Source organism: Micromonospora sp. NPDC023888 (assembly GCF_040639415.1).
GTDB lineage: Bacteria > Actinomycetota > Actinomycetes > Mycobacteriales > Micromonosporaceae > Micromonospora.
The window spans coordinates 114,995-158,193 of the sequence record NZ_JBEZZW010000016.1 but is presented as its reverse complement, the minus strand read 5'-3'; the positions used below and the strand labels follow the sequence as shown (position 1 = coordinate 158,193).

Annotated in this window: 42 protein-coding genes and 1 pseudogene (1 of these 43 cut by a window edge); 37 read left to right on the top strand and 6 right to left on the bottom strand. The window is 72.8% G+C overall.

From position 1 onward, the window contains the following. Positions 1 to 56 precede the first annotated feature (56 nt). From AB0F61_RS17190 to AB0F61_RS17085, 22 genes and pseudogenes are all read left to right on the top strand, one after another. On the top strand, positions 57 to 2,255 hold the full coding sequence (locus AB0F61_RS17190; RefSeq protein WP_357810229.1) for a penicillin-binding protein 2: 2,199 nt from the start codon (positions 57 to 59) through the stop codon (positions 2,253 to 2,255). A 91-nt stretch (positions 2,256 to 2,346) separates the two neighbouring features. Beyond that, positions 2,347 to 3,870, top strand: a complete 1,524-nt coding sequence (locus tag AB0F61_RS17185; RefSeq protein ID WP_357810212.1) for a UDP-N-acetylmuramoyl-L-alanyl-D-glutamate--2,6-diaminopimelate ligase — start codon at positions 2,347 to 2,349, stop codon at positions 3,868 to 3,870. Further along, positions 3,867 to 5,264, top strand: coding sequence for a UDP-N-acetylmuramoyl-tripeptide--D-alanyl-D-alanine ligase (gene murF, locus AB0F61_RS17180; protein WP_357810210.1), 1,398 nt, complete (start codon positions 3,867 to 3,869; stop codon positions 5,262 to 5,264). Before AB0F61_RS17185 ends, murF begins: the two co-directional genes overlap by 4 nt. Then, positions 5,261 to 6,385 (top strand): phospho-N-acetylmuramoyl-pentapeptide-transferase, encoded by a 1,125-nt coding sequence (gene mraY / locus AB0F61_RS17175; protein ID WP_357810208.1) that lies wholly within the window; start codon positions 5,261 to 5,263, stop codon positions 6,383 to 6,385. Before murF ends, mraY begins: the two co-directional genes overlap by 4 nt. Before the next feature lie 433 nt (positions 6,386 to 6,818). Then, positions 6,819 to 8,228 carry a putative peptidoglycan glycosyltransferase FtsW gene (locus AB0F61_RS17170; protein ID WP_357810226.1) on the top strand — a complete coding sequence of 470 codons (1,410 nt, stop codon included), beginning with the start codon at positions 6,819 to 6,821 and terminating at the stop codon, positions 8,226 to 8,228. Further along, positions 8,228 to 9,334 carry an undecaprenyldiphospho-muramoylpentapeptide beta-N-acetylglucosaminyltransferase gene (gene murG / locus AB0F61_RS17165; RefSeq protein WP_357810205.1) on the top strand — a complete coding sequence of 369 codons (1,107 nt, stop codon included), beginning with the start codon at positions 8,228 to 8,230 and terminating at the stop codon, positions 9,332 to 9,334. The genes AB0F61_RS17170 and murG overlap by 1 nt, the downstream gene beginning before the upstream one ends. After that, a pseudogene (gene murC / locus AB0F61_RS17160) lies at positions 9,331 to 10,749 on the top strand (UDP-N-acetylmuramate--L-alanine ligase); the annotation flags it as partial. The gene murG and the pseudogene murC, both read left to right, overlap by 4 nt. A gap of 143 nt (positions 10,750 to 10,892) precedes the next feature. After that, on the top strand, positions 10,893 to 11,711 hold the full coding sequence (locus AB0F61_RS17155; protein WP_357810203.1) for an FtsQ-type POTRA domain-containing protein: 819 nt from the start codon (positions 10,893 to 10,895) through the stop codon (positions 11,709 to 11,711). A gap of 245 nt (positions 11,712 to 11,956) precedes the next feature. Further along, complete coding sequence (ftsZ, locus tag AB0F61_RS17150) at positions 11,957 to 13,072, top strand: cell division protein FtsZ (RefSeq protein WP_357069549.1); 1,116 nt, start codon at positions 11,957 to 11,959, stop codon at positions 13,070 to 13,072. Positions 13,073 to 13,081: 9 nt separating this feature from the next. Then, on the top strand, positions 13,082 to 13,825 hold the full coding sequence (locus AB0F61_RS17145) for a YggS family pyridoxal phosphate-dependent enzyme (protein WP_357810201.1): 744 nt from the start codon (positions 13,082 to 13,084) through the stop codon (positions 13,823 to 13,825). 189 nt (positions 13,826 to 14,014) lie between these two features. Continuing rightward, positions 14,015 to 14,707 carry a cell division protein SepF gene (sepF, locus tag AB0F61_RS17140; RefSeq protein WP_357810199.1) on the top strand — a complete coding sequence of 231 codons (693 nt, stop codon included), beginning with the start codon at positions 14,015 to 14,017 and terminating at the stop codon, positions 14,705 to 14,707. Positions 14,708 to 14,737: 30 nt separating this feature from the next. Next, complete coding sequence (locus AB0F61_RS17135) at positions 14,738 to 15,043, top strand: YggT family protein (protein ID WP_030334503.1); 306 nt, start codon at positions 14,738 to 14,740, stop codon at positions 15,041 to 15,043. 44 nt (positions 15,044 to 15,087) lie between these two features. Then, entirely contained in the window at positions 15,088 to 15,894 is an 807-nt protein-coding gene (locus AB0F61_RS17130) for a DivIVA domain-containing protein (protein WP_357251070.1), read from the top strand. Between the two features lie 80 nt (positions 15,895 to 15,974). Continuing rightward, positions 15,975 to 16,760 (top strand): hypothetical protein, encoded by a 786-nt coding sequence (locus AB0F61_RS17125; RefSeq protein ID WP_357810195.1) that lies wholly within the window; start codon positions 15,975 to 15,977, stop codon positions 16,758 to 16,760. A gap of 8 nt (positions 16,761 to 16,768) precedes the next feature. Further along, positions 16,769 to 17,074: a DUF167 domain-containing protein gene (locus tag AB0F61_RS17120; protein ID WP_357810192.1), complete on the top strand. Its 306-nt coding sequence runs from the start codon at positions 16,769 to 16,771 to the stop codon at positions 17,072 to 17,074. 22 nt (positions 17,075 to 17,096) lie between these two features. Next, positions 17,097 to 18,596: a potassium/proton antiporter gene (locus AB0F61_RS17115; RefSeq protein ID WP_357810189.1), complete on the top strand. Its 1,500-nt coding sequence runs from the start codon at positions 17,097 to 17,099 to the stop codon at positions 18,594 to 18,596. Positions 18,597 to 18,823: 227 nt separating this feature from the next. Then, a complete protein-coding gene (locus AB0F61_RS17110) occupies positions 18,824 to 19,243 on the top strand; it encodes a TraR/DksA C4-type zinc finger protein (protein WP_124770807.1) in 420 nt (139 codons plus the stop codon). A 64-nt stretch (positions 19,244 to 19,307) separates the two neighbouring features. Continuing rightward, positions 19,308 to 19,922, top strand: coding sequence for a signal peptidase II (gene lspA / locus AB0F61_RS17105; protein WP_357810186.1), 615 nt, complete (start codon positions 19,308 to 19,310; stop codon positions 19,920 to 19,922). Continuing rightward, positions 19,919 to 20,863 carry an RluA family pseudouridine synthase gene (locus AB0F61_RS17100; RefSeq protein ID WP_357810184.1) on the top strand — a complete coding sequence of 315 codons (945 nt, stop codon included), beginning with the start codon at positions 19,919 to 19,921 and terminating at the stop codon, positions 20,861 to 20,863. Before lspA ends, AB0F61_RS17100 begins: the two co-directional genes overlap by 4 nt. Before the next feature lie 42 nt (positions 20,864 to 20,905). Next, entirely contained in the window at positions 20,906 to 21,937 is a 1,032-nt protein-coding gene (locus tag AB0F61_RS17095; RefSeq protein WP_357810181.1) for a hypothetical protein, read from the top strand. 95 nt (positions 21,938 to 22,032) lie between these two features. After that, positions 22,033 to 23,829 carry an ATPase gene (locus AB0F61_RS17090; RefSeq protein ID WP_357810178.1) on the top strand — a complete coding sequence of 599 codons (1,797 nt, stop codon included), beginning with the start codon at positions 22,033 to 22,035 and terminating at the stop codon, positions 23,827 to 23,829. Between the two features lie 227 nt (positions 23,830 to 24,056). Next, on the top strand, positions 24,057 to 24,776 hold the full coding sequence (locus tag AB0F61_RS17085; RefSeq protein WP_357810224.1) for a DUF2567 domain-containing protein: 720 nt from the start codon (positions 24,057 to 24,059) through the stop codon (positions 24,774 to 24,776). Here AB0F61_RS17085 and AB0F61_RS17080 read toward each other — a convergent pair. Continuing rightward, positions 24,691 to 25,395: an LON peptidase substrate-binding domain-containing protein gene (locus tag AB0F61_RS17080; protein WP_357810175.1), complete on the bottom strand. Its 705-nt coding sequence runs from the start codon at positions 25,393 to 25,395 to the stop codon at positions 24,691 to 24,693. The genes AB0F61_RS17085 and AB0F61_RS17080 overlap by 86 nt on opposite strands. A 106-nt stretch (positions 25,396 to 25,501) precedes the next feature. On the opposite strand from AB0F61_RS17080, the gene hisD reads away from it, so the two are divergent. The 12 genes from hisD to hisF all read left to right on the top strand — a co-directional run bounded on the left by hisD (position 25,502) and on the right by hisF (position 33,787). After that, positions 25,502 to 26,824 (top strand): histidinol dehydrogenase, encoded by a 1,323-nt coding sequence (hisD, locus tag AB0F61_RS17075; protein ID WP_357810172.1) that lies wholly within the window; start codon positions 25,502 to 25,504, stop codon positions 26,822 to 26,824. Between the two features lie 76 nt (positions 26,825 to 26,900). Continuing rightward, on the top strand, positions 26,901 to 27,974 hold the full coding sequence (locus AB0F61_RS17070; RefSeq protein ID WP_357810169.1) for a histidinol-phosphate transaminase: 1,074 nt from the start codon (positions 26,901 to 26,903) through the stop codon (positions 27,972 to 27,974). After that, the gene (gene hisB / locus AB0F61_RS17065) at positions 27,971 to 28,582 is read left to right on the top strand and encodes an imidazoleglycerol-phosphate dehydratase HisB (protein WP_357810166.1); all 612 of its coding nucleotides are present in this window, start codon (positions 27,971 to 27,973) and stop codon (positions 28,580 to 28,582) included. The genes AB0F61_RS17070 and hisB overlap by 4 nt, the downstream gene beginning before the upstream one ends. A 58-nt stretch (positions 28,583 to 28,640) precedes the next feature. Continuing rightward, a complete protein-coding gene (locus AB0F61_RS17060; protein WP_357810163.1) occupies positions 28,641 to 28,814 on the top strand; it encodes a hypothetical protein in 174 nt (57 codons plus the stop codon). Continuing rightward, positions 28,811 to 29,443: an imidazole glycerol phosphate synthase subunit HisH gene (gene hisH, locus AB0F61_RS17055; protein WP_357810160.1), complete on the top strand. Its 633-nt coding sequence runs from the start codon at positions 28,811 to 28,813 to the stop codon at positions 29,441 to 29,443. The genes AB0F61_RS17060 and hisH overlap by 4 nt, the downstream gene beginning before the upstream one ends. A gap of 36 nt (positions 29,444 to 29,479) precedes the next feature. Then, positions 29,480 to 29,803, top strand: a complete 324-nt coding sequence (locus AB0F61_RS17050; RefSeq protein ID WP_357810221.1) for a hypothetical protein — start codon at positions 29,480 to 29,482, stop codon at positions 29,801 to 29,803. Between the two features lie 14 nt (positions 29,804 to 29,817). Beyond that, positions 29,818 to 30,543 carry a bifunctional 1-(5-phosphoribosyl)-5-((5-phosphoribosylamino)methylideneamino)imidazole-4-carboxamide isomerase/phosphoribosylanthranilate isomerase PriA gene (gene priA / locus AB0F61_RS17045; protein WP_357810157.1) on the top strand — a complete coding sequence of 242 codons (726 nt, stop codon included), beginning with the start codon at positions 29,818 to 29,820 and terminating at the stop codon, positions 30,541 to 30,543. After that, positions 30,540 to 30,929: a RidA family protein gene (locus tag AB0F61_RS17040; protein WP_357810154.1), complete on the top strand. Its 390-nt coding sequence runs from the start codon at positions 30,540 to 30,542 to the stop codon at positions 30,927 to 30,929. Before priA ends, AB0F61_RS17040 begins: the two co-directional genes overlap by 4 nt. Positions 30,930 to 31,013: 84 nt before the next feature. Further along, positions 31,014 to 31,460 carry a MarR family transcriptional regulator gene (locus AB0F61_RS17035; RefSeq protein WP_357810151.1) on the top strand — a complete coding sequence of 149 codons (447 nt, stop codon included), beginning with the start codon at positions 31,014 to 31,016 and terminating at the stop codon, positions 31,458 to 31,460. 5 nt (positions 31,461 to 31,465) lie between these two features. Beyond that, positions 31,466 to 31,897: an organic hydroperoxide resistance protein gene (locus AB0F61_RS17030; RefSeq protein WP_357810148.1), complete on the top strand. Its 432-nt coding sequence runs from the start codon at positions 31,466 to 31,468 to the stop codon at positions 31,895 to 31,897. Positions 31,898 to 31,943: 46 nt separating this feature from the next. Then, the gene (locus AB0F61_RS17025) at positions 31,944 to 32,942 is read left to right on the top strand and encodes an NADP-dependent oxidoreductase (RefSeq protein WP_357810145.1); all 999 of its coding nucleotides are present in this window, start codon (positions 31,944 to 31,946) and stop codon (positions 32,940 to 32,942) included. A 77-nt stretch (positions 32,943 to 33,019) separates the two neighbouring features. Further along, positions 33,020 to 33,787 (top strand): imidazole glycerol phosphate synthase subunit HisF, encoded by a 768-nt coding sequence (hisF, locus tag AB0F61_RS17020; protein WP_357810143.1) that lies wholly within the window; start codon positions 33,020 to 33,022, stop codon positions 33,785 to 33,787. A gap of 5 nt (positions 33,788 to 33,792) precedes the next feature. Here the strand turns inward: hisF and AB0F61_RS17015 are convergent, their stop codons facing one another. Both AB0F61_RS17015 and AB0F61_RS17010 read right to left on the bottom strand, forming a co-directional pair. After that, complete coding sequence (locus AB0F61_RS17015) at positions 33,793 to 34,254, bottom strand: hypothetical protein (protein ID WP_357810140.1); 462 nt, start codon at positions 34,252 to 34,254, stop codon at positions 33,793 to 33,795. A 101-nt stretch (positions 34,255 to 34,355) separates the two neighbouring features. Further along, positions 34,356 to 35,027, bottom strand: coding sequence for a hypothetical protein (locus AB0F61_RS17010; protein WP_357810138.1), 672 nt, complete (start codon positions 35,025 to 35,027; stop codon positions 34,356 to 34,358). 60 nt (positions 35,028 to 35,087) lie between these two features. On the opposite strand from AB0F61_RS17010, the gene AB0F61_RS17005 reads away from it, so the two are divergent. Continuing rightward, positions 35,088 to 36,545, top strand: coding sequence for a PLP-dependent aminotransferase family protein (locus AB0F61_RS17005; RefSeq protein WP_357810135.1), 1,458 nt, complete (start codon positions 35,088 to 35,090; stop codon positions 36,543 to 36,545). Positions 36,546 to 36,608: 63 nt separating this feature from the next. Here AB0F61_RS17005 and AB0F61_RS17000 read toward each other — a convergent pair whose 3' ends face one another. From AB0F61_RS17000 to AB0F61_RS16990, 3 genes are all read right to left on the bottom strand, one after another. After that, positions 36,609 to 38,435, bottom strand: coding sequence for a long-chain fatty acid--CoA ligase (locus tag AB0F61_RS17000; protein ID WP_357810132.1), 1,827 nt, complete (start codon positions 38,433 to 38,435; stop codon positions 36,609 to 36,611). Between the two features lie 138 nt (positions 38,436 to 38,573). After that, a complete protein-coding gene (locus tag AB0F61_RS16995) occupies positions 38,574 to 39,449 on the bottom strand; it encodes a terpene synthase (RefSeq protein ID WP_357810129.1) in 876 nt (291 codons plus the stop codon). Between the two features lie 199 nt (positions 39,450 to 39,648). Next, positions 39,649 to 40,278 carry a TIGR03085 family metal-binding protein gene (locus tag AB0F61_RS16990; RefSeq protein ID WP_357810126.1) on the bottom strand — a complete coding sequence of 210 codons (630 nt, stop codon included), beginning with the start codon at positions 40,276 to 40,278 and terminating at the stop codon, positions 39,649 to 39,651. A 173-nt stretch (positions 40,279 to 40,451) separates the two neighbouring features. On the opposite strand from AB0F61_RS16990, the gene AB0F61_RS16985 reads away from it, so the two are divergent. Both AB0F61_RS16985 and AB0F61_RS16980 read left to right on the top strand, forming a co-directional pair. Further along, complete coding sequence (locus tag AB0F61_RS16985) at positions 40,452 to 42,335, top strand: ABC transporter ATP-binding protein (protein ID WP_357810123.1); 1,884 nt, start codon at positions 40,452 to 40,454, stop codon at positions 42,333 to 42,335. 233 nt (positions 42,336 to 42,568) lie between these two features. Further along, positions 42,569 to 43,199, top strand: partial view of an ABC transporter ATP-binding protein gene (locus tag AB0F61_RS16980; RefSeq protein WP_357810120.1) — the 5' end (the start) only. Its footprint extends 1,148 nt past the window's final position; only the first 631 of its 1,779 coding nucleotides appear in the window; the start codon lies at positions 42,569 to 42,571; its stop codon lies off the right edge, out of view.

Sequence of the window (43,199 nt, the reverse complement as noted above, 5' to 3'; positions counted from 1 at the left end):
CCGAGGTACGCCGTTCCAGGACGGTGTCGGGCGCGGCATTCTGGTCCGCCTCCCGGATGTCCGATTCGGCGAGGATGGCCTCGGCCAGGTCCCGGCGCGGTTCTTCGCGTGATGGCAGGCCCACCGACTCCGAGCCGCGCACCGCCGAGCCCGGCATCGGGGGCATCTCCGGTGCCCGCGCGTACACCCCACGGGGCCGGACCGTCCGCGACGAGCGCGGCACGCCGCCGCGGGGGGTGGGCGGCGAGCAACGGCGTACCCCGCGCAGCACCCGCTCCGGCGACCCGTTCCGGCCGGCGTTGCAGGTGCTCGACGGTGGTCGGGCCGCGGCCCGGGCCGGTCGACGCGACGCCCCGGCCGCCGGACGGGGAGGCGTGGTGCGCACCGTCGCTCCGCGTACCCCCCGTGGGCCGGGCGTCGACGAGCCGCCGCCGCGCCGACGGACCACACCGCGCGCGCCACGCCGCGCCGACCGCCCGGCGGCCCGGCGGCCGTCCCGCAAGCCACGGCGCCCGCCGAAGCTTGCCGACTCGCGGCTGCGGCTGCGGCTGGGCACCGCCCTCGCCCTGACCTTGTTCGTGACGATCGGGATCCGGCTGATCTTCCTCCAGGCGATCGACGCCCCGGCGTACGCCGGCGGCGGCGTCGCCGACCGCACCCGCACCGTCGAACTGCCGGCGCCGCGGGGCGCGATCTACGACCGCACCGGCGCCCCGCTGGCACGCAGCGTCGAGGCACGGTACGTGTTCGCCGATCCCACCGAGGTCGAGGACCAGGCCGGCACCGCCAAGGCGCTCTCACCGCTGCTCGCCATCCCGGCGTCGAAGCTCGCCGAGCTGCTCAAGCCCCGCAAGCTGGAGAACGGCCACCTGTCCCGATTCACCTACCTGGCCCGGGGGGTGGAGATCTCCACCGCCAAGCGGGTGCAGGCGCTGGAACTGCCCGGCATCGGGGTGCACCGCGACGAGCGCCGCGAGGTGCCCGGGGGTGACCTGGCGGCCAACCTGATCGGCTTCACCAGCCAGGACATGGTCGGGCTGGAAGGGCTGGAGGCCCGCTACGACGACGTGCTCGCCGGGCAGGACGGCCAGCGGCGGTACGAGGCCGGCCTCGGTGACCTCGCCGCGGCGATCCCGGGCGGCTACAGCCAGACCACGCCCGCCAAGCCGGGCAGCTCGCTGGGCCTCACCATCGATCGCGATCTTCAGTACCGGACGCAGCAGATTCTCAGCGAGGGCATGGCCCAGCTGCGGGGCGGCACCGGCGCGGCCGTGATCATGGAGATTCCCTCGGGTGCGGTGCTGGCCCAGGCCAGCAACCCCACCTACAGCGCGGCGAAGCCGGCCGACAGCGACCCGGTCGAGCGGGAGGACGCGGCGACAAGCATGATCGTCGACCCCGGTTCGGTGCACAAGGCGATCACCTACGGCGCGGCCCTGCAGGAGGGAGTGATCACCCCGGACACCACGCTGCCCATCGCCAACAGCATCAAGATGGGCGACACCTGGTTCTCCGACACGCATCCGGCCGGCGGCAAGCGGATGAGCATCCCCGGGATGCTCGCCTACTCGTCGAACGTCGGCACCATCACGATCGGCGAGAAGCTCGGCCCGGACCGGTTGATCGACTACCAGAAGCGGTTCGGGCTGGGCAAGCCGACCGGCGAGGGGATGCCGGGGGAGGCCAGCGGGCGACTGCTGCCGGCCGACGAGTGGAGCGAATCGTCGCACGGGTCGGTGCCGATCGGGCACAGCGTCGACGCCACCCCGCTGCAGATGGCCGCCGCGTACGCCGCCATCGCCAACAACGGCACGTACGTGCAGCCGCACCTCATCAAGGAGGTGATCGGCCCGGACGGCAAGCGCACCCCCGCGCCGGCCCCGGTCACCCGGTCGGTGCTCAGTCCGCAGAACGCGGCGGCCCTGCGCACCATGCTCGAGGCGGTCACCACTGTCGACCACGCCACCGGGCTCACCGCCGCGGTCCCCGGCTACCGGGTCGCCGGCAAGACCGGCACCGGCTCGCGGGTGGTCAACGGCAAGATCGAAACCGATAAGGTGTCCTCCTTCATCGGCATGGCCCCCGCCGAGAACCCCCGCTACGTGATCGCGGTCTTCGTGTACGCGCCCGGCGGTGGGGGCGCGGCGATCGCCAATCCGGCGTTCCGCGACATGATGCAGTTCACGCTGCGTCACTATCGCGTGCCGCCGTCCACCGGCGGTTCGGCACCCAAGTTCGTGGTCTATCCGCACTGAGCAGCGATGGCGGGACATCATCGGTGAGTGCCGACGAACCACCGGGGCGGCTGTACGGCCGGAACCGGGCGACCGGGTAGGGTCTGACGCCGTGCCCGGCAATCCACGTCCACGTACCGTGACCGGAGTCCGGCTCGGTGATCTCGCCGTCCGGCTCGCCGTCGACCTCCCGGCCGACGCCGCCACGGTGACCGTCACCGGGGCCACCCACGCCAGCCAGGAGGTTCGCCCCGGCGACCTGTACGCGGCGTTGCCCGGCGCCCGTCGGCACGGCGCGGAGTTCGCCTCCGCCGCCGCCGAGGCCGGCGCGGTGGCCCTGTTGACCGACCCGGCCGGCGTCGAGTTGGCGGCGGCGAGCGGTCTGCCCGCCCTCGTGGTGCCCGACCCCCGCGCGGTCCTCGGCGAGCTGGCCTCGGCGGTCTACGGCGACCCGACCGCCGCGCTCACCGTGATCGGCGTCACCGGCACCGCCGGCAAGACCTCCACCGCGTACCTGGTCGAGTCGGGGTTGCGGGCCGCCGGGCACACCACCGGGTTGATCGGCACCGTGGAGACCCGGCTCGGTGATCTGGTGATCGACAGCGTGCGCACCACCCCCGAGGCGACCGACCTGCACGCCATGCTTGCCACCGCGCGCGAGCGTGGGGTCACCGCCGTGGTCATGGAGGTCTCCAGCCACGCGCTCGCCATGGGCCGGGTGGGCGGTGTCCGGTTCGCCGTCGGGGGATACACCAACTTCGGCTCCGACCACCTGGACTTCCACGCCGACAGCGACGACTACTTCGCCGCGAAGGCGCAGCTCTTCGACGGGCGCTGTGCGGTCGAGGTGCTCAACCACGACGACCCGGCGTTGCAGCCGCTGCACAAGCCGGCGACCGTCACCTACTCGGCGGCCGGTGACCAGGGTGCGACCTGGTGGGCCGACGGCGTGGACGGCGAGGGGTACGCCCAGCGGTTCACCGCGCACGGCCCGAACGGGGTGGTCCTGTCCGCCGGGGTGGCGCTGCCCGGCCGGCACAACGTGGCGAACGCGCTGCTGGCCATCGCCGCGCTCGTGGGCGCCGGGGTGGACCCGGCGACCGCGGCGTCCGGCGTGGCCGCCTGCGGTGGGGTGCCCGGCCGGTTGGAGCTGGTCGACAGCGTCGGCCCGGTGCGCGGGGTGGTCGACTACGCGCACAAGTCGGACGCGATAGTGGCCGCGCTGGCCGCGCTGCGCGAGCTGAGCGTCGGCCGACTGATCTGTGTGATCGGCGCCGGCGGAGATCGGGACCGGGGCAAGCGGCCGGTGATGGGCGCGGCCGCCGCCGAGGGAGCGGACGTGGTGCTGGTGACCGACGACAACCCGCGTACCGAGGACCCGGCGGAGATCCGCGCCGAGGTGCTCGCCGGGGCGTACCGGGCCGGCACCGCCGCCCGGATCATCGAGGTGTCCGGTCGGCGTGCCGCGATCGACGAGGCGGTTCGGCTGGCCGAGCCGGGCGACGTGATCGCGCTGCTCGGCAAGGGGCACGAGCGGGGCCAGGAGGTGGCGGGCGAGGTGTTTCCGTTCGACGACAGCGTCGAGCTGGCCGACGCGCTGCGGGCCCGCTTCGGGGACCTGGCGGGTCGGCGATGATCGCGCTCAGCCTGGCCGAGGTGGCCGCGGCGGTCGACGGGCGGCTGGTGGGCGCCGACCCGGCCGCCACCGTCACCGGTTCGGTGGAGTTCGACTCGCGCAAGGTGGGGCCCGGTTCGCTCTTCGTGGCCTTCCCGGGGGAGAAGGTCGACGGGCACGACTACGCGGCCACGGCGGTCCAGGCCGGGGCGGTGGCGGTGCTCGGCAGCCGTGCGGTGCCCGGGGTGCCGATGGTGCTCGTTGACGACGCCCTGGCCGCGATGGGCCGGTTGGCCCGCGCCGCGGTGGACCGGCTGCCCGAGTTGACGGTGGTCGGCGTGACCGGCTCCTCCGGCAAGACCACCACGAAGGACCTGATCGGTCAGCTCACCGCCCGGCTCGGGGCCACGGTGGCGCCGCCCGGGTCGTTCAACAACGAGCTGGGGCACCCGTACACCGCGCTGCGGGCCGGGCCGGACACCCGCTACCTGGTGATGGAGAAGGGCGCGCGCGGCATCGGGCACGTCCGTTACCTGTGTGAGCTGGTGCCGCCCCGGATCTCCGTGGTGCTCAACGTCGGCACGTCGCACATCGGCGAGTTCGGCTCGCAGGAGGCCATCGCGCAGGCCAAGGGTGAGCTGGTCGAGGCCCTGCCGCCGGACGGGCTGGCCGTGCTGAACGCCGACGACCCGCGGGTGGACGCCATGGCGAGCCGGACCCGGGCCCGGGTGGTCCGCTACGGCGAGGCGTCGGACGCGGACGTGCGCGCCGAGGACGTCACGCTCGACGAGCGGGGGCACCCGTCGTACACCCTGGTCACCCCGGAGGGGCGCGTGCCGGTGCGGCTCGGGCTGACCGGGCGGCACCAGGTCGGCAACACTCTCGCCGCGGCGGCGGTGGCCCGGGAGCTGGGCATGCCGCTGGCGGAGCTGGCGACGGCCCTCGGCGAGTTGGGGCTGGTGTCGACCCGCCGGATGGACGTCTTCGACCGCCCCGACGGGGTGACTGTCATCGACGACTCGTACAACGCCAACCCGGCCTCGATGACGGTGGCGGTGCGGGCGCTCGCCAGCATCGGCCAGGGTCGGCGTACCGTCGCGGTGCTTGGTTACATGGCCGAGCTGGGTCCGTTCGAGTACGACGGCCACGCCGAGGTCGGCCGACTCGCGGCCGAGCTGGGTGTCGACCGGCTGCTCGTGGTGGGCGAGCCGGCCGCGCCGATCCACGAAGGCGCGACAGCGGTAGCGAACTGGGGAGGAGAGTCGGTGCTGCTCACCGATCAGGCGGCGGCCGTCGAGGTGCTGCGGAGCGAGCTACGACCGGGCGATGTCGTCCTGGTCAAGGGCTCCCGGTACCGGACCTGGGAGGTGGCCGACGCCCTGCGCGCCGACGCCGGTGAGGAGTCGACCCGATGAGGGCGGTCATCGTCGCCATCGGGGTGGCGTTCATCGTGTCGCTGTTCTGCACCCCCATCGCGATCAAGGTGTTCACCCGGCTCAAGGCCGGTCAGCCGATCCGGACCGACGGCCCGGCCATGCACCAGGGCAAGAAGGGCACGCCCACCATGGGTGGCGTGGTCTTCATCCTGGCCACGGTGATCGCGTACGTGGCCGGGCACCTGGCCCTGACCACCCTGCCGGACCAGCAGATCGCCCAGGTGGAGCCGACCATCACCGCGCTGGTGCTGCTGGGGCTGATGGTCTTCTCCGGCGCTGTGGGTTTCCTCGACGACTTCCTCAAGGTGCGCAAGCGCAACAGCGCCGGTCTGAACAAGCGCGGCAAGTTGCTCGGGCAGATCCTGGTCGGTGCGGTCTTCGGGGTGATCGCGCTGTGGTTCCCGAGCACCATGACGAACGGTTCGGGCCTGGCGACGAACACCGAGACGGTGGGTAGCACCACGCTGAGCTTCATCCGGGACATCGACGCCCTGGAGGTCAGCAAGGTCGGCGCGGTGATCATCTTCATCTTCGTGGTGATGGCCGCGACGAACGGCGTGAACCTCACCGACGGCCTGGACGGTCTCGCCACCGGCGCGTCGGTGATGGTGCTGGCCTCGTACGCGCTCATCGCGTTCTGGCAGTACCGCCACTGGTGCGCCGACCCGAACTACACCCAGCCGTACTGCTACGAGGTCCGCGACCCGTTGGAGATCGCGCTCATCGCCGGGGCGGCGGCCGGGGCCTGTGTGGGCTTCCTCTGGTGGAACACGTCCCCGGCGCGGATCTTCATGGGCGACACCGGGGCGTTGGGGCTTGGCGGTCTGATCGCCGGCATGGCGATGTCGACCCGCACCATCCTGCTGCTGCCGATCATCGGTGGGCTCTTCGTGATCATCACGATGTCCGTGGTGATCCAGATCATCTCCTTCAAGACCACCGGTAAACGGGTGTTCCGGATGTCACCGCTACAGCACCACTTCGAGTTGGCCGGCTGGAGTGAGGTCAACATCGTGGTGCGCTTCTGGATCATCGCCGGCATCGGGGTGGCCATCGCCCTGGGCCTGTTCTACAGCGAGTTCCTCGCCAACATGACCTGATCGTCACCCCGTTCCGGCAGGTCACCGTCCTGGTCGTGACAGTGCGCCGGCGTGGTGGCGAGGGTGTTCGGTTGCCCTTTGCTCTGCTCCCACGGAGGCGACACCCCCGGTCCGGATACCGGACGAGGGGTGTCGCGCGGGTGGGAGCAGAGCAAAGGCGGCGATGCGCGGGCGCCGTCCCCTGGTCCGACACGCCCGGTGCGTCGTTGTGGGCCGCTCGGGCGCGCCAAGCGGTGATGATGTCGGGGTGGGGGAGGATTCAGGCACCGACGACAGGACAGCCGGTCGGCCGCGACGGTCACCGGGCCCGGCGCGTACCGCGGAGGCCGTCGCGCCGCCGGACGACACCCGTGGCCCGGAACCGGACGCGGCACCGCGCGCGACGGAACCGGCGTCGCCCGTGCCGCTGCGCGGGCTGGACGCGGCCGGCGGGATCGCCGCGCTGCGCGGCCTGCTGGACCGGCCGCTGGCCTCCTACTATCTGCTGCTGTCAAGCGCCGGCCTGCTGCTGCTGATCGGCCTCACCATGGTCTTCTCGGCGACCAGCGTGAAGGACTACGCCGAGGACGGCAACGCCTCGGCGTCGGTGACCAAACAGGCGATCTTCGCGGTGATCGGCATCGGGGTCTTCTGGGCCTGTCAGCGCCTGCCCGCCAGCACGTACCGGTCGCTGGGCCGGCCGCTGCTGTTCAGCGCGATCGGGCTGCTGCTGGTGCTCAACCTGCTGCTCGCGTACGCGCGCCTGACCCAACAGGATTCCGCCCGGATCGGCCCGATCGAGGCGCGGCTGCTCTGGCTGTTCATCGGCGGGGTCCAGGTCCAGCCCTCCGAGCTCGCCAAGTTCGCGCTGGTGCTCTGGGGCGCGCACGTGATCGCCCGCAAGGGGGCGGCGCTGGGCTGGTGGCGGGAGCTGGCCACCCCGCTCTTCCCGGTGATGGGTCTGCTCTTCGTGCTGGTCGGCTACAACGACACGGGCACGATGCTCTGCCTGCTGGCCCTGGTGGTCGGTCTGCTCTGGGCCGCCGGCGTACGGATGCGGGTCTTCGGCACCCTGACGGTGGTCGGTCTGCTCGGCGTCGGCCTGCTCATCGCGGTGGCCTCGCTGGGTGCCGGCTCCGGTGAGCGCGGCGCGGACAACTACCGCCTGGCGCGACTGACGCTCTTTCTCAACCCGCCGCCGCCGGACGAGTGCGGAGACCCGTGTTACCAGGTCTACCAGGGCCGACTGGCCATCGAGCACGGCGGCTGGTTCGGCGTCGGGCTGGGCAAGGGCAGCCTGAAGTGGGACTGGCTGCCCGAGGCGCACAACGACTTCATCTTCGCGATCATCGCCGAGGAGCTGGGCGTGATCGGGTGTGTCGTCATCCTCAGCCTGTTCGCGGTCCTCGCGTACACCGGGTTGCGCATCGCCCGGCGGGTCGACGACCCGTTCCGTCGGCTCGCCGCCGCCGCCGTGACCACCTGGCTGGTCAGCCAGGCTGTGATCAACATCGGTGGGGTGGTCGGGCTGCTGCCGATCACCGGCCTGCCGCTGCCGTTCATCTCCGACGGCGGAAGTGCCCTGGTCGTGACGTTGGCCGCGATCGGCATGCTGGCGTCCTTCGCCCGCGCCGAACCCGATGCGGCCAGAGCACTGCATGCCCGTCCGCCGGCCCGGTGGGTCCGACTACTCTGGGCCCCGTTGCCGCCGCTACCCGGCCGGCGCCGCCGACCGGCGACGCCGCCGGCTGGCCGAGGGTCCGTGCCCCGGTCCCGCGAGCGGCGCCACGACGACCAGGCCGCGCCGCGCGGGGTCCGCCAGGACCACAACCGTGGGGGTACGGCGAGCGAGAGGAGACGCTGATGGGTCCGCTGCGTTCGGTGGTGCTCGCGGGAGGTGGCACCGGGGGGCACGTCTACCCGCTGCTCGCCTTCGCCGACTGCCTGCGCCGACACGACCCGGGCGTCCGGATCACCTGCCTCGGCACACCGCGCGGGATGGAGAACGACCTGATTCCGCCGCACGGCTACGAGCTGCGGCAGATCCCGGCGTACCAACTGCCCCGGTCGGTGAACATGAACCTGGTCCGTACCCCGGGCCGGATGTGGACCGCGGCCCGCGCCGCGGGCAAGGTGATCGACGAGGTCAAGGCCGACGTGGTCGTCGGCTTCGGCGGGTACGTCTCGGTGCCGGCCTACCTCGCCGCCTGGCGCAGGGAGCTGCCCATGGTGATCCACGAGGTGAACGTGCCACCGGGCGTGGCCAACCGGCTGGGCATGAAGTTCACCAAGAACATCGCCGTCGGCTTCCCCCACCAGCCGAGCCAGGCCGAGTCGCTGCGCGACGCCACGATCGTCGGGGTGCCGCTGCGCCGCACCATCGCCGGACTGGACCGGTACGCGCTGCGCAACGCCGCCCGCGCCCACTTCGGGCTCCGCCCCGACCTGCCGGTGCTCTTCGTCTCCGGTGGCTCGTCGGGCGCCCGCTCGATCAACCTGGCGGTCTCCGGGGCGGCCAAGGAGCTGGCCCGCAACGGCGTGCAGGTGCTGCACGTGATGGGCGCGCGCAACGAGCCGGTGCCGATCCCCACCGACCTGCCGGTGCCGTACGTGACGTTGCCCTACCTGTCCGAGATGGAGCTGGGCTACGCCGCCGCCGACCTGATGCTGGCCCGGGGTGGCGCGATGACCGTCGCCGAGGTGGCCGCGATCGGGCTGCCCACGATCTACGTGCCGTACCCGCACAGCAACCAGGAGCAGCGGCGCAACGCGCTGCCCGTGGTGGAGGCCGGCGGTGGGCTGCTCGTCGACGACGCCGAGATCACCCCCGACTGGTTGGAGCGCACCGTCATCCCCCTCATCCGCGACCCGCAGCGGTTGTCAGCGATGGGCGCCGCCGCGGCGGCGTACGGGCGGCGCGACGGTGACGAGGCGCTGCGCTCCTTCGTCATCGCGGCGGTGGCCCGGTGACCGCGCAGTTCACCCCGGCCGGCACGCTCACCGCGGAGGACCTGGGTGCCGTCCACCTGATCGGGGTGGGCGGGGTGGGCATGCTCGGCGTGGCCCGGCTGCTGCTCACCCGCGGCATCCGGGTCTCCGGCAGCGACCTGCGGGAGTGGCCCTCGCTGGAGGGGCTGCGGGCGCTCGGCGGCACCATCCACCTCAGCCACGAGGCGAGCAACCTCGACGGCGTGGACACCGTCGTCTACTCGTCGGCCATTCCGCAGGACCACCTGGAGTTGGTCGAGGCGCGGCGGCGCGGCCTGCGGGTGCTGCACCGCTCGGAGGCCCTGGCCGCGGCGATGACCGGCCGTCGTGCGGTGGCGGTCGCCGGCACGCACGGCAAGACCACCACCACCTCGATGGTGACGATGGTGCTCCAGCAGGCCGGTGTGGACCCGTCCTTCGTGATCGGCGGGGAGATCTCCGAGGTCGGCTCGGGCGCCCACCACGGCACCGGCGAGCACTTCGTGGTCGAGGCGGACGAGAGTGACCGCTCGTTCCTCATCTACCGCCCGTACGTCTCGATCATCACCAACGTCGAGGCCGACCACCTGAACACCTACGGCGACTACGCGACGCTCGAGGCGGCGTTCGTGGAGTTCGCCCGCCTCACCGACCCGGACGGGTTCATCATCACCTGCGCCGACGACCCGGGCGGTCGGCGGCTGGCCGAGAGCCTTCGCACCGAGGGGCGGCGGGTGTTCACCTACGGCGAGGCCGCCGACGCCGACCTGCGGTTGACCGAGATCGTCTCCTCCGCGCGTGGGGTGCGCTACCTGGCCGCGATCGACGGCCGGTCGCTCGGCGAGTTCCGCCTGCCGGTGCCGGGGCGGCACATGGGTCTGAACAGCGCCGCCGCGGTGCTGGCCGCGTACCTGCTGGATCTGCCGCTGGAGGCGGCGGAGGCCGCGTTGGCGGTCTTCCCCGGCGTGCGACGGCGCTTCGAGCGCAAGGGTGTCGCGGACGGCGTGCTTGTCTACGACGAGTACGCCTACCACCCGACCTCGATGACCCTCGCCATGCAGACGTTGCGCGAGGTGGCCGGCGACGGACGGCTGATCGTCGTCTTCCAGCCGTACCGGCTGTACCGCACCCGCGACAACCAGGCGGAGATCGCCGAGGCGCTGGCCATCGCCGACGAGGTGGTGCTGCTGGAGGTCTTCGGGCCCGGCGAGCTGCGCCAACCCGGCGAGGGCTCGGCGGCGCTGATCGCGGCGGTGGATCTGCCCGCCGACCGCAAGGTCTTCGTCGACTCGTGGGAGGCGGCGCCGGTCGAGGTGGCCCGCCGGGCCCGTTCGGGGGACGTGGTGGTCACCATGGGCGCCCCGCCGATCTCGCTGATGGGTGACGAGTTGCTGGCGGCCCTTGGTGAGCGGACGGCCGGCCCGGCGCCGACCGCGACAGTCGACCCGGCGGCCACGGCACCGGTGATCGCTGATTCGGTGCGGGGTGGGCCCACGGCTGGCGGCGACGGAGCGGCTCTCGGTGGCACCGCCGCGCCCGGCGGCGCGGCGCCCCTGGCCGGATGAGTCCCGGTCCGGCCCGGGGGCGGACCAGCGCCGCCGACGGTGGTGCCCCGCGCCGTGGTCCGGCGCGGCGGTGGCAGTTGGTCCGGGCGGGCCGTGACGCGGTACCGCCCTCGACCCGCCGGTTCATGGCTCGTGCCCGGCAGCGTCGGATGCGTGCGGCGCTGCCGTGGGCGGTGGCGGGCGGGGTGCTCGCGGTGGCCGGGCTGGTCGCCTGGACGGTGCTCGGCACCGGGCTGTTCGGGGTCCGGGAGGTGCGGGTGGAGGGTGCCGGGCTGGTCACCCCGGTGCAGGTGCACGACGCGGTGGGCGTGCCGGACGGGGTGCCGCTGGCCCGGGTGGACCTGGCCGCCGCCGCCCGCCGGGTCGGTGCGCTGCCGGCGGTGGAGCGGGCCACGGTTTCCCGGGACTGGCCCGGCGCGCTCGTGGTGCGGGTGACCGAGCGGACTCCGGTGGCGGTGGTGCCGCAGGGGGCGGCGTTCGCCGTGATCGACCGGAGCGGGGTGGCGTTCCGGACGGTGGACCGGCGTCCCGCCGATCTGCCACAGGTGACGGTGGGTCGTCCGGCCGCCGACGACCCGGGCACCCGGGCCGCGCTTGAGGTCCTTTCCGCGCTGACCCCGCAGCTCCGCGCGGAGTTGGTGGACCTCCAGGTGGAGGGGTTGGCCCGGATCAGCCTGCGGTTGCGGGGAGGCCGGACGGTGGTCTGGGGCGACGCGACCCGGGGTACGGACAAGGCCCGGGTGGCTACCGCACTGCTCGATGAGGACGCCGACCGGATCGACGTGAGCGCGCCGGATGTGGTGACCTTTCGCTGATCGGGGAGCGCCCACGGAGGTGACCAGTCGCGCTCGGCTCGGCGACACGCCGGTCGGGTCCTTGGCTCATCGCGCGGTGGCGCTTACGTTGCCCGGAAGAGGAACAGTGGTTGACATAACTGTAAGCCTCTAGTAGAGGGTGAGGGTTCACCTCTGAGCCTCGCTGGTGACAGCTGTCGTCGGCCGCTGGTCTGGCCACGCCGTACCCGGTCGGCCGAAGCCAATCTCGAAGGAAAGGACCGGAGATGACACCTCCGCACAACTACCTGGCGGTCATCAAGGTCGTCGGCATCGGGGGCGGCGGGGTCAACGCCGTCAACCGGATGATCGAGGTTGGGCTCAAGGGCGTCGAGTTCATCGCGATCAACACCGATGCCCAGGCGCTGCTGATGAGTGACGCCGACGTCAAGCTCGACGTGGGCCGGGAACTGACCCGCGGCCTGGGCGCCGGCGCCAACCCCGACGTCGGCAAGAACGCCGCCGAGGACCACCGCGACGAGATCGAGGAGGTGCTCAAGGGCGCCGACATGGTCTTCGTGACCTGCGGTGAGGGCGGCGGCACCGGCACCGGTGGCGCGCCAGTGGTGGCCAACATCGCCCGCAAGCTCGGCGCGCTGACCATCGGCGTGGTGACCCGGCCGTTCTCCTTCGAGGGCAAGCGCCGCCAGGTGCAGGCCGAGACGGGGATAGACGAGCTGCGCAACCAGTGCGACACGCTGATCGTGATCCCGAACGACCGGCTGCTGGCCCTGGGTGACCGCAACATCAGCATGATGGACGCGTTCCGCACGGCGGACCAGGTGCTGCTCTCCGGTGTGCAGGGCATCACCGACCTGATCACCACCCCGGGTCTGATCAACCTGGACTTCGCCGACGTCAAGAGCGTGATGAGCGGCGCCGGCAGCGCGTTGATGGGCATCGGCAGCGCCCGCGGGGAGAACCGCGCGGTCGAGGCGGCCGAGGCGGCCATCTCCAGCCCGCTGCTGGAGCAGAGCATGGACGGCGCGCGGGGCGTGCTGCTCTCCATCGCCGGCGGCTCCGACCTGGGTCTGTTCGAGATCAACGACGCGGCCCAGTTGGTCACTGACGCGGCCCACCCGGACGCCAACATCATCTTCGGCGCGGTCATCGACGACGCGCTCGGCGACGAGGTGCGGGTGACGGTCATCGCGGCGGGCTTCGACGGCGGGACGCCCGCGTACAAGGCGGCCGAGCCGACCCGCAAGACCAACACCAACCAGCCGGCGCCGCAGAGCACCCCGGTGCCGGCACCGGTGAGCAACCCGGCACCGGCCCAGTCGCCGCGTCGCGTGCTCTTCGACGACGTGGACGTCCCCGACTTCCTCAAGAACGGGTCCTGAGCACCGCCGATGACCGACAGCTCAGCCACCGTACGACCGGACCGGCACGCCGAACTGGCGGCCGGCCTGGCCCAGATCCGGTCCCGTATCGCCGACGCCTGCGCGCAGGTCGGTCGGGACCGCGCGGAGGTCACGATGATCGCCGTGACGAAGACCTACCCGGCCAGCGACGTGGTGGCCCTGGCCGGGCTCGGGGTGACCGACATGGGGGAGAACCGCGACCAGGAGGCGGCCGGCAAGGCCGCCGAGGTGGCCGCGGCCGGGGTACGCCCCCGCTGGCACTTCATCGGTCAACTGCAACGCAACAAGGTCCGCTCGGTGGTCCGCTACGCCGACGCGGTGCACTCCGTGGACAGCGTCCGGCTGGCCCGGGCGTTGGCGGCCGCGACCGTCGACCGGGAGGTGCCGCTGGACGCCATGGTCCAGGTGAGCATCGACGGCGACGCGGCCCGGGGCGGCGCGCTGCCCGGTTCGGCCGATCCGGGCGCCGGGCTGGAACCGGTGGCCGAGGCGATCGCCGACGCGCCGGGGTTGCGTCTGGTCGGTCTGATGGCGGTGGCTCCGCTCGGTTGGGAGCCGGACCGGGCCTTCGCCCGACTCGCGGAGGTTGCCGGTGTGTTTCGGACGGTCCATCCGGGAGCCACCGGACTGTCCGCGGGGATGAGTGGAGATTTCGAAATCGCGATCCGATACGGCGCGACACATCTCCGCGTCGGTAGCGCGTTGCTCGGAATGCGTCCCACGCTGCGGTAGCCTGACCGCGAGACAAGCAAATTACATCAGTGTTGTTTCAGGGGCGGCGTCTCCTGGTCGGGGTCGTGCGCGCGACGCGAATCGCGCGCTGGGGGGATTGCGGTTCCGGTCCGATGGGCATGGTTGTCCACTCGCGACGGGCGACATGGCACGGGGGCGCGTGCCGCACGGCGGACGGAAGGGCGCGGGATGGGTGCACTGCGCAAGGCGGGGGTCTGGCTCGGTCTGGTCGAAGAAGACGACGAGCGGGCCTACGACGACGGTGGCTACGACAAGGGTGGCTACCGGGACTCGCGGTACCGGCAGAGCCGGTACGCCGAGGAGTTCGCCGACGAGGACGAGGACGACACCGAGGAGCCGCCGGCTCCCCGGCCGCGCGCCACTGAGCGGGGTCGACTCTCCGAGCGGTCGGGCGGACGGTTGAGCGAGTCCGAGCGTGGTGACGGCGAGCGGGCGGAACGGGTCGAGCGGTCCAGCGTACGGTCGATCACCCGGTCGTCGGCGGGCGAGACGTCCGGTGCGCTGACCTACCACACCCGGGACAACCTGGCCCTCGCGCCGCAGGTCACGTCGCGGGAGCGGGCACTGCCCGAGGAGGAGCAGCGTTACCAGATCACCACGCTGCACCCGACCACCTACCGGGAGGCGCGCACCATCGGCGAGCACTTCCGCGACGGCGTACCGGTGATCATCAATCTCACCGAAATGGATGAGGCGGATGCCCGCCGTCTGGTTGACTTCGCGGCCGGGCTGGCGTTCGGCCTGCGCGGTACGATCGAGCGCGTGACCAATCGGGTGTTCCTGCTCTCACCGGCTAACGTCCAGGTCACCGCTGAGGACAAGGCCAAGATCGCTGAGGGCGGCTTTTTCAGTTTGAGTTGACCCCGCCCGACCCGAGGGACGTCGCTGACCGTGTTGTCGATCTTACTGCAAGTGCTGTACCTGATCCTTTATGTCTTCCTGCTTCTTCTTCTGTCCCGGTTCGTGTTGAGCGCCGTCCTGCAGTACGGCCGGCGCTGGCAACCGGGACGTGGCGCATCGGCAGGATTGGAATCCGTGTGGAGCGTCACTGATCCCCCTCTCAACGCGTTGAGGCGTGTGATCCCTCCGCTGCGAATTGGTACCGTGAGCATCGACCTGGCCTCCCTTGTGCTCCTGGTTATCCTGTTCGTGCTGATGGAGTTCGTGTTAGGGCCGTCGATCAGGGCATCTGCCTGATGACCGACGCGCTTTCGCGGCCGCAACTGACCCGAGGAGTTTCGATGCCGCTGACCCCGGCCGACGTCCACAACGTCGCCTTCAAAAAGCCGCCGATCGGCAAGCGGGGGTATGACGAGGAGGAGGTCGACGCCTTCCTTGACGAGGTCGAGCGCGAGCTTGCCCGTCTCATCGAGGAAAACAACGAGCTGCGCGCCCAGGTGGAGCGCGGCGGCCGTGGCGGCGCCCCCGCCGGCCCCGGCGGCGACGCCCGACTGGCGGCGGAGCTCAACGACGTCAAGGCCCAACTGGACCGGGTGCAGCGCGACAAGTCGGCGGCCGAGCAGGCTGCCCGCGCGATGCAGGCGGAGCTGGAGCAGGTCCGGGCGACCGGCGGCCCGGCCGGCGGCGTCACCGGTGACGGTGAGCAGCAGGCCCTGCGCGTGCTGATGATGGCCCAGCGCACCGCCGACGACCACGTGTCCGACGCGCGCCGCGAGGCCGACCAGTTGCTGTCCGAGGCCCGCGGTAAGGCCGAGGAGGTGACCCGCGAGGCTCGCGCGAAGGCCGACGCCCTGGAGCGGGACGCCCGCCAGCGGCACCAGGAGGCCATGGGCGGCCTGGACGCCAAGCGCACGGCCCTGCAGAAGCACATCGAGGAGCTCAAGCAGTTCGAGCGTGAGTACCGCACCCGGCTCAAGGCGTACCTGGAGAGCCAGCTGCGTGACCTCGACGGTCGCGGGCAGGGCCTGGAGGCCGAGATGACCCGCTCCGAGGCAGGCCGGGTCGCCGGCGGCAACGGGCTGGCCGCCGCGGGCCTCGCCGGTTCGTACGGCAGCGGGCGTTCCGGCGCCCTCGAAGCCGGACGCTGAGCGCCGGCCGGCGATCGCTCCCCGCACATGGTGACGGTCGCCGGCCTTGTCTGGACGGTACGAAGCGGCGGGGGTGAGCCGTGATAGTCGCAAGTCTCCTGCTCATCCTCGTCGCGGTGGTGCTCCTGGTGCTCGGCCTGGCCGGGGGCTCCAGCTTCATGTTGATCATCTCTATCGCGGCCAGTCTGCTGGCCGCCGTGGCGTTGGTGGTGGGTGCTCGCCAGGCAGCCGCCAACCGCGCGATGGCGGATCCCGGCCGGACCGGCCGGCGGCAACCCGACGCACCCCGCACGGCCAGCCAGGCCACACCGGGTGTCGCGTACGGGCCGCCGCTGGTCGAGCCGGAGGTGCCGGTCCAGCACGTGCCCACGACGTTTGGTACCGGCGGCACCGGGTGGCGGCAACCACCCGTGCCGCCGGTCGACCACGCGGCACCCGCTGACGCGCTGCTCGACGACGCACCCCCGTTCGACGCGCGCGTCGACGACGCCACCCCGTTCGACAACGACGCCACCCCGTTCGACGAGGGGCCGCCGTTCGTGACGCCGGTCGACCACGCGTCCCCTGCGGTCGGCCCGGTCAGCCCGGCCACGTCGACCGACGACGATCTGAGCCACGGCGCCCCGGCCGCCGACGAGCCGGCCGAGCAACTGGTCACCCCCGCCGAGGCCGCCCGGGTGGCGCTACTTACCGACGCCGTCGAGGTGGTGGACGGCCATCCCCGCTACCACCTCGCGAGCTGCCCGCATCTCGTCGGCCGGGTGCCCGAGACGCTGCCGGTCGCCGAGGCCGCCGAGCTCGGCTTCACCCCGTGCGCGCGCTGTGCGCCAGCTACCGCCCTGCTCGCCGACGCCCGGCCGATCTGAGCGGCCCGGTGCCCGCGCCTGACACGCTCACCGTGGCGGTACGCGTGAAGCCCGGCGCATCGTCCGCCCGGGTGGGCGGCCGCTTCGACGGCCCGCACGGGCCCGCCCTGGTGATCGCGGTGCACGAACCGGCAGTCGACGGTCGGGCGACCGAGGCGGCCCGCCGGGCCTTGGCCGCTGCCCTGGGTGTCCGGCGGGCCGAGGTCGCGCTGCGCGCCGGAGCGGCCAGTCGGGACAAGCTCTTCCTCGTCGATCGGCCCAGCCCCGAGTTGTCCGAGGTGCTGCGCCAACTGCGCGACGGATCCGCCGAGTGAGGATCGCCCAGGCCAGGCAGCCGTGACGCCCGGGTTTGATCTCGCGCTGCTGCTGGGAGCGGCCGTGCTGCTGGTCGCCGTCGGCGCGGTGCGACTCTCCACCCGGCTGGGTGTGCCAAGCCTCCTGGTCTACCTGGCGCTGGGCGTGGCGATCGGCGAGAGTGGCCTGGGTATCCGCTTCGACGACGTCGAGTTGACCCGTACCCTCGGCTTCTGCGCGCTGATCGTGATCATCGCGGAGGGCGGCCTGACCGCCCGGTGGTCCACGCTGCGACCGGTGCTCGGGCTGGCGTCCGCGCTGTCCACGGTGGGCGTGGTCGTGAGCATCGTGGTGGTCGGCGTGGCCGTACACCTGTTGCTGGGGCTGGACTGGCGGTTGGCGCTGCTCTACGGCGCGGTGCTCTCGTCCACCGACGCGGCGGCCGTCTTCGCCACGCTGCGCCGGCTGCGGTTGCCGCCCCGCCTGGTGGCGACGCTGGAGGCCGAGTCGGGCATGAACGACGCCCCGGTGGTGCTGCTCGTGGTGCTGCTGTCGCACCAGGGCTGGTCGCACCCGTGGTGGTACGAGGTCGGGCTGGTCTGCTACGAGCTGGGCGTCGGTGCGGCGGTGGGCGTGGGCGCGGGTGTCGCCGGCACCTGGGCGCTGCGCCGGGCCGCGCTGCCCTCGGCCGGGCTCTACCCGATCGCCGCGGTGGGCATCACCGTGCTGGCGTACGCCGCGGGGGCGGTGCTGCACGCCTCGGGGTTCCTCGCCGTCTACGTGGCCGGGGTGCTGCTGGGCAACGCGCGGCTGTCCCACCGGCAGGCGATCCTCGGCTTCGCGGACGGGCTGGCGTGGCTCGCCCAGATCGGGTTGTTCGTGCTGCTCGGGTTGCTGGCCTCGCCGGGCCGGCTGGACGCGGCGGTGCTGCCGGCGGTGGTCGCCGGGCTGGCCCTGGTGCTGCTGGCCCGCCCGCTGTCGGTGGCCGTCTCGGCGCTGCCGTTCCGGGTCGGCCTCCGGGAACAGGCGTTCCTGTCCTGGGCCGGGCTGCGCGGGGCGGTGCCGATCGTGCTGGCGACCATTCCGCTCTCCGAGCGGGTGCCGGGGGCGGAGCGCCTCTTCGACGTGGTCTTCGTGCTCGTGGTGATCTTCACGCTGGTGCAGACCAGCACGCTGGGGCCGTTCGCCCGCCGGTTGCGGGTGACCGCGCCGGCGGAGGCCACCGAGATCCATCTGGAGACCGCGCCGCTGGAGCGGATGCGGGCGGACCTGCTTCAACTGGAGGTGCCGCCGGGCTCGCGGTTGGCGGGCGTGCACGTGGACGAGTTGCGGCTGCCGTTGGGCGCGTCGGTGACCCTGGTGCTGCGCGACGGGGTGGGTTTCGTGCCGACTCCGGGCACCCGGCTGAAGACCGGCGACAGTCTGCTGATCGTGGCGACGGCCGGGGTGCGCGACGCCGCCGAACGGCGGCTGAGGGCGGTCAGTCGGCGGGGTCGGCTGGCCCGATGGTTTGGCGAGTACGGCGATGAGGCGGTCGGTTGACCTGCTAGCGTTCCCTTTGCCCCAGTTAGGCAGGGCTAGGGGTAGTTGAGCGGTGCGACGGTGCGGCACGTTGTCGGACGCCTGTACGTTCCGTATTCTTGCCAACCTCCGGAGTGCGCGGCCATCGTCGCCGTGCGCCCCTTTTCGTACATCTAGGGGACGTTGTGGTTGACGCCCCCTGACCAGGTGCCGCGGACAACGCGGCTCCCCGGCCGAGGGAGCGACCCATGGCGAAGCCAGCCGACACCAGGACCGCCGGGCGTAAGCCGGTGGCCAAGGCCACCCGCAGCACCGCGGAGACCGAGAAGATCCGGGCGGCGCTGGCGGCGCGGCGGGACGAGCTGCGCGCCGAGTACGATCAGACGCTGAGTGAGATCACCGAGCTGCAGCGCGATCGGCTGACCGACTCGGCCGGGGACGACCAGGCCGACACGGGCACCAAGACGCTCGAGCGGGAGCAGGAGATCTCTCTCGCCAACAGCATTCTGGAACGGATCACACAGGTCGAGCGCGCTCTGGAGCGTCTCGACGAGGGTGGTTACGGCTGGTGCGAGCGGTGCGGCAACCCGATCCCGGTCGAGCGCCTCGCCGCCTTCCCGTCGGCCACCCAGTGTGTGACGTGCAAGCAGCTGGAGGAGCGGCGCTGAGGTCCGCTCCCCGGCGGCGATGAGACGGTGAGCGATCACCGCCGAGACTGTCGATGGGGAGCGCATGACCGCAGCACCGTCCGCCGAACCCGGCCGCACCGACCCGGGCGGCGGCACACGCCGGTCCCGGGCCGTCGCGATTCTCGCCGGAGTCGCCCTGGTGGCCCTGCTGGCCGACCTGGTCACCAAGCACCTCGCGCTTGCCGCGTTGACCGACCGGGAGCCGGTCCGGCTGCTCGGTGGGGCCGTCTACCTGAGTCTGACCCGCAACAGCGGTGCCGCCTGGAGCATCGGCGCGGACCACACCTGGATCTTCCCGCTGATCACCATCGGTGTGGTCGGCTGGATCGTCTGGATGGCCCTGCGACTGCGTTCGCTGCCGTGGGCGATCTGCCTCGGCCTGGTGCTGGGCGGCGCGCTGGGCAACCTCGTCGATCGGATCTTCCGGGCCCCCGCGCCCTTCCACGGGCACGTGGTCGACATGATCAGCCTGTTCGACCCGTACGGCCAGGTCTGGCCGGTGTTCAACCTGGCCGACAGTTCACTTGTCTGCGGTGTCCTGCTGGCCATGCTGCTGGAGTTGACCGGCCGGCAGCGGGACGGCCGGCGGGCCGGGCGCGACGGCGCCCCGGTCGAGACGGACGCCGCCCAGGGCGCGGACCAGAAGGAGCGGGCATGACCTCCGCGTTCGCCGCAGGCGGCGACCACCGTTCCCTCCCGGTCCCGGACGGCCTCGACGGCATGCGACTTGACCAGGCGGTGTCCCGGCTGTTCGGGCTCTCCCGCACCGCCGCCGCCGCGCTTGTCGACGCCGGGGACGCGCTTGTCGACGGCGCCTCCCGAGCCAACTCGCACAAGGTCAAGGCCGGCTCCTGGCTGGAGGTCACGCTGCCCGCCCCGGTCGCGCCGCCGACCGTGGTGCCGCAGGCGGTGCCCGGCCTGCGGGTGGTCTACGCCGACGACGACATCGTGGTGGTCGACAAGCCGGTGGGGGTGGCCGCACACCCGAGCCCCGGGTGGACCGGCCCGACGGTGATCGGCGCCCTCGCCGCGATCGGGCACCGCATCTCCACGAGTGGCGCCGCCGAGCGGCAGGGCGTGGTGCACCGGCTCGACGTGGGCACCACCGGGATCATGGTGGTGGCCAAGAGCGAACAGGCGTACACGGCGTTGAAGCGGGCCTTCAAGTACCGCGAGGTGGACAAGGGCTACCACGCGGTGGTGCAGGGTCACCTGGACCCGCTGCGCGGCACTGTCGACGCGCCGATCGACAGGCACCCCACCCACGACTACCGCTGGGCGGTGGTCTCCGGCGGTAAGCCGAGCATCACCCACTACGACACCCTGGAGGCGTTCCCGGCGGCCAGCCTGGTCGACGTCCGACTGGAGACCGGCCGGACCCACCAGATCCGGGTGCACTTCTCCACCATGCGGCACCCGTGCGTGGGTGACCTGACATACGGTGCCGACCCCACCCTCTCGGCCCGTCTCGGCCTGGCCCGACAGTGGCTGCACGCCCGCGAACTGAGCTTCCTGCACCCCCGAACGGGGGACGAGGTCCGGTTCGTCAGCGACTACCCTGACGACCTGGACCGCGCGCTCCAGATCCTGCGTGACTGAGCGGCGACCGCCCGACACCGATCCGACGAGGGGATCCCGCCCGTGCGCGCCGGCAACCTGCTGCGGCAGCTTGACCAACGGTTGCTGCCGCCGCTGACCCGGGCCGTGGCCCGGCTGGGTGACCGGCCGACCCGGTCCGGGGTGCTCACCTGGGCGGCCGCGCTGTCCGCTGCGGCGGTGCTGGGCACCGCGCTCTGGGCCGCCGACGAGACTCCGCTCGGCGACCGGACGGTGGGCGAGGTGACCCGGGTCGGCGTCGTCGACGGCGACTCGGTGCCCGGCTACCTGCGGTCCGCCGCCGCCGACCTGGCCGCGCTCACCGAGTCCGCCCCGGCCGCCGGGGACGGGACGTACGCGCTTGTCACACTCGTCGCGTACCTGCCGCCGCAGCGTCTCGCGGCGGTGCTCGGCGACGTTCCGGTCTCGACGGTCTTCGGGCGGGTCCCACTGCCGGGGCGGCAGACCGAGATCGTCAAGATTCCCGCGCTGCGGGTGCCGGACGACGTGGTCGCCGGGATGGACCAGGTGGCGGCCCGTAAGGAGACCGAAGCCGCCGACTACCGGGCCCGGGCCACCGCTGTCGACGGCGACGGCCCGGACGAGCGGGAGTTGCGGGCGCGGTACGCGAGCGGCGCCGAGGTGGCGACCGCCGAGGCGGCCGCGTACCGCAACGGCTGCGCCTGCGTCTACGCCGCGGTGGTACGAGCGGCGCCGGGTGTGTTGCGGGGCATGGCGGCCCGGCCGGACGTGCGGGCGGTCGACCCCGCCCCCGAGGTGTACCGGCTGGACCGCACGGTCTTCACACCGCCCCTGCCCGAGCAGCGTGACGTGGTGCGCCCGCCCGCCGACACCGGGTCGAGGCCCGCGCCGAGCGCGGTCGAGCGGACGGAGCCGGCAGCGGGCACACCGGTGCCGTCGGCGTCGATGGGCGAATCGTCGGAACCCGCACCCGTCGTGACGATTCCGTTACCCGCACCGTCGTCGCCGGAGCCCACCGAGCCGCCCCCGCCGAGCCTCACCACCTCGCCGGACGTCACCACCGCCGGCGAGCCGCCGACGCCCACGCCGTCGTGATCTGCGCCGGCTGGTGTGCGTTCTGAGGTGTGGTCCGAATAGGGTTTGCTTCGTAGCCTGTCAGACGAAGATCGATGGTGCTGGGAGGGCGGGCCGTGGAGGGCAGTGAGACCGGCTGGGGCCGGCCGGCCGAACCAGCGCCGCGGTGGCGCGCGTTGTTGGACCGCGCCCGGCTGGGCGGTCGCGGCGCGGAGCAGACCGAGCCGGAGCGGCGGGCCGACGAGGCACCGCCGGACCCGCTGCCACGACGTGCGGCCCCGAACGGGTACGCCGGGCGGGCACCGGCCGTCGGGCATCCGGCCGAGTTGTCGTACGGCGCGGACCCCGCCTACCGGGCCGAGGCGACCTACCGCGTCGACCCCGCCTACCGGGCGGAGCCGGGGTACCGGGCGGAGCCCGGCTACGGGGCCGAGCCGGACTACCGGTCGGAGCCGGCGTACCGGGCCGAGCCCGCCTATCGCGCCGAGCCGGCCTATCGCGTGGAGCCGGACTACCGCGCCGAGCCGGCCTATCGCGCGGAGCCGGACTACCGCGCCGAACCCGGTTACCGCGCCGAGCCGGACTACCGCGCCGAGCCGGGCTATCGCGGCGAACCGGGGTATCGCGCGGAGCCGGGCTACCGGGCCGAGCCGGACTACCGGGCCGAACCGGACTACCGGGCCGAGCCGGACTATCGCGCCGAACCGGGGTATCGCGCGGAGCCGGGCTACCGGGCCGAGCCGGACTACCGCGCCGAGCCGGGCTACCAGGCGGAACCGGCGTACCGGGCCGAGCCCGAGCCGCCGCCCCGCGCCCCCGACCCCGCCCAGTCCCGCTACGCGCTGCTGGACAACGGCTACCGGCAGGGCGACCCGCCGGTGGAGTCGCGGTACGCGCTGTTGGAGACCGGCTACCAGCCGGAGACCGGTTACCCGGTGGCCGCGCCGCCACCCCCACCGGTCGCACCCCCACCGGTCGCACCGCCACCGGTCGCACCCCCGCCCGCCGCGCCAGTCGTGCCGCCGCCCACCCCGTCCGTCGGCTCGGCGATCGCCGAACGCGCCTACCCGGCCCGGGTCGAGTGGCGCCCGCAGGGCGTCGACCCGGAGCAGGAGCGGGCCGACGGGGTGCTCCGCCGCGACCTGGGCACCCCCCGGGTGTTCGCCTTCGCCAATCCCAAGGGCGGGGTGCACAAGACCACCGCCACCGTGCTCGCCGCGGCCACCGTCGGCAGTGTGCGCGGGAAGGGCGTACTGGCCTGGGACGACAACGAGCTACGCGGCACCCTCGGCCTGCGCGCCGGCAGCGCCCGACACGCCCGGACGATCCGGCACCTGGTCAGCGACCTGGCCCAGATCGAGATCCTGGAGGGCTCGACCCTGCTGGGTCGGCTCGACGACTACCTGCGGCACGCCTCCGACGGCTCGTACGACGTGCTGGCCGGCGAGGAGAGCCCGCGCTTCGCCCAGCGACTGGACCAGTTCACCGTCCGACGGGTGCTGGAGCTGCTGCGCCGTACCCACGAGGTGGTGTGCGTGGACACCGGCAACAACGTGGAGAGCCCCAACTGGCGCACGGTGATGCAGGCCGCGGATCAGTTGGTGGTGACCACAGTGCCCCGCGAGGACGCGGCGTTCAGCGCCGACTGGATGCTCGACCTGCTGCACGAGGAGGGCATGGGCGAGCTGGCGGACAACGCGATCACCCTCATCTCCTGCCCGACGCCGGGTCGCTCGCCCCTGCAGGACGACCTGGAGCGGCACTTCGCCACCCGTACCCGTGGGGTGGCCGTGGTGCCGTACGACCCGGCGCTGGAGACCGGGTCGTCGATCGAGTACCACCAGCTCCAGCCGGAGACCCGGCAGGCGTGGCTGCGCGCGGCGGCGATGATGGTGGAGCCGTTCGCCCGGTGAGCTGGTCTGCCGCCACCGGGGCCCCGGCCCCGGAGCGGGCCTGAGAGGATCATCGGGTGAGCCCGGACAACCCCGACCGTGAGCGGCCCGTCGACGAGCCCGACCGGTCCGCGCCGCCCCGAGCGTCGGACGCGACACCGCCGGTCGGTGAGCCGCCGTCAGCGGGCGAGCCGCCGTCGGTCACCGAGCCGCCGTCGGTCAATGAGCCGCCGTCGGCGGGTGAGCCGCTGTCGGTCGGCGAGCCCGCGGCTGGCGCTGCCCCTTCGTCGGCGTACCAGAGCTCGCTGGAGCTGCGCTTCGACGAGCCGCGACGTCCGCTGCGCGCCGTGCTGACGGTGCTCGGCACCGTGCTCGCGCTGGCCGTGCTGGGTGTGCCGCTCGGGCTGCTCTGGGCCGCGCTCGCACCGGACACTCCGGTGGTCAAGACCGTCGAGGGGGCGATCTACGCCGACCCGCAACCGGAGCAGCCGATCGCCGCGGACGGGTGGTTCAGCCTGCTCGGGCTCGGCTTCGGGCTGCTGGTCGCGCTCGCCCTGTGGTTCGTGCTGCGGCGGCGGCGGGGTCCGGTCGGGCTGCTCGCCGCGGTGCTCGGCGCGTTGGCCGCCGCACCGGTGGCCTGGCAGGTGGGTCGGCGCGTGGGCCTGGCCACCTTCGACCGGCTGCTGGACACCGCCCCGGCCGGGCAGGCCTTCACCAAACCCGCAGACCTGCGGGCAGGTGGGGTCGACTGGCTGCTGGGCGTGCTGCCGGTCCCGCACGGCAACCTGCTGCTGCCGGCGTTCGGTGCCGCGGTCATGTACACCCTGCTGGCCGGCTGGTCGCGGTGGCCGGGGCTGCGTCCGGAGCCCGAACCGGCCGACCTCAGTTGGGTGTCGGCGGGGACGCCAACTCCGTCAGCGGCACCGGCACCGCCCGCACCTGACGAAGCAGAGCCGCCTCGCGGTTGAGCAGCCGCAGCTCGGCGCGGAGCCGGGCGGCGGTGTCGTCGATCGCCAGCAGCCGCTGGCGGTCGTCGACGGTGAGCGCCGCGGTCGCCGCCACCAGGTGGGAGAGCACCGTCGGGTCCTCCGGCAGTTGCTCGGAGATCTCCTCCGGATCGGAGCGGATCAGGCCGAGGTACTGCCGGAACACCGCGATCACCCGGGCGGCCAGCAGCTCGGCCACCTCGTCCGGCCCGGACGGGTCGGGCAACCACTCCACGTCGGCGGTCAGGTAGGGCGCGGCGCTGTCGTCGACCTCGGCGATCCGGAAGCGACGCCGGCCGACCGTGACGATGTCGAAGCCCCCGTCGGCAAGCTCGGTCACCTGGCGCAGCTCCGCCGTGCAGCCCACCTCGTGCAGGGTGACGTCGCCGGCGCTCGGCGTGGCGCGGGCGCCGGGACCGGTGGGCGCAACCTCCCAACCGGCCTGGATGGCCACCACGCCGAACTCACGCGGAGCACCCTCGGGCAGATCGACCAGATGCCGCACCAGCGCCCGGTAGCGCTCCTCGAAGATGTGCAGCGGCAGCACCAACCCGGGAAAGAGCACTGTTGCGAGCGGGAACACCGGCAGCCGTGCGGTCACATGGTCGAGCCTAACCAATCTCGCCCCCCGGGGCGTGGCCCGGCTCACCGTCCCGGCGGTCGGGCGGCTCGGGTGCGCTCCGCGCCGGCCGCCTAGACTCGCAAGGGTGCTGAATCGGATCGACCTGCGCAACGGTCTCGGTGACCCGCGCCGCCTGCTGCCCCGTGCCCAGCTCGACGTCTCGGTTGCCGTCGAGCGGATCCGCCCTCTGGTGGAGGCGGTCCGCGAGCATGGATACCCGGCGATCCGGGAGGCCAGCGAGCGGTTCGACGGCATCTCCCCGGCGGTGCTGCGGGTGCCGGTCGAGGCGATCACCGAGGCCGAGGGGGTGCTCGACCCGGCCGTGCGCGCCGCGCTGCTGGAGTCGATCAGCCGAGCCCGCCGGGTGCACGACGACCAGCGACGCACCGACCACACCACGCAGGTGGTGCCCGGCGGCACCGTCACCGAGCGCTGGCTGCCGGTCGACCGGGTCGGCCTCTACGTGCCCGGCGGCCTGGCGATGTACCCGTCGACGGTGGTGATGAACGTCGTGCCCGCCCAGGCGGCCGGTGTGCGGTCGCTGGTGGTGGTCAGCCCGCCGCAGAAGGACAACGGCGGTCTGCCCGACCCCCGGGTGCTCGCCGCGTGCGCGCTGCTCGGCGTCGACGAGGTGTACGCCGTGGGCGGGGCCCAGGCGGTGGCGATGCTGGCGTACGGCGCGGCTGTGGACCCGTTGGGTGAGCTGCGGTGCGACCCGGTCGACCTGATCACCGGCCCCGGCAACATCTGGGTGACCGCCGCCAAGCGGCTGCTGCGCGGCGTGGTCGGCATCGACGCCGAGGCCGGGCCGACCGAGATCGCCATCCTGGCCGACGACACGGCCGATCCGGCGCACGTCGCCGCCGACCTGATCAGTCAGGCCGAGCACGACCCGCTCGCCGCGAGCGTGCTGGTCACCCCGTCGCTGACGCTCGTCGAGTCGGTCGAGCGGGAGTTGGCCCGGCAGGTGCCGGCGACCAAACACGCCGACCGGGTCACCACGGCGTTGACAGGTGAGCAGAGCGGTGTGGTCCTGGTCGACGACCTGGAGGCGGGGCTGCGGGTGGTCGACGCGTACGCGGCCGAGCACCTGGAGATCCAGACTGTCGACGCCCGGCAGTGGGCGCTGCGGGTCCGCAACGCCGGGGCGATCTTCGTGGGCGCCTGGTCGCCGGTGTCGCTCGGCGACTACTGCGCCGGGTCCAACCACGTGTTGCCCACCGGCGGTTGCGCCCGGCACTCCTCCGGGTTGTCGGTGCAGTCGTTCCTGCGCGGCGTGCACCTGATCGAGTACACCGAGACCGCTCTGCGTGAGGTGGCCCCACACGTGGTCACCCTGGCAAACGTGGAGGACCTGCCGGCGCACGGCCAGGCGGTCCAGGCCCGTTTCCCGGGAGGGGTGGCGTGAGCGAGCGAAGCGAACGAACCAGTTGGCTCAGTCGCCTGGTGCCTCACGCCGCCTCCTCGCGAAGCGGGGAGGCGGCGTGAGCGGCCTGGACGATCTGCCGATCCGCGACGACCTGCGAGGGCTGTCGCCGTACGGCGCGCCGCAACTCGACGTGCCGGTGCGGCTCAACACCAACGAGAACTCCCACCCGGTGCCGGAGCCGGTGGTCGAGGCGATCGGCAAGGCGCTCGCGGCCGAGCTGCGCGAGTTGAACCGCTATCCGGACCGGGACGCGGTGGCGCTCCGGGCCGATCTGGCCGAATATCTCGGGCACGGGCTCACCGTCGAGCAGGTGTGGGCGGCCAACGGCTCCAACGAGATCCAGCAGCAGCTCCTGCAGGCGTTCGGTGGGCCGGGGCGCAGCGCGCTCGGCTTCGTTCCGGCGTACTCGATGCACCCGCTGCTGGCCCTCGGCACCGGCACCCGGTGGGTGCCCGCGCGGCGCGGCGTCGACTTCGGTCTGACCGTCGACGAGGCGGTCGCCCAGGTCCGGGAGCACCGACCCGACGTCGTCTTCCTCTGCTCGCCCAACAACCCCACCGGCACGGCCCTGGATCCGGCGGTGATCGCCGGGGTGCTCGACGTCGCGCCGGGGATGGTGGTCGTCGACGAGGCGTACGCCGAGTTCGCCCGGCCCGGGACGGTAAGCGCCCTCGCGGTGCTGCCCGGCCACCCCCGGTTGGTGGTCACCCGCACGATGAGCAAGGCGTTCGGCTTCGCCGGCGGGCGGCTGGGCTACCTGGCCGCCGATCCGGCGGTGGTGCAGGCGGTGCAGCTCGTTCGACTGCCGTATCATCTCTCCACGCTGACCCAGGCCGCCGCCCGTGCGGCGGTGACCCACCGCGACACCCTCCTCGGTACGGTGAGCGCGATCATGGTGCAGCGGGATCGGATCGTGGCGACGCTGCGCGAGCGTGGTTTGCGGGTCGCCGACAGCGACGCCAATTTCGTGCTCTTCGAGGTGGGCGGCGACCAGACCAGCGTCTGGCGCGCCCTGCTGGCGCAGGGGGTGCTGGTCCGCGACGTCGGCCTGCCCGGCTGGCTGCGGGTGACCGCGGGCACCTCGGCCGAGACCGACGCCTTCCTTTCTGCGATGGAGACTGTGCGATGAGCCGGACCGCCCGGGTGGAGCGGATCACCAAGGAGACCAAGGTCCTCGTCGAGATCGACCTCGACGGCAACGGGGCCGCCGAGATCAGCACCGGCGTCGGCTTCTACGACCACATGCTGCACCAGATCGCCCGGCACGGCGGCTTCGACCTGACCGTACGCACGGTGGGTGACCTGGAGATCGACGCGCACCACACCATCGAGGACACCGCCCTGGCCCTGGGCGCGGCGTTCGACCAGGCGCTGGGCGACAAGGCCGGCATCCGGCGGTACGGGTCGGCGACCGTGCCGATGGACGAGGTGCTGGTCCGGGCCGCGGTGGACCTGTCCGGTCGGCCGTACGTGGTGCACGACGAGCCGGCGCTGGCCCCGTACATCGGGCCGGTCTACGCGACGAGCATGACCCGGCACATCTGGGAGTCCTTCGGGCAGGCGGCCCGGGTCACGTTGCACGTCGACGTGCTGCGGGCGGCCCGGCCGGGCGGTCACCCGGACGCGCACCACGTGGTGGAGGCCCAGTTCAAGGCGGTTTCCCGGGCGTTGCGCGAGGCCACCTCGATCGACCCCCGGGCGGCCGGCGCGATCCCGAGCACGAAGGGTGCGCTCTGATGAGCGCGAGGAGTGCAGCGAAGCGGAGCCCCGCAGTCGCGAATGGAAGGCGGCTCTGATGGGCGCCGTGTTGCCGACGTTGTTGCTGGTCCTGGCCGGGGTGCTGGTCGGTGGCACCTGGTCGCTGTACCGCCAGGGCGCGGCGAAGGGGGCGGTGGTCGTCACCGCGCTGCTCGCGGTGCTCGCCACTGTCGGCGGGGTGCTGTGGCTGCTGCCGGGGGGTGACGCGTGAGCGCCGTCGTGGTGCTCGACTACGGCTCGGGCAACCTGCGCTCGGCGGAGCGGGCGCTCGTCGCCGCCGGCGCGGACGTCCGGGTGACCGACGACCTGGCCGCCGCGGCAGCCGCCGACGGTCTGGTGGTGCCCGGGGTGGGCGCGTACGCCGCGTGCATGGCCGGGATCGAGGCGCTGGGTGCTGGCCCGGTGATCGCGGAGCGGGTGGCCGCCGGCCGGCCGGTGCTCGGCATCTGCGTGGGCATGCAGGTGCTCTTCGAGCATGGCGACGAGCACGGCGTGGTGACCAAGGGGCTGGGGTTGCTGCCCGGCGGGGTGACCCGACTGGCCGCCACCAGGCTGCCGCACATGGGCTGGAACACGGTCCGGTCACCTGCGGAGTCGGTGCTCTTCGCGGGGCTGTCGGCGCAGAGCCGGTTCTACTTCGTCCACTCGTACGCGATGGGCGATCCGGCGGCGTTGGCCGCTGCCGGCGCCGTGGTGACGACGGCGCGACACGACACGGATTTCGTCGCCGCCGTGGAGCGGGGTCCGCTCTCGGCGGCACAGTTCCACCCGGAGAAGTCCGCCGACACCGGTGCCGCGCTGCTGCGCAACTGGCTCGCCACGCTGCCCACCGGTGGCTGAGCGTCGTTGCCCGACGCCCGGTTCGAGGGCGTCGCGGTGAGCCGGGAGCGGGCCCGCCGGCGGGCGGAGCGGGAGGCGCAGCAGGCCCGGGAACGGGCGGTCCGGCAGCGTCGGGTGGCGCGCCGACAGCGCCGTCGCGCGGTGGTCCGCCGGTTGACCCCGCAGCTGCGGCGGGGCCGCTCCGGGCGGCTGGCCCGGCACACCCGGGGTGAGCGGGCCGCCATCGTGCTGCTCACCGGGGCGGCGCTGATTCTGATCTGGTCGTTCGTCGACAACCTGGCGTTGCGTATCGCGCTGATCGTGCTGTTGCTGCTCGTACTGCCGGCGATCGTGGTGATCGCCCTGGACCGCCGTACCTGATCGAGGAGAAGACGTTGAGCCTCACCCTGTTACCCGCCGTGGATGTCGCAGACGGCCGGGCCGTCCGGCTCGTGCAGGGCGCCGTCGGAAGCGAGAGCATCTACGGTGACCCGTTGGACTCCGCGCTGGCCTGGCAGCAGGACGGCGCGGAGTGGATCCACCTGGTCGACCTGGACGCGGCCTTCGGTCGGGGCACGAACGCGCACCTGCTCGCCGAGGTGGTGCGCCAGTTGGACGTGAAGGTGGAGCTTTCCGGTGGCATCCGTGACGACGAGTCGTTGCGGGCGGCGCTGGGCACCGGGGCGGCCCGGGTGAACATCGGCACCGCGGCCCTGGAGGACCCGGTGTGGTGTGACCGGGTGGTGGGGGAGTACGGCGACCGGGTCGCCATCGGGTTGGACGTGCGGGGTCACACCCTCTCGGCGCGGGGCTGGACGCGTGACGGCGGTGACCTGTACGAGGTGCTGGAGCGGCTGGACAAGGCGGGCGCGAGCCGGTACGTGGTCACCGACATCACCAAGGACGGCACGATGCGCGGCCCGAACCTGGAGCTGTTGCGCGAGGTGTGTGCCCGCACCGACCGTCCGGTGATCGCCTCCGGAGGGGTGTCCACGCTCGACGACCTGCGGGCGTTGGCGACCCTGGAGCCGATCGGGGTGGAGGGTGTGATCGCCGGTAAGGCGCTCTACGCGGGTGCCTTCACGGTGGCCGAGGCGCTGCGGACCCTGGCCGAGGTGTGACGGTCACCAGGCTCGGGTCGGGTGGGCCGTGGGAGCAGCACTACGGCTACTCCCGGGTGGTCCGGGCCGGTGACCGGGCCTTCACGGCCGGGTGCACGTCGACTGTGGACGGCCGGGTGCTGCACGTCGGTGACGCCGCCGCGCAGACCGCGCAGGCGTTGCGGATCGGGCTGGACGCGCTTGCCGAGGTGGGTGCCGAGCCGGGTGACGTGGTCCGGACCAGGATGTACGTGACCGACCGGCGGTACGCCGACGAGGTGGGCCGGGGGCACAACGCGGTCTTCGGCGCGGTCCGGCCGGCGGCGACGCTTGTGGTGGTGGCCGGTCTGCTGGACCCGGAGCACCTGGTCGAGGTGGAGTTGGAGGCGTACCTCGGCGATCGCTGAGGTCGGCGCGGCGGTGGGCCGCGTGCTGGCCGCCCTCCGGCCCTATCAGTTGTGCACAATCTAATTGTGGGCTACGGTTCGGCGGTGACAGATGACCTGGTGCTGCGCCGGCAGGTGTGCTTCGCGCTCTACGCCGCGTCGCGCGCACTGACCGACGTCTACCGGCCGATCCTCGACGAGGTCGGGCTGACCTACCCGCAGTACCTGGTGCTGCTGGTGCTCTGGGAACGCCCCGACGACGCCCCCACGGTGTCCGAGCTCGGCGCCGAGCTGCGCCTGGACTCCGGCACGCTCTCCCCGCTGCTCAAGCGGCTGGAGGGGGCGGGCCTGGTGGTCCGGCGGCGGTCCGCCCGCGACGAGCGGCGCGTCGAGGTCGGCCTCACCGAGCAGGGACGGGCGCTGCGCGAGCAGCTCTGCGAGGTCCCGCTGCGCATCGCCCAGGCCACCGGGCTGGGCTACGGCGAGCTGGTCGCGCTGCGCGACACCCTCACCCGGGTCACCGAGACCATCCACCGACAGAAGGAGCAGTGACTCTCATGCAGGTTCTCTACACCGCGTCCGCGACCGCCAGCGGCGACGGCCGTGACGGCCGCGTCGAGACCTCCGACGGCACCCTCGCGCTCGACCTGGCCGTGCCGAAGGAGATGGGTGGCGCCGGTGGGGCCGCCAACCCCGAGCAGCTCTTCGCCGCCGGCTACGCGGCCTGCTTCCACGGCGCGCTGCGGCTGGTGGGCCGCCGGGCCAAGGCCGACGTGAGCGACTCCGTCGTCGCCGCCGAGGTGGGCATCGGCCCCAACGGCAGCGGCGGTTTCGGGCTCACCGTGCAGCTCGTCGTCGACCTGCCCGCCGTCTCCCGGGAGACCGCCGAGCAGCTCGTCGAGCAGGCCCACCAGGTCTGCCCCTACTCCAACGCCACCCGCGGCAACATCGACGTCACGCTCACCGTCCGCGAGACCTCGGCCGCGTGACAGCGCGGACCCAGGCCCCCACCGCGGACGAGAGGACGACCACCCCGTGACCGGCAATCGTGAGATCCACCTGGCCAGCCGCCCGCAGGGCTGGCCCACCGAGGACACCTTCCGGATCGTCGACACCGACGTCCCGACGCCCGGACCGGGCCAGATCGTGGTCCGCAACCAGTACGTGTCCGTCGACCCGTACATGCGCGGACGGATGAACGACGTCAAGTCGTACACGCCGCCGTTCGCCCTCGACGCGCCGCTCGAGGGCGCCGCGATCGGCGAGGTGGTGGCCAGCGAGGCGGCGGACGTCAACGTCGGCGACACCGTGCTGCACGGGCTGGGCTGGCGGGAGTACGCGCTGCTCGACGCCACCGCCGCCCGGCCGGTCGACCCGAGCCTGGCACCGGTGAGCGCGTACCTGAGCGTGCTGGGCATGACCGGGCTGACCGCGTACGCCGGGCTGCTGGAGGTGGCCGCCATGAAGCCCGGTGAGACGGTCTTCGTCTCCGCCGCGGCCGGCGCGGTCGGCAGTCTGGTGGGCCAGATCGCCAAGCTCAAGGGTGCCGGCCGGGTGGTCGGCAGCGCCGGCTCGCCGGCCAAGGTCGAGCGGCTGCTGGCGTTGGGCTTCGACGCCGCCTTCGACTACCACGACGGGCCGGTCCGTGACTCGCTGCGCACCGCCGCGCCGGACGGCGTCGACGTCTACTTCGACAACGTCGGCGGCGATCACCTGGAGGCGGCCATCTCGGCGATGAACCTGCACGGCCGGGTCGCCATCTGCGGCATGATCGCGCAGTACAACGACACCGAGCCGCCGGCGGCCCCGCGCAACCTGGCACTTGTCATCGGTAAGCGGCTCACCCTGCGCGGTTTCCTGGTCGGCGACCACAACCACCTGCGTGCCGCGTTCGTCCGCGACGTCGCGGGCTGGCTGCGCGACGGCACGCTGTCCTACGACGAGACGATCGTGGACGGCATCGAGAACGCCCCGGCGGCGTTCCTCGGCCTGCTGCGCGGCGAGAACCTGGGCAAGATGCTCGTCCGGGTGTGAATCCCGAGCCGCCCGCGCGGCGGTGGCCGGCCTCACCGGTCGGTCGCCGCCGCGCGGGCGGAGGATAGGCTCGCGGCATGACGGTGGCGGTACGGGTGATCCCCTGTCTCGACGTGGACGCCGGGCGGGTGGTCAAGGGGGTCAACTTCGTCGACCTGCGCGACGCCGGCGACCCGGTGGAGTTGGCCGCCGCGTACGACCGGGCCGGTGCCGACGAGCTGACCTTCCTCGACGTCACCGCGTCCTCGAGCGACCGGGGCACCATGCTCGACGTGGTGCGCCGCACCGCCGAGTCGGTGTTCATCCCGCTTACCGTCGGTGGCGGGGTCCGGCAGGTCGCCGACGTGGACACGCTGCTGCGTGCCGGGGCGGACAAGGTCGGCGTGAACACCGCCGCCATCGCCCGGCCGGAGTTGATCGCCGAGATCGCCGACCGGTTCGGCCGGCAGGTGCTCGTGCTCTCCCTCGACGTACGCCGGTCGTCCGACGGCGCCACCCCCAGCGGCTTCGAGGTCACCACCCACGGCGGTCGGCGGGGCACCGGGATGGACGCGGTGCGGTGGGCGCAGCGGGGGGCCGAGCTGGGTGCGGGCGAGATCCTGCTCAACTCGATGGACGCCGACGGCACCAAGGCCGGTTTCGACCTGGAGCTGATCGCCGCGGTGCGGGCCGTGGTGGACGTGCCGGTGGTGGCCAGCGGGGGTGCCGGCGAGGTGGCCCACTTTCCGCCCGCGATCGGCGCGGGCGCGGACGCGGTGCTCGCCGCCAGTGTCTTCCACTTCGGTGAGCTGACCGTGGCCGAGGTCAAGGACGCGCTACGGCAGAGCGGCCACCCGGTGCGCTGAGGCGGTCAGTGCCCGCCGGAGTGCCCCTCCGGTGACCGGCGGGGCGTGGGAATCGAGCGGACCGCGTACTCCTGCACGGCCGCCGCGTGGTCGGCCTCGTCCAGGCTCCAGTCGGCGCTGCCGGGCGCGTGTCGGCGGGTCAACACGCCCTGCACGGTGTCCACCATGGTCGCCACACCCGCGCGCGGCCGGCTGCGCCAGAGCTGCTCACCCTCGGCGGTGATCCGGAACCAGCCGTCGGCGACGCTTACCAGCCCGGCCCCGACCAGCCGCTGGACGGCGGCCTCCACCTCGTGCCGCTGCGGAATCGCGTGGTTGAGGTGGTCGGCGGTGGAGAGCACGTCGGTCAGGCGGACGCCCTCCGGCCGTCGACTCGTCGCCGACCGACGGTGCCGGCCGGCTCCGCTCGCGATGACAAGCGACACGAAGATCCAGGCGTCCGTCCAGCGCCAACCGTTCTCCCCCATGCAGAGATGATGACGGCGCGCGTCGCGGAAGGGAACACCCACCCTCCGAACTGGTATGCCGCACCACCACGACGTACCGGTTCGCGGACGGTCGGTGAGATTCAGCCGGCGGGGGCGACCGGCGCGACGCTGCCCGGCGTGGGCGCGGGGTCGTCCGGCGCGGCACCGGCGGGCACCGCGAACATCGGAATGAAGAGCTGGGCCAACGGACCGATGGCCAGCGCGTACGCGACGGTGCCCACACCGACCTTGCCGCCGAGCAGCCAGCCGAGCGCCAGCACGGTGACCTCGATGACGGTGCGCACCAGCCGGACCGACCGGCCCGGCCGGCGGGCCACGAAGCCGGTCATCAACCCGTCTCGGGGGCCGGGACCCAGTCGGGCGCCGAGATAGAGGCCGGTGGCGGCGCCGTTGGCGACGATCCCGGTGATCAGCAGCGCGATCCGGACGCCGAGCGGGCCACCGGTCGGCAGGAGGGCCAGTGTGGCGTCCACGACGAGGCCGATCACCACGACGTTGCTGACCGTGCCGAGGCCCGGCCGCTGTCGCAACGGAATCCAGAGCAGCAGCACCAGCGCGCCGACGGCGATGGTGACGGTGCCGAACGAGAGCCCGGTCAGCTTGGACAGCCCCTGGTGGAACACGTCCCAGGGGTCGAGGCCCAGGTAGGAGCGGATCATCAGGGCCATGCTGACGCCGTAGAGGGCGAGCCCGAGGTAGAGCTGGACCAGCCGCCGGACCGGCCGCTGCCGCAGATTGCCAATCAGTGCCATGCATGCCACTCTAGGTGCCAATCTCCGCTGGAGAAGAAGCCAATATCCGAGGAGTGGCTCATGACAGGGCAGGTGCGCGGCGTCCAATTGGCCCGTCTGCTCGGTCAGTGGCACGCTCTGCCAGGCCGGCGGCGCAGCCCCGACTACGCCGCTCTGGCCGGTGCGGTGCGCGGCCTGCTCGCCGACGGCCGGTTGCCGCTGGGCGTCCGACTCCCGGCCGAACGGGAGCTGGCCGAGGCGCTGCGGATCAGCCGGACCACCGTCACCGCCGCGTACCGGCAGCTACGCGAGACCGGGCACCTGGCCAGCCGCCGGGGCGCCGGCAGTTGGACGATGCTGCCCGGCAACCACCGGGTGGCCAGCACCGGCCTGTGGACCCCGCTCGACGACCGGGACATGCTCGACCTCGGCGTCGCCGCGCTGGCCGCCCCGCCGCAACTCCTCACGGCCGCCCGGGCGGCCACCGAGGACCTGCCCCGATACCTGGGCGGGGCCGGCTACCACCCGACCGGCATCATCGAGCTGCGCGAGGCGGTGGCCGACGCGTACACCGCCCGGGGTCTGCCGACCTCGGCCGACCAGATCATGGTCACCAGCGGCACCCAGCACGCCCTGGACCTGGTCTTGCGACTCGCGCTGGCCCCCGGCGGCAACGTCCTGGTCGAGTCCCCGACGTATCCCAACGCGCTCGCCGCGCTGGCCGGCCGGCGGGCCCGGATCACCACCCACGGCCTGGCCGCCGACGGCGCTGGTTGGGAGCCCGACCTGCTGCTGGGCAGCCTCCGGCAGACCCGGCCCAAGCTGGCCTACCTGATCCCGGAGTTCCAGAACCCGACGGGGCACCTGATGCCCGCCGCACTACGTGAGCGCGTGGTGGCCGCCGCCCACGCGGCCGGCACCGACCTGGTCATCGACGAGTCCTTCGTGGACCTCGCGCTGGACGGCACCGAGCTGCCACCCCCGGTCGCCGTCTTCGACCGGCACAGCCGGGTGATCAGCATCGGCGGGATGAGCAAGCCCTACTGGGGTGGCCTGCGGATCGGCTGGGTGCGCGCCTCCGCGCCGCAGGTGCAGCGGCTGGCCGCCGTCCGGGTCGGCGTGGACATGGCCAGCCCGGTGCTGGACCAGTTGGTCGCGGTGCACCTGCTCGCCGACGCCGAGGCCATCGTCGCCGACCGCCGCGTCCAGTTGACCGGCCAGCGCGACGCCCTGCTCGGCGCGCTGGCGCACCGGCTGCCGGACTGGCGGGTCACCGTGCCCCGCGGTGGTGTCACGCTGTGGGCCGAGTTGGACGGCCCGGTCTCCAGCGCGCTGGCCCGGGCCGCCGAGGAGGTCGGCGTACGGCTGGCGCCCGGCCCCCGGTTCGGCCTGGACGGCACCCTGGAGCGTTTCCTGCGGCTGCCGTTCACCCTGCCCGCCGTGGACCTGGTGGAGGCCGTCGGGCGGATCGCGGCGGTCCGCTACGACCTGGACCGGGGCGGCCGGCAGCGGTGGCGGGAGCCGGCCGTCATCGCCTGAGACCGACCGACGACGAGCCGGTGGCCCCCGTCCGGGTGGGGACGCGGGGCCACCGGCGACGCGTCACAGCTCGGCGAGGCTGCCGGCGTACATCTTGTCGATCTCGGTGGCGAAGTTGTTCTCCACACCACGCCGCTTGATCTTCAACGACGGGGTGATCTCGCCGTCCTCGATGGTGAGATCACGGGGCAGGATCGCCACCTTCTTGATCTGCTCCCAGCGGTTGAGCTTGGCGTTGAGCTGGACGACGTACTCGTCGATCATCGTCTGGGCCTCCGGCGAGGCGACGATCTCGGTGTAGCTGCGCCCCTCCAGCGGCCCGCCGGCGACCCAACCCCGGATCGCGTCCGGGTCCAGCGTGACAAGCATCGTGCAGAAGTTGCGAGCCTGGCCGACGACGACCGCCTGGGAGGTGTACGGGCAGATGGCCTTGAACATCCCCTCGATGTGCGACGGGGCGATGTACTTGCCGCCCGAGGTCTTGACCAGGTCCTTCTTGCGGTCGGTGATCTGGAGGTAGCCCTGCTCGTCGAGGGTGCCGATGTCACCGGTACGGAAGAAGCCGTCCTCGGTGAACACGGCGGCGGTCTCCGCGGGCAGGTTGTGGTAGCCGCGCATCACCGGCCGGCCGCGCAGCAGGATCTCACCGTCGGCGTCGATCCGGCACTCCAGGTCACCCAACGGCTGGCCCACAGTGCCGATGCGCAGCCCGCCCGGCGGGTTGACGAAGTTGCCGGCGCTGGTCTCGGTCAGGCCGTAGCCCTCCGAGATCGGCAGGTTCGCCGCGGCGAAGAAGGTGGCGATCTCCGGGCTGAGCGGGGCGGCGCCGGAGACCAGCACCCGCATCCGGCCGCCCAGGCGGGCCTGTAGCTTGCTGAACACCAACTTCTCGGCCAGCGCGTAGCGCAGCTTCAATCCGCCCGGCACCGGCTTGCCGGCCTGTTCCAGTGCCACCTTCTGCTTGCCGACCCGGACGCCCCAGGCGAAGATCTTCGCCTTCGCGCCGCCCGCGCTCTGCGCGGTGGTCACCGCCCGGTTGTAGACCTTCTCGAACACGCGGGGGGCGCCGCACATCAGCGTCGGACGGATCACCGACAGCAGGTCGACAAGCTTGTCCACCCGCCCGTCGACGTAGGTGGGCAGCCCCACGTGGGTGGCGCCGCAGAGCAGCGTCTTGCCGAACGAGTGCGACAGCGGCAGCCACAGGTACTGCAGATCGTCGTCGAGCAGCAGCCCGGCCTCCGCCTGTGCCACGGCCTCCCAGCACCAACCGCCGTGCAGCAGTTCGACACCCTTGGGGCGACCGGTGGTGCCCGAGGTGTAGATCAGGGTGGCCAGGTGGTCGGGGCCGATACCGGCCACGAGCATGTCGATCAGTTCCGGTTCGGCGGCCAGCGCGCGGGTGCCCCGCTCCTCCAGCTCGGCGAGCGTCAGTTGCGGGATCGCGGCGGCGGGGTCGACGGCGCCGTCGAGGAGCACCACATGGGTGAGCGCGGGCAGGTCGGCGCCGACGATCTTCGCCGCCTGGGTCGGGTTCTCCGCGAACAGCACCTTCGACCCGGAGTCGGCGAGGATGTACGTCGCGTCCGCCGGCTCGGTGGTCGGGTAGACGGTGGTGGTCGCTCCACCGGCACACATGATGCCGAGGTCGACGATCACCCAGTCCAGCCGGGTGTTGGCGAGGATCGCGACCGGGTCCTCCTGGCCGATGCCCAGGCCGTGCAGGCCGGCGGCGACCGCCTTGGCGCGCTGGCCGACCTGCTCCCAGGTCAGCCAGACCGGCCCCGAGTCGTCGGCGTTCGGGGACGCGAACGCGTGCCGGTCGGGGGTGGCCGCCACGCGCTTGAGGAACATGTCCGGGATGGAACGGTACGGTACATCGAGAGCCATCGCTGTAGCCGCCTTCGGGGGTGGTGGCGTGACGGTCGTCACGTCATGATGGTTACCGAAGAGTATTGCCTGGCGCGGTGCGTCGGCTAGCCCTGGTGATCGTCCGGCCGTCCGACCCCACCGACCGGTGCTCTCGAATCAGGCGTACCGGGCGGCCACGACTGACCAGTCGTAGGTGGCACGCACCCAGTTCCGCCGCGCGGCAACCGCCTGTCGCATGCCGTCGTCCCCGCTGACCAGCAGCGGCTTCTCGACATCGAGGTACGCGGCCAGCCGCTTGTTGAACTGGTCCGCCGCGGCCCGCAGCGCGCTCGCCTCGTCCGCGCCCTGGTCGCGGGCGAGCACCGTCACCAGGTTGTGGGCGTCCGGGTCCACCTGGCTCTCCTTGCCGTAGGAGAAGAGGTCGTTGCACCAGCAGACCAGGTCCACCGCCAGCAGATCCAGGGTGACAAGCGCCGGATCGGCATGCTGGGTCGACCCGAGTGGCTGGGCCGCCGCCAGGTCGGTGAGCGTGAGGCACGGGCGTACGCCGCCGATGTGTCGCCGCAGTTGGAGGTACTCCGCCACCTCGGGTACCCGCCGACGCTCCCGGTTGGCCGCCTCCCAGAGCAACGCCAGCAGGTACTCCCGCATCTGGCTGACGAACCGCAGCAGCAGAGCCGGGTGGTCGTGCAGCCGGGTGCGGCGGCACAGGTCGTGCAGCGCGTCACCGAGCGGCCCGACGGCGGGCGGTACGACGTCCGGGTCGCCGCACCGGTCCAGCACGTCGATCAGGGTGCTGACCGCCGGTCCCAGCCGGGCCGGGTCGGCGCCGAGGCCGTCCTCGTCGCAGGCGTCGTCCATGACGAAGAGCCAGCTGATCAGGTCGGTGAGCAGGCGCAGCCCGTCGACCGACCCGTCCGGGCAGGCGCGTCCGGCCAGACCGGCGGCGTCGGCGCGTTGCAGCCGGTGCACGCGCTGGCTGGAATCGACCAGCCCGAACGCGCGCGCCCACTCGACGCTCTCCGTCGCCACCTGCTCCGTGGCCCCGTGGTGCCGCGCACGAAAAGGTGGCTCCCGCAGCGCCGAAATCGCGAAATTCCGCACAGTGCGCCCCCACTTCGTACCGCCCGGCGCGGAGCGGCGCGGTGAAGCGTACGGGAGAAGACATCAGCGTGTTTCGCTGGGTGTGGGGAACGCCACACTTGACTTGTGACCGCTTAAGCTCAGGGAGTCACATGCCCAGGTTGGCGACCCGCAGTCGCCGCGCGCCCTCTGCCGTGCCGTCCAGTTGGACCCTCGCCACGCGCTGCCGGCCGGAGAGGAACAGGACCAACTCGGCGGGGGCGCCGACCAACCGCAGCGGTTCCCCGCCCCGACCGACGGAGATCTCGCCGTGACCGGGTGCCTGCACGTAGAGGTCCGCCGGGAAACGGCGCAGGGCCAGCCGGGCCAGCGGGGCGGCGCGCTTCCACAGGGCGCTCTGCAAGCCGGCGGGCAGGTCGCGCCGCTGCCACCCGGAACCGGCCCGCCGCACGTCCTCGTGATGGATGAAGAACTCCATCGTGTTCGCCAACTCGTCGGTCAGGGGGTTGCTGACCGGGCTCCACAGCGGCGGCCGTCGGACCTGCGCCACCAGCTCCGGGTAGGGCCCCGCGGCGAGTCGGCGACGCACCCGTTCGGCGTAGCCGCGCAGCGGCGGCAGCACGATCCCACCGGCCGCGTCCGGTCGGCGCTCCCGCAGCACCAGGTGCGCGGCGAGGTCACGGGTCGCCCACCCCTCGTTGATCGTCGGGGCGTCCGGCCCGAGGGCCAGCAGGAGATCGGCCAGCGCCTCGCGCTCGGCTCGGGCGTACCGCGGCATGGGCCGATCGTAGGCCCGGCCGCTCGCTGGCGCGCGACACCGGCCGCCGACTCGGCGTCCGCCGCTCGCCGCCATCCGGTACGTGATGGTCGACATATCCGGACCGGGTCGGCAGCGCTGGCCCTGACCGGTAAGGATGAGGGAGATAATTGCGGCTTACGGCGGGGGAAAGTGTGGCGAGCAGGACAAGTCGGGACGTGCTCAGCCGGGGGCTGGGGGTCCTGAGGCAGGCGATCCGCGAGCAGCCCCGGATCTTCACGGTCGCGGTCGTCGGCAGCGTGCTCTTCGGCGGGATGATCATCGTCAGCGCACGGGTCGTCGGGACGGTCATCGGTGAGGTGGCGCTGCCGGCCATCTCCCGCGGCGAGGTGGGCGCCGGGACCCTGGCGCTGGCCGCGGCCGCGTTGTTCGGGATCAGCGTGCTGCGGGTGGCGGGCATCTTCGGGCGTCGGCTCGGCGCCGGCTACATGCAGTACCGCCTCCAGGCCTCCTACCGTCGCCGGGTCACCCGTCGCTACCTGGAGCTGCCGCTGTCCTGGCACCACCGCAACTCGACGGGCACCCTGCTGTCCAACGCCAACTCCGACGTGGAGGCGGCCTGGTACCCGATCGCACCGCTGCCCTTCGCCGTCGGCACGGTGGTGATGCTTGTCGGCGCGATCGTGTCGCTGTTCGCCACCGACTGGGCGCTCGCCCTCGTCGGCCTCGCGGTCTTCCCCGCGCTGTTCGCGCTCAACGTCGTCTACTCCCGCCGGATGGCACCCCGGCAGGCCCGGGCGCAGCGCCTGCGCGCCGAGGTCAGCGGCATCGCCCACGAGAGCTTCGACGGCGCCCTGGTGGTCAAGACCATGGGCCGCGAGGCCCAGGAGACCGCCCGCTTCGCGGACCGCGCCGGTGAGCTGCGCGACTCGCTGATCGCCGTCGGTCGGCTGCGCGGCGTCTTCGACCCGCTGTTGGAGACCCTGCCCAGCCTCGGCACCCTCGCCGTGCTCGTGGTCGGGGCGTTCCGGCTGCGTCAGGGCGCGATAAGCGTCACCGAACTGGTGAGCGTGGCCTTCCTCTTCACCGTGCTGGCCTTCCCGGTGCGGGCCATCGGCTGGGTGCTTGCCGAGCTGCCGCGCAGCGTCGCCGGCTGGGACCGGGTCCGCCGGGTGCTCGACGCCACCGGCGAGATGCCGTACGGGCAGCGGGTGCTCGACCCGGCCAGCGCCGGCCCGGCCACGCTCACCTTCCACGACGTGCACTTCTCCTACCCGCCGGCCGAGGCGCACCAGGTCGGCGCGCAGGTCCTCGGCGAGGTCGGCTTCACGGTGCCGGCCGGGCGGACGGTGGCCCTGGTCGGGCCCACCGGCGCCGGCAAGTCGACGATCGCCTCGCTTGCGGTGCGCCTCGTCGACCCGGACTCCGGCACCGTCACCGTGGACGGGGTGGACGTGCGCGAGCTGACCGCCGCCTCGCTGGCCGGCACTGTGGCGTTGGTCGCCCAGGTGCCGTTCGTCTTCGACGACACGGTCCGCGCGAACATCGCCCTCGACCGGCCGGGCATCGACGACGAGGCGGTCTGGGCGGCGCTGCGGCTCGCCGAGGCGGACGGGTTCGTCGCCGCGCTGCCCGAGGGTCTGGACACCATGGTCGGCGAGCGGGGCACCTCGCTCTCCGGTGGGCAGCGGCAGCGGCTCACCCTGGCCCGCGCGCTTGCCGGCCGGCCGCGCCTGCTGGTGCTCGACGACGCGACGAGCGCTGTCGACCCGCGGGTGGAGGCGGCCATCCTGGCCGGTCTGCGGTCGTCGACGGCCGAGCCGGGCGCGCCTGTCGCGTCGATCCTGGTGGTGGCGTACCGCCGGGCCACCATCGCGCTCGCCGACGAGGTCATCTACGTGGAGCAGGGACGGGTGCTCGCCCGGGGCACGCACAGCGAGTTGCTTGCCACCGTGCCCGGCTACGTCGACCTGGTCACCGCCTACGAGCAGGCGGAGGTCGACCGCGCGCAGGAGAGCGCGTACGGCGACGAGGTCGTGCCGCTGCCCTCGGGCCTGGAGATCGAGGTGGACCGGTGAGCGCGAGGAGTGCAGCGCAGCGGAGCCCCGCAGTCGCGAACGGAAGGCGGGTCCGGTGAGCGCGAGGAGTGCAGCGCAGCGGAGCCCCGCAGTCGCGAACGGAAGGCGGGTCCGGTGAGCGCGAGGAGTGCAGCGCAGCGGAGCCCCGCAGTCGCGAACGGAAGGCGGGTCCGGTGAGCGCGAGGAGTGCGGCGAGGCGGAGCCCCGCGGTCGCGAACGAGAGGCGGGATCCGGTGACGACGACGGTGGACGGTGCCAAGCGGGAGGAGACGACCTGGCAGACCCTGCGCCGGGGTCTGGCGCTCTCACCGGAGCTGCGGACCGGCCTGGCCGGCACCCTGGCCCTGGCGTTGGTCTACATGGTCGGGCGGGTGGCCGTGCCGGTGGCGGTGCAGCAGGGCATCGACCGTGGCATCGTCGGTGGCCTGAATCTGGACGTGGTCTGGTCGGTGGTGGCGATCACCGCGGCGATCCTGACGCTCACGACGGTCTGCGGCTACCTGATGATGCGCCGGCTGTTCACGGTCAGTGAGACGGCGCTGGCGAACGTACGGACGCGGGCGTTCCGGCACGTGCACGACCTGTCGATGTTGCACCAGCAGTCGGAGCGGCGGGGCTCGCTCGTCTCCCGGGTCACCAGCGACGTCGACCAGATCACCCAGTTCCTCCAGTGGGGCGGGGTGATCCTGCTGGTCAACCTCGGTCAGCTCGTGGTCACCACAGCCGTCATGCTCGCGTACTCCTGGCAGTTGACCCTTGTGGTGTTGGCGGCGTTCCTGCCGGCGGTGTTCGTGATCCGGCAGTTGCAACGCCGGCTGGGCTCGGCGTACGCGACGGTGCGTCAGCGCACCGGCACGCTGCTCG

What these genes read in the sequence shown, in the direction of transcription:
- AB0F61_RS17190 (WP_357810229.1), top strand. Translation starts at nt 57, where the DNA reads ATGTCCGATTCGGCGAGGATGGCCTCGGCCAGGTCCCGGCGCGGTTCT.
- murF (WP_357810210.1), top strand. Translation starts at nt 3,867, where the DNA reads ATGATCGCGCTCAGCCTGGCCGAGGTGGCCGCGGCGGTCGACGGGCGG.
- mraY (WP_357810208.1), top strand. Translation starts at nt 5,261, where the DNA reads ATGAGGGCGGTCATCGTCGCCATCGGGGTGGCGTTCATCGTGTCGCTG.
- murG (WP_357810205.1), top strand. Translation starts at nt 8,228, where the DNA reads ATGGGTCCGCTGCGTTCGGTGGTGCTCGCGGGAGGTGGCACCGGGGGG.
- AB0F61_RS17155 (WP_357810203.1), top strand. Translation starts at nt 10,893, where the DNA reads ATGAGTCCCGGTCCGGCCCGGGGGCGGACCAGCGCCGCCGACGGTGGT.
- ftsZ (WP_357069549.1), top strand. Translation starts at nt 11,957, where the DNA reads ATGACACCTCCGCACAACTACCTGGCGGTCATCAAGGTCGTCGGCATC.
- AB0F61_RS17145 (WP_357810201.1), top strand. Translation starts at nt 13,082, where the DNA reads ATGACCGACAGCTCAGCCACCGTACGACCGGACCGGCACGCCGAACTG.
- sepF (WP_357810199.1), top strand. Translation starts at nt 14,015, where the DNA reads ATGGGTGCACTGCGCAAGGCGGGGGTCTGGCTCGGTCTGGTCGAAGAA.
- AB0F61_RS17130 (WP_357251070.1), top strand. Translation starts at nt 15,088, where the DNA reads ATGCCGCTGACCCCGGCCGACGTCCACAACGTCGCCTTCAAAAAGCCG.
- AB0F61_RS17110 (WP_124770807.1), top strand. Translation starts at nt 18,824, where the DNA reads ATGGCGAAGCCAGCCGACACCAGGACCGCCGGGCGTAAGCCGGTGGCC.
- lspA (WP_357810186.1), top strand. Translation starts at nt 19,308, where the DNA reads ATGACCGCAGCACCGTCCGCCGAACCCGGCCGCACCGACCCGGGCGGC.
- AB0F61_RS17100 (WP_357810184.1), top strand. Translation starts at nt 19,919, where the DNA reads ATGACCTCCGCGTTCGCCGCAGGCGGCGACCACCGTTCCCTCCCGGTC.
- hisB (WP_357810166.1), top strand. Translation starts at nt 27,971, where the DNA reads ATGAGCCGGACCGCCCGGGTGGAGCGGATCACCAAGGAGACCAAGGTC.
- AB0F61_RS17060 (WP_357810163.1), top strand. Translation starts at nt 28,641, where the DNA reads ATGGGCGCCGTGTTGCCGACGTTGTTGCTGGTCCTGGCCGGGGTGCTG.
- AB0F61_RS17030 (WP_357810148.1), top strand. Translation starts at nt 31,466, where the DNA reads ATGCAGGTTCTCTACACCGCGTCCGCGACCGCCAGCGGCGACGGCCGT.
- hisF (WP_357810143.1), top strand. Translation starts at nt 33,020, where the DNA reads ATGACGGTGGCGGTACGGGTGATCCCCTGTCTCGACGTGGACGCCGGG.
- AB0F61_RS17015 (WP_357810140.1), bottom strand. Translation starts at nt 34,254, where the DNA reads ATGGGGGAGAACGGTTGGCGCTGGACGGACGCCTGGATCTTCGTGTCG.
- AB0F61_RS17010 (WP_357810138.1), bottom strand. Translation starts at nt 35,027, where the DNA reads ATGGCACTGATTGGCAATCTGCGGCAGCGGCCGGTCCGGCGGCTGGTC.
- AB0F61_RS17005 (WP_357810135.1), top strand. Translation starts at nt 35,088, where the DNA reads ATGACAGGGCAGGTGCGCGGCGTCCAATTGGCCCGTCTGCTCGGTCAG.
- AB0F61_RS17000 (WP_357810132.1), bottom strand. Translation starts at nt 38,435, where the DNA reads ATGGCTCTCGATGTACCGTACCGTTCCATCCCGGACATGTTCCTCAAG.
- AB0F61_RS16990 (WP_357810126.1), bottom strand. Translation starts at nt 40,278, where the DNA reads ATGCCGCGGTACGCCCGAGCCGAGCGCGAGGCGCTGGCCGATCTCCTG.